The 57671-nt window shown below is 43.5% G+C and carries 50 protein-coding genes; 23 read left to right on the forward strand and 27 right to left on the reverse strand.

Annotated features, from left to right (window positions below):
* Positions 1–410: 410 nt before the first annotated feature.
* The gene (locus JMX75_RS00005) at positions 411–881 is read left to right on the forward strand and encodes a c-type cytochrome (RefSeq protein WP_011512614.1); all 471 of its coding nucleotides are present in this window, start codon (positions 411–413) and stop codon (positions 879–881) included.
* An 80-nt stretch (positions 882–961) separates the two neighbouring features.
* On the opposite strand, the gene gloA is transcribed toward JMX75_RS00005, so the two are convergent.
* Positions 962–1528 carry a lactoylglutathione lyase gene (gene gloA / locus JMX75_RS00010; protein WP_201530482.1) on the reverse strand — a complete coding sequence of 189 codons (567 nt, stop codon included), beginning with the start codon at positions 1526–1528 and terminating at the stop codon, positions 962–964.
* Positions 1529–1624: 96 nt separating this feature from the next.
* Positions 1625–2263 carry a carbonic anhydrase gene (locus tag JMX75_RS00015; protein ID WP_149408929.1) on the reverse strand — a complete coding sequence of 213 codons (639 nt, stop codon included), beginning with the start codon at positions 2261–2263 and terminating at the stop codon, positions 1625–1627.
* Positions 2264–2713: 450 nt separating this feature from the next.
* Between JMX75_RS00015 and potA the strand changes: the two genes are divergently transcribed.
* From potA to JMX75_RS00035, 4 genes are all read left to right on the forward strand, one after another.
* Positions 2714–3922, forward strand: a complete 1209-nt coding sequence (potA, locus tag JMX75_RS00020; RefSeq protein ID WP_201530483.1) for a spermidine/putrescine ABC transporter ATP-binding protein PotA — start codon at positions 2714–2716, stop codon at positions 3920–3922.
* Positions 3922–4800, forward strand: a complete 879-nt coding sequence (gene potB, locus JMX75_RS00025) for a spermidine/putrescine ABC transporter permease PotB (protein WP_201530484.1) — start codon at positions 3922–3924, stop codon at positions 4798–4800. Before potA ends, potB begins: the two co-directional genes overlap by 1 nt.
* Positions 4800–5630: a spermidine/putrescine ABC transporter permease PotC gene (gene potC / locus JMX75_RS00030; protein ID WP_201530485.1), complete on the forward strand. Its 831-nt coding sequence runs from the start codon at positions 4800–4802 to the stop codon at positions 5628–5630. The genes potB and potC overlap by 1 nt, the downstream gene beginning before the upstream one ends.
* 102 nt (positions 5631–5732) lie before the next feature.
* Positions 5733–6623, forward strand: coding sequence for a LysR family transcriptional regulator (locus tag JMX75_RS00035; protein WP_201530486.1), 891 nt, complete (start codon positions 5733–5735; stop codon positions 6621–6623).
* Between the two features lie 73 nt (positions 6624–6696).
* On the opposite strand, the gene JMX75_RS00040 is transcribed toward JMX75_RS00035, so the two are convergent.
* The 4 genes from JMX75_RS00040 to JMX75_RS00055 all read right to left on the reverse strand — a co-directional run bounded on the left by JMX75_RS00040 (position 6697) and on the right by JMX75_RS00055 (position 9252).
* Positions 6697–7068 (reverse strand): CrcB family protein, encoded by a 372-nt coding sequence (locus JMX75_RS00040; RefSeq protein WP_201530487.1) that lies wholly within the window; start codon positions 7066–7068, stop codon positions 6697–6699.
* Between the two features lie 60 nt (positions 7069–7128).
* Positions 7129–8187 (reverse strand): tRNA (adenosine(37)-N6)-threonylcarbamoyltransferase complex transferase subunit TsaD, encoded by a 1059-nt coding sequence (gene tsaD, locus JMX75_RS00045; RefSeq protein WP_201530488.1) that lies wholly within the window; start codon positions 8185–8187, stop codon positions 7129–7131.
* 96 nt (positions 8188–8283) lie between these two features.
* Entirely contained in the window at positions 8284–8799 is a 516-nt protein-coding gene (locus tag JMX75_RS00050) for a c-type cytochrome (protein WP_201530489.1), read from the reverse strand.
* 66 nt (positions 8800–8865) lie between these two features.
* The gene (locus JMX75_RS00055) at positions 8866–9252 is read right to left on the reverse strand and encodes a hypothetical protein (RefSeq protein ID WP_020442592.1); all 387 of its coding nucleotides are present in this window, start codon (positions 9250–9252) and stop codon (positions 8866–8868) included.
* Positions 9253–9644: 392 nt separating this feature from the next.
* Here JMX75_RS00055 and rpsU point away from each other — a divergent pair, with 392 nt between their 5' ends.
* Both rpsU and JMX75_RS00065 read left to right on the forward strand, forming a co-directional pair.
* The gene (gene rpsU / locus JMX75_RS00060) at positions 9645–9860 is read left to right on the forward strand and encodes a 30S ribosomal protein S21 (protein WP_010195908.1); all 216 of its coding nucleotides are present in this window, start codon (positions 9645–9647) and stop codon (positions 9858–9860) included.
* A 191-nt stretch (positions 9861–10051) separates the two neighbouring features.
* A complete protein-coding gene (locus JMX75_RS00065) occupies positions 10052–10501 on the forward strand; it encodes a GatB/YqeY domain-containing protein (protein WP_011512603.1) in 450 nt (149 codons plus the stop codon).
* A 74-nt stretch (positions 10502–10575) separates the two neighbouring features.
* Here the strand turns inward: JMX75_RS00065 and JMX75_RS00070 are convergent, their stop codons facing one another.
* Complete coding sequence (locus tag JMX75_RS00070) at positions 10576–12237, reverse strand: M48 family metalloprotease (RefSeq protein ID WP_201530490.1); 1662 nt, start codon at positions 12235–12237, stop codon at positions 10576–10578.
* Positions 12238–12646: 409 nt separating this feature from the next.
* Between JMX75_RS00070 and JMX75_RS00075 the strand changes: the two genes are divergently transcribed.
* The 4 genes from JMX75_RS00075 (at position 12647) to thiS (ending at position 14965) form a co-directional block, all read left to right on the forward strand.
* A complete protein-coding gene (locus JMX75_RS00075) occupies positions 12647–13114 on the forward strand; it encodes a sulfurtransferase TusA family protein (protein WP_201530491.1) in 468 nt (155 codons plus the stop codon).
* Between the two features lie 241 nt (positions 13115–13355).
* Complete coding sequence (gene rpoH, locus JMX75_RS00080) at positions 13356–14219, forward strand: RNA polymerase sigma factor RpoH (RefSeq protein ID WP_011512600.1); 864 nt, start codon at positions 13356–13358, stop codon at positions 14217–14219.
* A 65-nt stretch (positions 14220–14284) separates the two neighbouring features.
* Positions 14285–14653 carry a DUF423 domain-containing protein gene (locus JMX75_RS00085; protein ID WP_201530492.1) on the forward strand — a complete coding sequence of 123 codons (369 nt, stop codon included), beginning with the start codon at positions 14285–14287 and terminating at the stop codon, positions 14651–14653.
* Positions 14654–14764: 111 nt separating this feature from the next.
* Positions 14765–14965, forward strand: a complete 201-nt coding sequence (gene thiS / locus JMX75_RS00090) for a sulfur carrier protein ThiS (RefSeq protein WP_011512598.1) — start codon at positions 14765–14767, stop codon at positions 14963–14965.
* Between the two features lie 298 nt (positions 14966–15263).
* Here thiS and hpf read toward each other — a convergent pair whose 3' ends face one another.
* A complete protein-coding gene (hpf, locus tag JMX75_RS00095; RefSeq protein WP_201530493.1) occupies positions 15264–15632 on the reverse strand; it encodes a ribosome hibernation-promoting factor, HPF/YfiA family in 369 nt (122 codons plus the stop codon).
* A 402-nt stretch (positions 15633–16034) separates the two neighbouring features.
* Positions 16035–17747 (reverse strand): RNA polymerase factor sigma-54, encoded by a 1713-nt coding sequence (gene rpoN, locus JMX75_RS00100; protein WP_201530494.1) that lies wholly within the window; start codon positions 17745–17747, stop codon positions 16035–16037.
* A 323-nt stretch (positions 17748–18070) separates the two neighbouring features.
* Here rpoN and JMX75_RS00105 point away from each other — a divergent pair, with 323 nt between their 5' ends.
* On the forward strand, positions 18071–18967 hold the full coding sequence (locus JMX75_RS00105) for a carbon-nitrogen hydrolase family protein (protein ID WP_201530495.1): 897 nt from the start codon (positions 18071–18073) through the stop codon (positions 18965–18967).
* Between the two features lie 75 nt (positions 18968–19042).
* Here JMX75_RS00105 and JMX75_RS00110 read toward each other — a convergent pair whose 3' ends face one another.
* The 4 genes from JMX75_RS00110 to lptM form a co-directional block, all read right to left on the reverse strand.
* Entirely contained in the window at positions 19043–20092 is a 1050-nt protein-coding gene (locus JMX75_RS00110; RefSeq protein ID WP_201530496.1) for a tyrosine recombinase XerC, read from the reverse strand.
* A 57-nt stretch (positions 20093–20149) separates the two neighbouring features.
* Positions 20150–21037, reverse strand: coding sequence for a diaminopimelate epimerase (gene dapF / locus JMX75_RS00115; protein ID WP_020442583.1), 888 nt, complete (start codon positions 21035–21037; stop codon positions 20150–20152).
* A gap of 200 nt (positions 21038–21237) precedes the next feature.
* Positions 21238–22569, reverse strand: a complete 1332-nt coding sequence (gene lysA / locus JMX75_RS00120) for a diaminopimelate decarboxylase (protein WP_263240946.1) — start codon at positions 22567–22569, stop codon at positions 21238–21240.
* A 116-nt stretch (positions 22570–22685) separates the two neighbouring features.
* The gene (gene lptM / locus JMX75_RS00125) at positions 22686–23012 is read right to left on the reverse strand and encodes an LPS translocon maturation chaperone LptM (RefSeq protein ID WP_201530497.1); all 327 of its coding nucleotides are present in this window, start codon (positions 23010–23012) and stop codon (positions 22686–22688) included.
* A 708-nt stretch (positions 23013–23720) separates the two neighbouring features.
* On the opposite strand from lptM, the gene JMX75_RS00130 reads away from it, so the two are divergent.
* From JMX75_RS00130 to JMX75_RS00160, 7 genes are all read left to right on the forward strand, one after another.
* Positions 23721–24953 carry an acetate/propionate family kinase gene (locus JMX75_RS00130; protein WP_201530498.1) on the forward strand — a complete coding sequence of 411 codons (1233 nt, stop codon included), beginning with the start codon at positions 23721–23723 and terminating at the stop codon, positions 24951–24953.
* Positions 24954–25063: 110 nt separating this feature from the next.
* Positions 25064–27220 carry a phosphate acetyltransferase gene (gene pta, locus JMX75_RS00135; RefSeq protein WP_201530499.1) on the forward strand — a complete coding sequence of 719 codons (2157 nt, stop codon included), beginning with the start codon at positions 25064–25066 and terminating at the stop codon, positions 27218–27220.
* A 196-nt stretch (positions 27221–27416) separates the two neighbouring features.
* Positions 27417–28313: a nicotinate-nicotinamide nucleotide adenylyltransferase gene (locus JMX75_RS00140; protein ID WP_201530500.1), complete on the forward strand. Its 897-nt coding sequence runs from the start codon at positions 27417–27419 to the stop codon at positions 28311–28313.
* Between the two features lie 139 nt (positions 28314–28452).
* The gene (rsfS, locus tag JMX75_RS00145; protein WP_011512587.1) at positions 28453–28866 is read left to right on the forward strand and encodes a ribosome silencing factor; all 414 of its coding nucleotides are present in this window, start codon (positions 28453–28455) and stop codon (positions 28864–28866) included.
* Between the two features lie 221 nt (positions 28867–29087).
* Complete coding sequence (locus JMX75_RS00150; RefSeq protein ID WP_227673122.1) at positions 29088–29888, forward strand: MOSC domain-containing protein; 801 nt, start codon at positions 29088–29090, stop codon at positions 29886–29888.
* 6 nt (positions 29889–29894) lie between these two features.
* On the forward strand, positions 29895–30779 hold the full coding sequence (locus JMX75_RS00155; RefSeq protein WP_201530501.1) for an N-acetylmuramoyl-L-alanine amidase: 885 nt from the start codon (positions 29895–29897) through the stop codon (positions 30777–30779).
* A 28-nt stretch (positions 30780–30807) separates the two neighbouring features.
* On the forward strand, positions 30808–31005 hold the full coding sequence (locus tag JMX75_RS00160; protein WP_201530502.1) for a hypothetical protein: 198 nt from the start codon (positions 30808–30810) through the stop codon (positions 31003–31005).
* Between the two features lie 48 nt (positions 31006–31053).
* Here the strand turns inward: JMX75_RS00160 and JMX75_RS00165 are convergent, their stop codons facing one another.
* Both JMX75_RS00165 and purL read right to left on the reverse strand, forming a co-directional pair.
* A complete protein-coding gene (locus JMX75_RS00165) occupies positions 31054–32994 on the reverse strand; it encodes a DUF262 domain-containing protein (RefSeq protein ID WP_201530503.1) in 1941 nt (646 codons plus the stop codon).
* A 190-nt stretch (positions 32995–33184) separates the two neighbouring features.
* The gene (purL, locus tag JMX75_RS00170; RefSeq protein WP_201530504.1) at positions 33185–37183 is read right to left on the reverse strand and encodes a phosphoribosylformylglycinamidine synthase; all 3999 of its coding nucleotides are present in this window, start codon (positions 37181–37183) and stop codon (positions 33185–33187) included.
* A gap of 436 nt (positions 37184–37619) precedes the next feature.
* On the opposite strand from purL, the gene JMX75_RS00175 reads away from it, so the two are divergent.
* Positions 37620–38114, forward strand: coding sequence for a pyridoxamine 5'-phosphate oxidase family protein (locus tag JMX75_RS00175; RefSeq protein ID WP_201530505.1), 495 nt, complete (start codon positions 37620–37622; stop codon positions 38112–38114).
* A gap of 146 nt (positions 38115–38260) precedes the next feature.
* Here JMX75_RS00175 and pgsA read toward each other — a convergent pair whose 3' ends face one another.
* From pgsA to JMX75_RS00200, 5 genes are all read right to left on the reverse strand, one after another.
* Complete coding sequence (gene pgsA, locus JMX75_RS00180) at positions 38261–38941, reverse strand: CDP-diacylglycerol--glycerol-3-phosphate 3-phosphatidyltransferase (RefSeq protein ID WP_011512579.1); 681 nt, start codon at positions 38939–38941, stop codon at positions 38261–38263.
* A 595-nt stretch (positions 38942–39536) separates the two neighbouring features.
* On the reverse strand, positions 39537–39968 hold the full coding sequence (locus JMX75_RS00185) for an MgtC/SapB family protein (RefSeq protein ID WP_011512578.1): 432 nt from the start codon (positions 39966–39968) through the stop codon (positions 39537–39539).
* A gap of 108 nt (positions 39969–40076) precedes the next feature.
* Complete coding sequence (locus JMX75_RS00190; protein WP_201530506.1) at positions 40077–41237, reverse strand: NAD(P)/FAD-dependent oxidoreductase; 1161 nt, start codon at positions 41235–41237, stop codon at positions 40077–40079.
* A gap of 356 nt (positions 41238–41593) precedes the next feature.
* Entirely contained in the window at positions 41594–43561 is a 1968-nt protein-coding gene (gene acs / locus JMX75_RS00195; protein WP_201530507.1) for an acetate--CoA ligase, read from the reverse strand.
* 15 nt (positions 43562–43576) lie between these two features.
* A complete protein-coding gene (locus tag JMX75_RS00200; RefSeq protein ID WP_201530508.1) occupies positions 43577–43726 on the reverse strand; it encodes a hypothetical protein in 150 nt (49 codons plus the stop codon).
* A 222-nt stretch (positions 43727–43948) separates the two neighbouring features.
* On the opposite strand from JMX75_RS00200, the gene JMX75_RS00205 reads away from it, so the two are divergent.
* Positions 43949–45250 carry an NAD(P)/FAD-dependent oxidoreductase gene (locus tag JMX75_RS00205; protein ID WP_201530509.1) on the forward strand — a complete coding sequence of 434 codons (1302 nt, stop codon included), beginning with the start codon at positions 43949–43951 and terminating at the stop codon, positions 45248–45250.
* 74 nt (positions 45251–45324) lie between these two features.
* Here JMX75_RS00205 and JMX75_RS00210 read toward each other — a convergent pair whose 3' ends face one another.
* From JMX75_RS00210 to trpB, 3 genes are all read right to left on the reverse strand, one after another.
* The gene (locus JMX75_RS00210; protein ID WP_020442567.1) at positions 45325–46428 is read right to left on the reverse strand and encodes an alkene reductase; all 1104 of its coding nucleotides are present in this window, start codon (positions 46426–46428) and stop codon (positions 45325–45327) included.
* Positions 46429–46998: 570 nt separating this feature from the next.
* Positions 46999–47895, reverse strand: coding sequence for a DMT family transporter (locus JMX75_RS00215; protein ID WP_201530510.1), 897 nt, complete (start codon positions 47893–47895; stop codon positions 46999–47001).
* Between the two features lie 97 nt (positions 47896–47992).
* Positions 47993–49219 (reverse strand): tryptophan synthase subunit beta, encoded by a 1227-nt coding sequence (gene trpB / locus JMX75_RS00220; RefSeq protein WP_201530511.1) that lies wholly within the window; start codon positions 49217–49219, stop codon positions 47993–47995.
* A 285-nt stretch (positions 49220–49504) separates the two neighbouring features.
* Here trpB and JMX75_RS00225 point away from each other — a divergent pair, with 285 nt between their 5' ends.
* On the forward strand, positions 49505–50509 hold the full coding sequence (locus JMX75_RS00225; protein WP_201530512.1) for a lipoate--protein ligase: 1005 nt from the start codon (positions 49505–49507) through the stop codon (positions 50507–50509).
* A gap of 129 nt (positions 50510–50638) precedes the next feature.
* Here the strand turns inward: JMX75_RS00225 and JMX75_RS00230 are convergent, their stop codons facing one another.
* Positions 50639–52774 carry an NADPH-dependent 2,4-dienoyl-CoA reductase gene (locus tag JMX75_RS00230; RefSeq protein WP_201530513.1) on the reverse strand — a complete coding sequence of 712 codons (2136 nt, stop codon included), beginning with the start codon at positions 52772–52774 and terminating at the stop codon, positions 50639–50641.
* 362 nt (positions 52775–53136) lie between these two features.
* Between JMX75_RS00230 and JMX75_RS00235 the strand changes: the two genes are divergently transcribed.
* Positions 53137–54801 carry an AMP-binding protein gene (locus JMX75_RS00235; RefSeq protein WP_201530514.1) on the forward strand — a complete coding sequence of 555 codons (1665 nt, stop codon included), beginning with the start codon at positions 53137–53139 and terminating at the stop codon, positions 54799–54801.
* A gap of 127 nt (positions 54802–54928) precedes the next feature.
* On the opposite strand, the gene JMX75_RS00240 is transcribed toward JMX75_RS00235, so the two are convergent.
* The 3 genes from JMX75_RS00240 to JMX75_RS00250 all read right to left on the reverse strand — a co-directional run bounded on the left by JMX75_RS00240 (position 54929) and on the right by JMX75_RS00250 (position 57275).
* Complete coding sequence (locus JMX75_RS00240; RefSeq protein WP_201530515.1) at positions 54929–55363, reverse strand: DUF6691 family protein; 435 nt, start codon at positions 55361–55363, stop codon at positions 54929–54931.
* 72 nt (positions 55364–55435) lie between these two features.
* Positions 55436–55873 (reverse strand): YeeE/YedE family protein, encoded by a 438-nt coding sequence (locus JMX75_RS00245; RefSeq protein WP_011512564.1) that lies wholly within the window; start codon positions 55871–55873, stop codon positions 55436–55438.
* Positions 55874–56138: 265 nt separating this feature from the next.
* Positions 56139–57275: an aminotransferase class V-fold PLP-dependent enzyme gene (locus JMX75_RS00250; RefSeq protein WP_201530516.1), complete on the reverse strand. Its 1137-nt coding sequence runs from the start codon at positions 57273–57275 to the stop codon at positions 56139–56141.
* Positions 57276–57671 lie beyond the last annotated feature (396 nt).

Below are 57671 nucleotides of genomic sequence, written 5' to 3' on the forward strand. Positions count from 1 at the left end.
CTGATCTAAATCCTATCGAAAAGAAATGGGCGCAAGCAAAGTTTCTACGCCAAGGTTGGATGGAGAATAATCTACCTAAACTATTTTATGATATGGGTTGTTCCAGTTTTATTGTGGATTGACTATACTAAGCTTAGCGAAAGCGATTATTTAAAACCAATTTATGAGAATATTTAATCTATTTTACAAAAACTCACGGTTTCGCCCTATGCTACTTAAGCCGCTTGCTGTTTAATATAGGATAGTACGTAATTTAAGCATCATGAAAAACAGTATTTTCGAATGTTGATAAAGAAAATATATTAAAAATATCGGATAAAATTTATTTTAATAGTAGCCATTTAATCAGGTGACGAGCATGCGTATGCTACGCCACCTTTTTATTAGCAACGTAAAAAGGAGCACGAATCATGACTCAGGTATCGAATCAAAAATCATTAAAATCTATCTTTGCTATTACTTTGATGGCAGCCACTTTAGGACTGACGGCTTGTAGTACACCAGTAGACCCTGATGTCAAAGCTCGTCAGGACATCATGAAGAACTTCGGTGATGCAATGAAGGTTATGGGTGGCATGGCAAAAGAGCCGGATACTTTTGATGCTGACGTTTTCAAAGAGCAGGCGGCATTTTTAGCAGAAGAGTCTAAAAATCCTTGGAGCCATTTTAATAATAAAGACGCCGCTGGCAATGCCAAAGCAGAGGTTTGGTCAAATGTTGATGGCTTTAAAGCTGAAGCAGAGAATTTCCAAAAGGTCACTGCTGAGCTAAGCGCTGCTGCACAGACAGCAACTAGCATTGACGATGTGATGCCAGCTTTTAAACCTGTTGGCGACAGCTGTAAATCTTGCCATACGGATTTCCAAGTCGAAAAAGACTAAATAAGAATCCTTTAGCAATATAAAAAGCCACCCTATCAAACAATAAGGTGGCTTTTTTATTCGCTTAACTTATGAATCAATTAAGCCATCAAGTCTGCTTGTACGATTTCAATCCAATAACCATCAACATCTTTAATAAAGACAATATTTTTCATGCTGCCTTCATCTGGACGTTTTTTGAATTCGACATTGTTTTCATCAAACCAAGCTACCGCTGCATTGAGATCAGGTACATTAAAACAAATATGACCAAACCCTTGTGGTTCTTGATTGCCATCATGATAGCTAAAGTCCGCTTTTGTCTCGGTACCATAGTTATGAGTCAATTCCAAAATGCCACGCTGACGGAAGGCAAAAATCTCTAAATCATTACCTGACGGCAAGTTTTCACGTTCACTCTCAGTCAGCTTGGCTAAAAAGTACAAATCAAAACCCATGGCTGGGAATTTTTTGACTGCCAGTAACGTCATACCTAAGACACCAGTATAAAACGCTAAAGACTTCACAGGATCTTTAACACGCAGCATCGTATGGTTAAAGGTATAACCTGTCGTCTGCGCTGAGATAGGCTGTACGCCATTAGCCTTTACGCTGCTTTCAGGTTGCTCTTGTATTGAATGGTCGTTGTTAAAAGTATCATTACTCATGATTATTCCTATATGTAAATATTTTTAATCACTAATAGATTAAATGATCATACCTATAACACTTAGTCTTTCTAGCATAGCCTTTATAGAACACTATTAAGCATCTAAAAACCGCACTTTACCTGTTTCTAAGTCGTACTCGGCACCAACGATCAATAGCTGACCACTACTGGTTAAATCCTCTAACGCACGCGAGCCATGCTTTAATTGACTGACCGACATACGCACATTTGCACGTATAGAGCGATCAACCAGCTCGTCTGCATCCACATCTTGCCCATTAGCGGTCGCAAGTTCATGCAGATTATAGACACTTGGACGGATACGGTCGACGATAGATTGTAGGTTTGGTGAGTAGTTTTGCTCAGGATTGATTAATGTTTCAACACAGGCGGTGACAGCGCCGCAATGCGAATGTCCAAGCACTACGACCAGTTTAGTATTGAATTTTTCAGCAGCAAATTCGATCGAACCAATTTGTGAAGGAGCTACCACGTTACCTGCAACGCGTATGACAAATAAATCGCCTAAACCTTGATCAAAAACGATCTCAACCGGTACCCGTGCGTCCGAGCAACCCAAAATAATCGCTAAAGGGTCTTGATCTTTGATTAATTCTGGACGCCTTTGCATACAGGGATCGGTATTGGTCAAGCTGTCTACATAGCGTATATTACCTTGCTTAAGCAGCTCCAGTGCTTCCTGACCTGTTTTAGGGCGTGTATTGTTAGGCATAAGAAATCCTTGATAATTTAACGGGTTAACATAGTAAATTGCTCTATAACTATCCTGTCATAGAGTCTAAGTCTTCGATATCGTTTGGCGCTTTAAGCAAACCTCACTTAAGTTCTTACTTTTATAAGTCACTCTATATTTATCATACGCAAACCAATTGTATAGGAATAAATTCAAAAAAATGGTAAAAATTATTTAATTTAAGGGTGGTTACTTAGTCTATTTAACAAAGTGTAGACTCATCTTTAATTGCTATTCCAAGATCACTATAGGGCTCAACCAACCTGTAAAGAACTTGCGCTGACTTGTAGCGAAGGTTTGTTATAATAGCCTGCGACCAATCACCGTTAAACTCATCGCTTTAACATACTAAATCATCGTATCTAACGTATACAGCGTTCAGACTGCCACTGATACTTTAGTATGTATGTCGGAAATCTAGGAATCATTATGACCGAATCACTTTTAACGCCGCCGACTACTCCTGCATCAGAAAACGCTGATAAGGTATTGCTACAACTGACCGGTCTAAAGAAAACCTATGATAATACTGAGGTCTTAAAAGACATCAATCTTGACATCAAGCATGGTGAGTTTATTACCTTACTCGGTCCTTCAGGGTGTGGTAAAACCACTCTACTACGACTGATTGCAGGATTTGAGCAGCCAAACGCAGGGGCGATTTATTTGGATGGCGTACAGATGGCAGGCTTGCCCGCTGATAAACGTCCGGTCAATACCGTGTTTCAGCAATATGCGCTATTTCCGCATATGACTGTCGCGCAAAATGTGGCGTATGGTCTAAAGCTAAAAAAAATCCCTAAAGATGAGATTCAAACGCGGGTAAGTGAGATGCTAGCGATGGTGCAGCTAGAGCATTTAGCCAATCGTCGCCCGCAGGATTTATCTGGTGGTCAGCAGCAGCGCGTAGCGATTGCACGCGCGGTGATTAATCGTCCTAAACTGCTATTGCTCGATGAACCCTTATCGGCGCTCGACCATAAGCTGCGTTTGCAAATGCAATCTGAGCTTAAACGTCTGCAACGTGAGCTTGGCATTACCTTTGTCTTTGTCACCCATGATCAAGAAGAAGCGCTGTCGATGTCAGACCGCATTGCGGTAATGAAAGACGGCAGATTTCAGCAAATTGGTACGCCAATTGAAATTTATGAAACCCCTGCCAATTTATTTACTGCCAAATTTATCGGTGAGACCAACTTATTTAAAGCGGAAGTCAAAGGCGTTTATCCTGAGCAGCCCGATCGTGATGGGCGCGTGACCAATGGGCGGATTGAAGTCGAGGTCTGCGAAGCCCAAGCGCAAGAGGGTCCGACGACCTTACGTAATCTGCGTCGACCCGATTTTGCCAACGATGTCCAAGTCGGTGATATCGTCAATTTATTGCTACGTCCGGAAGATTTGCGGATTTATGATCCGACTGACAACACCCATGGTGGTTTATTAGGGCGCGTTATCGAAAGCAATTATAAAGGCAGTACTTTAGACTCTATTATTGAGCTGGCTAATGGTCATGTGATTAAAGCATCGGAATTTTTTGATGAGGATGACCCAAGTTTTGACTATAAGCTTAATGAGGGCGTAAAAGTATCGTGGGTCGATGGTTGGGAATGGGTATTGCCAGAAGAGGATATCCACTAATGGCACATACTGGCATCAGCAATAAAAGCCCTTTTCGTACGGCAACGCTATGGCTGATTTGGGGTTGGCTTCTTATCTTTGCGCTATTACCCAATATATTGGTCATTGCAGTCAGTTTTCTGACCCGTGATAGCACGGCTTTTATCAGCTTACCTATCAGTATCGACAGCTACGTGCGTATGATTGATCCGCTGTACTTTGATGTCTTCGTGCACTCATTATGGATGGCAGGCATTACTACGATAATCTGCTTACTACTCGGCTATCCTTTTGCTTGGTTTGTCTCACGCTTCAGCAAACGTTGGCAGCCTTTGTTAATGCTCATGCTGATATTGCCATTTTGGACCAACTCTTTAGTACGGACGTATGCGCTTAAATTATTATTTGCCAATAACGGGTTAATTAATAAATCCTTATTAGCCATAGGCGTTATTGATGCGCCGATTGATATTTTGTATACCCAAGGCGCTGTGATTGCTGGTTTAACCTATTTATTGTTTCCATTTATGGTGCTGCCGCTATATGCCGTCTTTAGCGATTTGCGCAATGATATGCTGCTTGCCTCGCAGGATTTGGGCGCATCGAAACCGCAAACCTTTTGGCATGTGGTACTACCATTAACGACACCTGGTATTATCTCAGGGGTGCTGTTGGTACTATTACCAGCAATGGGTATGTTTTATGTTGCCGATATTTTGGGCGGTTCACGCAACTTACTCGTTGGAAATATTATCAAGAATCAGTTTTTAGATGCCCGTGATTGGCCATTTGGCGCGGCCGCCAGTGTGCTATTGACGCTTGCTATGGCGATATTATTGCTTGCCTATCGCGCCAGTAGCCGCCGTATTGGCAAGACTGACTTTAGTGAGGTGGCCTAATGTCTGATAGTTCACTAAATAGCTCAACAAATAATAAATCGCCGAAAAACAAAAATCCCATAAGGTTTGGCAATATCGTCGCCAAAGGCTACCTTGGTCTGATTTATACCTTGCTATATCTACCTATCATCGTCTTGGTAGTGATGTCATTTAATAAGTCAAAAATTGGCTATAATTGGGGCGGCTTTAGTTTAAAGTGGTACGAGTCGCTCTTTAATAATCAGGCAATGTTAGATGCTTTTTGGCATTCGATTTTATTAGGTTTGGTTGCCGCTACAGTCTCAACCATCATCGGTACACTGACCGCACTGGCGTTACATCGCTATGACTTTCGTGGTAAAGGGCTGCTAAATGGCTTGTTATTTGTGCTAATGATGTCGCCTGAGATTGTCTTAGCAATATCGCTACTGGCACTGTTTTTATTAATTGGGCTACAACTGGGTTTTGTCTCTCTATTATTGGCGCACATTACGTTTTGTTTGCCGTTTGTCGTTATAACCGTCTTTGCGCGCTTAAGTAGTTTGGATGAGCGTTTGATGGAAGCGGCGCGAGATTTGGGTGCTAGCGAGTCTATGATGGTGCGTACGGTCTTGATTCCAGTGATTTTCCCGGCAGTGATGGCTGGTTGGCTACTTGCTTTTACCTTATCGCTCGATGATGTGGTGGTATCGACCTTTGTCACTGGTCCTAGCTATGAGATATTGCCGCTACGTATTTATTCTATGGTACGTGTGGGTCTTAAACCCGAGGTCAATGCCATTGGTACGATATTGCTGGTTGCTTCCTTAATTCTGGTTGTGATTTCACAGTTATTGCTACGTCGACGTTGATATTAATATTGCTCTAATCAGTTTCGCCTATCGGTATAACAGGTGTAATGCTTCTATCTGCTATACCTTATTTCTTTTTCACTTCAGTGGTTAGGTCATTTTATGCTAGAGCTTCGTCATCTTAATACGCTAACTGCGCTACGAGCACATGGCTCATTGGCTGCTGCCGCCGATGAGCTGCATGTCACCGCCTCTGCGGTCTCCCATCAGTTAAAAGAGCTAGAGAATTATTACGATATCAGTTTAGTCAATCGCCGGACGCGTCCGTTGACCTTTACGCCAGCTGGCAAGACGGTATTGGCACTCGCTGACAGCATTTTACCTCAGGTCACGCGCACCAAGTCAAACTTAAAACGCTTAGCCCATGGTCAAGCAGGCAGATTGCGCTTGGCGTCTGAATGTCATAGCTGCTTTGATTGGCTGATGCCGATTCTCAATCATTATCGCCGTGAGTGGTCAGATGTGGAGCTAGATTTTGCTACTGGTTTTGAGCCCGAGCCGCATCATTTATTGATGGAAGGTGATATTGACCTGCTCATTACCACTAGCAATTTGCCGATAGAAGGTATCAGTTATCAGCCCTTATTTGAATATGAAAGTCGTCTAGTACTTTCACCTACTCACGATTTGGCGGAGCAGCGCTTTGTGTGCCCCGAGGATTTGGTTGAGGAAACCTTGATTGCTTATCCAGTAGAGGCCAAGCGCCTTGATATTATTGCCAATTTTATGACGCCAGCACAAGTCAGCTTTAAAAGTATGCGTACCACCGAGCTAACCGCTATGTTGATTCAGTTGGTTGCTAGTGAACGCGGCGTAGCAGCACTCCCCGACTGGGTTGTCGCTGAATATGAGAGAAAAGGTTGGGTAGTTTCGCGCCCATTAGGTAGCGGCGTCTACTGTCAGCTCTATGCGGCAACGCGCACCTCGAGCCAAGAGACTGCCTATATGCAAGGGTTTGCCAGTTTATTAGAAGGTATCGTAAAACCTGTCTAGAAGTAATTATCACTAAAAAAAGAGCCGTATTAAAAAATTAATATGGCTCTTTTTTATTGCTGCATTTTTATTATTATAAAATCAACTTAAAGAAATAAAAGCCAATTGCGGTTGCTAATAACGTCAGCCCCACATGTAGCCCAATCAGCCCTAAGCCCGCAAGCAGTTTGCCATTATGGATAAAAGTAAATACCTCAACGCTAAAGGTACTAAAAGTCGTCAAACCACCCAAAAAGCCAGTAATTACAAACAGTCTAATATTGGGAGACAAACCGCTGCCCACACGTTCGAACCACACCAAGGCCAGCCCTATCAATAGCCCACCTAAAACATTGGCGCCAAGCGTCCCAAGTGGTATCCAGTGATGCAGCGGATTAAAACGTGCCAACCACCCTCGCAGGCAAGCGCCAATGGCAGCACCTAATCCAATCGCAAGCCACTGCATAAATCATCCTTATCAGGTGAAAGTTACTATAATACATATTCGCTTATTAGTGACGATAATTTAAACCGCTGGCAGCTCAGTCATTGGCCAACGTGGCACGCAGCTGACAGCCAAATCATCTGCTTGACCCGCTTGCAAACGCTCGTAGCCCGCATACGCAATCATCGCACCATTATCGGTACATAAAGCAGGAGGTGCATAATGTACGGTCGCATTTATCTTAGCAAGCTCTCGCTCGAGAGTTTCACGCAAATGAATATTGGCACTGACACCGCCTGCAATAACCAATCGGCTCATCTCGACCTGTTTAAGCGCTTTGACGCATTTTTTCACCAAGGTATCAACGACGGCATGCTGAAAACTGGCGGCAATATCGGCGCGAACTTTCGGGTCGCTATCAGAGCCATTTCCTGAGCCCCCTGAACCATCGGTATCTTTAATCAGATTATGCACTGCCGTTTTCATACCGCTAAAAGAGAAATCCAAACCACGATGTAACATTGGTCTTGGTAAACTATAGGCATCCGAATTGCCACTTTCCGCTAATTTAGCGATATTAGGACCACCCGGATATGGCAAACCCAACATCTTCGCCGCTTTATCAAAACACTCACCTGCCGCATCATCAATGGATTCGCCAAGGATTTCATATTGACCAATACCATGCGCAGCAATGAGTAGCGTATGCCCACCAGAAACCAGTAGCGAGACAAACGGAAACGCTGGTGGATTCGCACCCATCAGCGGTGCCAATAGATGCCCTTCCATATGATGAACACCAATCGCTGGAATATCTAACCCATAAGCCAAGCTACGACCAAACAATGCACCCGTCATCAAGGCGCCGATAAGCCCCGGACCCTTGGTATAAGCGACGGCATCAATCTCATCTTTAGTGATATTGCATTGCTGCAAAAGCTCATTAAATAAAGGCACTAACTTACGGATATGATCGCGACTAGCAAGCTCAGGCACCACGCCGCCATAAAGGGCGTGCAGCTCTATTTGTGAATACAGTACCTGCCCTAGCAGACCTTTATTATCGCTCGTTATCTGCTCGCTATCAAAAATCGCTAGACCCGTCTCATCGCAAGAGGTCTCTAAACCCAATACTTTCATCTATGTGCCTTTATATTTTGCCTTGTAGCGTGAATAAAAAACCGCCACTGTAAGCTTACAATGGCGGTCAGTTTAGCAAATTTCAATCAATAATATTTAGCTAGCTGCAGCAACCATATAATCAACAGCCGCATGAACTTGCGCCTCACTGACTTCAGCGCTTGCCTGCGCAGGCATTTTGTTAAAGCCCTTGGCAGAGTGCATATGTAGTGTATCGATACCTTTTGCGATTCGTGGTGCCCACGCTTCTTTACTACCGAATACTGGCGCGGCTAATAAACCTTTTTCATGACAGACTTTACATTGTTTTTCATACAATGCAGCACCTGCATCAGCAGCCAACACTTCAGGCTCAGCAGCGGCAGCACTTACTTCTTCCGCTTTTACTTCTGACGCCTCAACTGTTTCTACTTCAACGACAGGCTCAGCTTCAGCAGGCGCTGCTGGCTCCACAACCACAGCTTCGGTTTCATTAACCACCGCAGGCTCATCAGTGGGAGTGTTGTCACCACCGCTACAGGCGCTAAGTGTCAATAACACACTAAGACTTAGACCAGACAGCGCTAACTTAACAACTGATTTTTTCTTTATTACAGCTTGTTTAACAGTCATGGTTGTTTCCTCATCTATAGATGGTTAGTGACACCGCTCATTATTGAATACTGCCTTCAAGCAGGATTAATTGGTTGCAGGTTCAGCTGAATCCGTCGCCGGCACTTCAGTACTATTGGCAGTATCGGCAGTCGCCACAGCGGTATCAGAACTATCGGCGCTTACCGTTGCATCAGCTGCTGTTCCCTCTACTGCGACAGCCCCTTCTTCAGTACTCATCGTCGCATCTGTTGTCGCATCAGCTGCTGGCATTGGCGCTGTTGCTGGGAAATCCATCTTTTCTGCTGCAGGTGCATTCGCGCGAGCAATCTCTGCTGCCTCATCAACACGATCGACGGCTAAAATGTGATCTGACTCTTCACCTTCTTTCTCACTACTACAAGCACTGACACCAAAACCAAGAGCGACAATAAATGCTGTACTTAGCGCCGTATTGAGTACTGATTTTTTCATTCCAACATCCTTAATAAAGTGCACATAAAACGATTGATATTATGCAAATTATCATAGCATAAACTTGGCCTAAACCGTTATAGACAGTAGGGTTTTTATTTATACTGATACTATTTAGTAAATAACCCGTTTATCCTTCCTAAAGAACGTTTAGCTATAAATGACTTACGACCCTTATTGCTGGCAGCAGTTTGCAACTTAATGATAGTTATAGATTAATAAGTAAAAGCCTTTGACTTTATTGCGATTTTTTATTAAAATAGGCGCCCTTGTGCTATTGCGCAAGATTGTCCTAGTTTGAGCTGATGCCAGTAATCTTGAGATATTACGGCTAAATACTAATACACAGCCAAACTAATGCCCTTATATCTCATCCTAATCGAGGAGTCTTCATGCCTGCAGTTAAGGTTAAAGAAAACGAACCAGTTGATATCGCTATCCGTCGTTTTAAACGTGCTTGTGAAAAAGCTGGCGTATTGTCAGATGTACGTAAGCGTGAATTTTATGAAAAACCAACGCAAGTACGCAAGCGCAAAAAAGCTGCTGCAGTAAAGCGTTATAAAAAGAAATTACAACGCGAAACTATTCGTACCACTCGTATGTACTAATCGATAATTCGATTAGCTAAGTACCAGCGCTACACTAACGCCACTGTTATCCGATGATATCAGTGGCGTTTTTTATGCTACAATTTTTGTTATTACTATCATTGGTTCTAACACTTTCTATTATAAAGCTTGTTCTGATTAGTAGACTTTTTATACAAACTTTTTACCTATAATCATAAGGAATAACAACAATGAGCCAAATTAAACAGACGCTAACTGACACCATCAAAGTCTCTATGAAAGCACGTGAGATTGAACGGGTCAAAGTACTGCGTAACGTACAAGCGGTTATCAAACAAATTGAGATTGACCGTCGAATAGAGCTTGATGATGCCGAAGTTTTGGAAATATTACAAAAACAGCTCAAACAGCGTCATGAGTCATTGACTATTTTTACCGAAAACGGTCGTGATGATTTGGCGACCAAAGAGCAGTTTGAGATTGATATTATCAATGAATATATGCCAAAACAGATGGATGATGCGGAAATTACTGCCTTGGTAAACGCAGAAATCGCTGAGCAAGGCGCAACGTCAATGCGTGATATGGGTAGCGTGATGGGTATATTAAAAACGAAAACCGCGGGTCGTGCTGACCCTGCCTTAATCTCAAAGCTGGTCAAAGACGCGCTACAAGGTTAATCGCTACAGTATATTGATAAAATCAACGCTTTTTCTATATAGCGCTTTATAGCATTTAGTTATCAGAGAACCGCCTAAGGCTTAAAATCTTTGGCGGTTTTTACGGCTTTGATTTCGGCATTGATATTGGCAAGTAGTGGACGAGCGCTATTGGCTTGAGCCGTATTTTGCAAATTTTCTGTCAATTTTTTGGCTTGCGTTAAAGAAGTCAGCGCGCGCTCGTAGCTTCCACTCCATAGTTGGTCATGACTGCGGTAGCGTAGTGCATTAATAGTAGCAATACTTTTTAGCGGTGCAGAATTGGTGGTCTTTGCCAATTTTTCATTGGCCAATTGCAAACTTTGCCACGCATAGCGATCACTTGGTTGCTGCTCGGTTAACGGCTTGAGCAAGGCTTGGGCTTTGGTTGGCTGATTACTATTGGTCAAGGCTTCTGCCAGATAAAGTCGTAAGTCACGGCGCTCAGGATAGAGCCGCTGCTGGCTCTCTAATATTTCAGCAGCTTGTTGCCATTTATTTTGTTCCGTCAAAATCTGGCTTTGGGTAATGGACAATAATGGCTCGAGTACTTGGCGCTTTGCGACCGGCAATGCAGACAGCTCGGCAAATAAATCATTTGCCTCTTTAAAGCGCTGCTGCTCGCCATACCAATGCATCAGTGCAAGCTTTGCCCCGACGCTGTTTTTTGCCGCAGTCATCAAGGCGGTCTCTGAAGCATGCTTGCCGGTACTTTGTACGCGCCAATACAGCAGATCAAACAAAGCTTGATGGCGCTGCTGCTGATTTAACGGCAGCGTATTATAACGCTGCGCACGGCTTTGAGATTCGCTCAAGCGCTCATTGCTCAGTGGATGAGAGCGGATAAAGCTTGGCAAAAACTGATTGGCGATTTGATTCATCTGACTTTTTTGATTCATGGTCGCAAAGAAGCGCGGCATCGCCCGTGGGTCATAGCCAGCTTGGTTCATGATTTGCATACCGACCCGATCAGCATCACGTTCATTATTACGACTAAACGCCATACTACTATTCATAGTGGCGGTTTGGCTACCCATCATGACTGCTGCTGCCGCATCACCATCGACGGTCGATGCAGCAATCGCGGCGAGCATGCCACCTATTTGCATCAGCAAGGCTTTTTTACGCTCATCAGCGCCGCTTTCATAATGGCGCTGACTGATGTGCGCGACCTCATGAGCCACAACGCTTGCCAGCTCATCCATGCTGTTTGCAGCCAATATAGTGCCGGTATTAAGACCAATAACGCCGCCTGGTGCCGCAAATGCATTAATACTTGGATTGTCGATAATGACCAAACCAAGCGGTGCTTGCTGGCGCGCTTGGGCATTGAGCCGCCATGTTAGTTCTTTGACCGTTTCTTGAATCCAAGGGTCATGCTCCATTTTTACACGACCATTGATGTTTCTTAATGACCATTCACCAAGCAATTTATTTTGATATTGCTCATCAAAGCTCAGCCCTTGCCCGCGTAAACTGGGCAAACTTAGCTCTTCTGTGTTAGTGGTTTGCCATGAATCATAGCTCAATGGCACGGCTTGGCTTTTGCTATAGGCGGCGCTTGTACAGGCCAATAGTATCGTTGACAGTGCTAATTTTATCGCAAGTGATCGCGACAGATGATGGTTTACCTGCTTAGAGAATAACCCTGTCTGTATGCTTGCATAGTGAGTTATAGCACGTTTATTCCGTGCATTTATTAGCGGCTTATCAAGCATTGATTGTCTTTTAGAATAATCCAAGTGCGTACCCTATATGCATAATCATAACGTGCTTTGACTATACGAGCTTGTCTATTGAAGGTCAATTGCCGTCTGCCTATCGCTACTAATAACTCCGCAGAGCGTCACTATTGCGCAACATGGTTATGTGAACCTATTAGATAAGTCTAATATAAAAATATGAAGATCAATACTACTCAGTTGTTCTGATTGATCAAACGCGATGATGACTATATTCAACTGCAATTGAATACACGCAATTTGCTATAATGGTTGCTTATAAAACCGTCGGCGTCGCAGCACAATCGCCATATTGTATTAAAATAATATTATCCATAAGTATTGCAATGCTAAGCATTAGACTGAAACACAAGGTTTAATATTAGCCACGTTAAAGGTTTATTTTATGTCTGCTGATAGTCCATCCATCATGGTACGAGCCTCTTATCCAATATGTCTGGGAGAGACTGTGTCTAAGAGCGAGCAGCAGTCAATCAGGCAGCTCCTAGACTTATTACCAACAGATGACATCAACTTAAATGATAAAACAGATGTGAGTAAACCAGTACTTGTTATCAAAGATATGGTCGATGGTCGCGGACTTGCCTGCCCGATGCCACTGTTAAAAACTAAGGTCGCTTTACGCAGTGTCGTCTCTGGGGAGTCATTGTACGTTGTGGCAACTGACCCAAATTCTCAAGCTGACATTATGGCTTTTTGTCAGCAAAGCTTACAAACAAAAGCCATGAACTCGCTATTGCTTAGTATTAATCAAGCCACCGTATCAGACAGTGGAGAACTGAGCGCTAGCCAATCTAAATATTCTGTTGATACAATATATCACTTTATCATTACCAAAACTGATAGCAACTAAGCGTCGCTATCCTTTACAATTACAACTATAAAGATTTTTATCTGACTGTTTGCTTATCTATTTAACCAAGGTCAAGAATATGGCTAATACCACTACTAACGCTGCAAATAACCGTAAAAAAGACAGCGCTGTTCCTGAAATAAACGAAGCGCGCGATGCAGCACTGAAAGCGGCAGCTGAGCGTCCGCCTTATGATGCCAGCGCGCTTGGCGATACCAGTACCCGTGATTTGGTACCTGCCATGCCGACGCATTTGTCCGCACCTGGGGTGAATTTGGGTGCTTATATTAATACCGTGCACCAAATCCCTATCTTGACTCCGACGCAAGAGCAAGAGCTTGCCCATCGCTATTATGATGAAGGCGATGTGGAAGCGGCGCGTTTACTGGTCATGTCGCATTTGCGTTTTGTCATTCATATTGCCCGCAGCTATTCAGGCTATGGATTACCGCAAGCAGATTTGATCCAAGAAGGTAATTTGGGACTTATGAAGGCGGTAAAGCGTTTTGATCCTAACAAAGGCGTACGTCTAGTATCATTTGCAGTGCATTGGATTAAAGCAGAGATTCATGAATTTGTCATCCGTAACTGGCGTATTGTAAAAGTTGCCACAACCAAGGCGCATCGTAAGCTGTTCTTTAACTTACGTAGTTTAAAAAAGACCAACAATCAGTTGACCCTCGAAGAAGCCGATGCGATTGCCAATGACTTAAACGTTACTCGTAAGCAAGTGCTTGAGATGGAGTCGCGCCTGACCTCTTATGATGCGTCATTTGAGGCGCAATCAAGTGACGATGACGATGGACGTTATGCGCCGCAGTTATTTTTGGAAGATGGCATTGACCCTGCCGAAATCGTCGAAGAATCTGACTGGGAAGAGAATAATTCATCAGCCTTGATTGCTGCAATGGAAACCTTGGATGATCGCTCACGTGATATTGTCGAGCAGCGCTGGTTATCTGAGCAAAAATCAACGCTGCATGAGTTGGCAGCGGTCTACTCTATCTCTGCTGAGCGCGTACGCCAAATTGAGAAAAACGCCATGGATAAAATCCGTGAAGCGATGACCATCGACAGTGTGATTTTGCCTGATGATATTCAATAATTTACCTATCAGTAAGACAAATGTCTTTGCCTAGTAAGCATTTATTCAACAATACGAGTACAACCATGTTCAATTGGATAAGTATCGCGGCGATCAATATGGCTATCGCCGTTGCTTTAGGCGCGTTTGGCGCGCATGGTCTCAAAGCTATGGTCAACACTCAACAGCTAGGATGGTGGCAGACGGCAACCTTGTATTGGTTTGTCCATTCGCTTGGATTATTACTTGTTGGTATCCTTATTCGCTTAAACTATGCAACCCAAACCGCCGCATGGTTATTACAAATTGGTGTCATTATTTTTGCGGGTAGTTTATACGCCATGACACTTGGCGCGCCACGTTGGTTCGGTGCCATTACGCCTATTGGCGGTGTGCTGATGATTGCAGGTTGGTTATGGCTTGCGCTATCTTCAGCACGCTTAACAAATAGCTGATTGATTGATTTTAGTAAGAAATAATCTTATTTTATTCAGCTACGTTAGTGTTGGTAGTAGTGAAAATAGTAAGGCTAAATAGGAATTTTGGATTATTAGGGAGTACGATTTATGAGCAATATTAGTGTCAATGGTAAGAAGTTACAGACGACTCATCAAACGGTACAATTGGTTGTCAATGAGCTTGGGCTTAGTAACGGTCGTTATGCGGTAGAAGTCGATGGTGAACTGATTCCTAAAAGTGAGCTTGATAAGCTACATATTGTTGAAGGCATGACTATTGAAGTAGTACAGGCTGTAGGCGGTGGCTAAGGTTTCTAACCATTGAAATAGATAGTCGTTTTTGATACATAGAATTTTAGAAAATCACACTGTAAAACCTAACGTTTACAACCCTTTCCTTTTAAAATTTATTATAAAAAAGACCTCAACGATTATGCGTTTGAGGTCTTTTTTTTACTTAGCGTCTTAGGCTTGCTAAATTGCTCATTTTTGAGCATGTCACGTATTCAAATTACTCAGGAATACTGTTCAATTTAATAACCTTGCTATTTACGCATTTATTTATTGGCTAATAATGATTAAAGTTTTATGACACAGCAAGCTATCACTAAACTGCAGGCTCAGCTTCAGCCGTCATCAAATCTTCATAGCGAGCATCACGCCCTACACCCTGTGTTTTTTTGCTCTCCATTTTTGTTTTATACTTGCGTACTTGTCTATCAAGTTTGTCTGCCATCTCATTTATGGCTTTATACATATCATCATCAAGAGCTTGGACAAACATCTCTTTACCCGAGACTCGCATGATAGCTTCAGCCTTATGGCTCTTTTTAGCACCGCTGTTATCTAGCGATAGAATCACTTGAATACTTTGAATCTGATCAAAGTGACGCTCGACTTTTTCAAGTTTTTCGCGAACTGCGGTGTCCATGGCATCGGTAATACTGATATGGTGACCACTGATAGAAACATTCATATTATTGTCCTCTTATTAGTACTTACAATCAACAGATGAGGTCGCATCGCTGCTCTTATCATCCTGCCTTACCACAAAATAATCTTGTATCTTTATCCTCAACGCCTTTAATAGCAGTGCTTTTAATAAAATATCGACGTATCCTTTTATCGTCTTTTTTATCTCATCCCTAATGACTGACTACATAAATTTGCTAAATCGACACTTTGATTTTGTTGTTGGTATGACTCTAATTTGTCATGAAAACCTGCTAGTAGCAAGGCTTTATATTGTAAGTAAATGTAATAAAATCGGTTGTTTCTTTAATGTTTCTATATAATCAAAAAATTTTATTTTTTATATTATCTACAAAATATTTTGATTATTGATCGACTCTTTAGATAAGTTATTGAATTCAGACCATTAATATTTTTGTTTGCGCTGTGTAGATGAGCCAATATTCATTGCTTCACGATATTTGGCGACTGTTCTTCTGGCAATATCGATACCTTCTGCCAACAAATAATCTTTTATCTTACTATCAGACAATGGCTTTTTGGGCTCTTCATCAGCGATAAGCTGCTTAATCATCGCGCTGATAGCAGTTGATGAGATATCGCCATCGCTGCTGCTAACATGTGATGAAAAGAAATGCTTGAGCGAAAACAGTCCTTGCGGTGTCAAAATGGTCTTGCTAGTGGTCAGGCGCGAGACCGTTGATTCATGTAAATCGACTTCGTCTGCAATCACCTTTAAAATAAGCGGTTGCATAGCAGTGGCGCCATACTGCAAAAAAGATTGCTGGTAGCGCACGATGCTAGTGGCGACCTTTAAAAGGTTCTGATTACGCTCTTCGATACTGCGAATAAACAAGCGCGCATCGGTGAGATTTTCACGCAGATATTGATTATCAGGGCTATTATCGCCGCGCTTAACAAGATTGGCATATTCTTGGTTGACTCGCAGTTTTGGCAAGGTTTCAGGGTTTAGACGTACCTGCCAGCCATCTTCTTGAGTAGATGTGGTGGTGTTTTGATGAGCATCATGGCGACGGATAGGCGTCACCAATACATCAGGGATATCATAGCTGTCGGGCGACTGAGTATAATCCGGTTGGCGGCTTTGAAATAGCAATCCTGGTGAAGGATTTAAAGTACGCAACAGCGTAAGCGCAGGGGTAATCTCCTGTGCCGCAAGTCCTGTGCGCTCAGTTAAGGCTTTAATATTATTACTGACCAGATGCTCACTGGCAGATAAGAGCGCTTGGGCTTGTTTTAGATAAGGCGTGTCAGTATCGAGCTTAGATAGCTGAATCGCTAAGCATTCACTTAGATTTCGTGCGCCGACCCCCAGTGGATCACAGGATTGAATCATGCGCAGTACTGCCATTACTTCATCCTGCTCAACGTGCTCATTCCACTGATAAAAGCTTGCAATAGTATCAAAGCTCTGTAGCAACTCTTCTATATCGAGCCGTACAAAACCCATGTCATCCATAGAATCCATCAAATACTCAGCGATAAGAGTATCTGTCTCTGAGAGACGTTTAAAATTCAGCTGCCAACGCACATGGTCTTGAATCGTCGCATTGGTACTGCCCTCATAGCGATCAAAGTCCTCAGAATCTGGACGCGCTGATATGCTGCCTGAACCAGTACTGGCGGTGTTAAAACCGTCATAATCTGCATTAGGGCTATCATAGTTTGAGCTTTCATAGTTTGAGCCTTCAAAGTCTTCAAGCGTATGACTGTCAATGGCATCCGTATCAAAGCCGTCTTGCTGCAATTTATCTAGACTATCATTAGTAAAGCTATCGCTAGTACTGTCATCATAGTCAAATCCATCTTCATTATTTGATGAAGGAGATATAGAAAACGTATCAGAAGCAGTACTCTGATTCCAACTGTCTAACGTTAGTGGCTCGCCAAACTCATCTAATACGTCTTTATCCATACTTTCGTACTCATCTTCATCGTTTTCGATGCGTTCTAGTAATGGATTACTGTCCAGCTTCGCTTGAACCTCCTGCGCAAGCTCAAGACTAGAGAGCTGCAGCAATTTAATAGCTTGCTGCATTTGCGGGGTCAGTTTTTGTGAGGTGCTTAGCGTGGTCGCCAATCCGAACGACATACTCATGGGCAGTTTATTACACTCCAGTCTTGGTAATATTGTCTTTGTAATGCTGATTAGTGAGCGGTTTACCCTCAACAGGACATGACGATAGCATTTTTTGCGACAATTTTGCTATGATAATTTATGCCCTTGCCAGATAAGTGAATGACAAACCTCTGTCCGTAGCTTTCTGGTAGCTTCTAAAGAATACTTTAATAAAAATTTATACCTGTGCATAGTTGCATAGAATGATTTGCGGAGTAAGGTTCAAATAAACCATTAATAATGACAAACCTGAAAACGTTTTATAAGAGATATATAACATTAACAATATTGAGAAGCCTGCTATGAATGAACATATAAATAACATACAGCTGACCGTTGCTGCTATCCAAATGAATAGCCAGCAAAGCATTGAAGACAATCTGTCGGATATAAAATCCGCTATTATGGATGCTCGTGCACAAGGCGCGCAGCTTGTCGTACTACCAGAAAACTGCTGTAGCATGGGTAGACAGTTTGCGACAGCAGAGCAGTTCGATGCGCTGTCAGCGACGATAGCAGAGTATGCACGTACATATGGTATATACGTACTAGCGGGCTCTCTGCCCTGCCCATATCGCCCTGACGGCATGATTGTGCCTGATGGTAGATTGCGCCAAGTAAGCCTATTGTTTGCGCCGGATGGTACACAAGTGGCGCGCTATGACAAGATTCACTTATTCACCGCGACCGTCGCCGATAAGCAAGGCAGTTATAACGAAGCGGCGACGTTTGAGCCAGGTACGCAGACGGTCGTGGCAGCGCTCGAAGTAAATGATGATGTTTATCAGCTCGGTATGATGGTTTGCTTTGATCTACGCTTTCCTGCATTGGCGCAGCGTCTGCGGCAAGCAGGCGCAGAACTATTAAGTGCGCCCTCTGCTTTTACGTATCTAACAGGACAAGCCCATTGGTCGCTCTTACTGCAAGCACGAGCTTTAGACAGTCAATGTATGGTAATTGGAGCAGCACAAGGCGGTGAGCATGCGTACAGAGACGGTCATACACGTCAGACGTGGGGACATACGACGATTAGCGCTTATGATGGAACTGTAATGAGCAGCTACAATGATAGCGAATTGACCCCATCTTTGAATAAAGACCATAAAAATTATGCTTTGGTCTTAGCGACGTTAGATAGACAAGCGCAAAATCAGGGACGACAAAAGATGCCTATCTTTGATTGTCATCGTTTGGCATAAAATAATTTTTATAAAAGCGTCTTGATAAAAGGTTTTTTCAATCAAAGCAATTTGCGATGAAAGACACTTTTAAAATTAAAGGGTTGAATCGCTGTCTTTGGATGCGTGAGTGGCTCGGGGATGGGCGCGGTCATAGACTTGGGTCAATTTAGCAAAATCGACATGGGTATAAATTTGCGTGGTACTGATATCGCTATGCCCAAGCATCTCTTGGACAGCGCGCAAGTCGCCACTCCCTGATAACATATGTGATGCAAAGCAATGGCGCAATAGATGCGGATACATGTTTTGAGCAATACCAGCACGAGTAGCAGCAACTTTGAGACGCTGCTGCACAGCCCTTGTGGATAAACGCGTACCCAATTTTTCACTAATAAATAATGCACTGTCCATCTGCTCTACCCACAGATTGCGGTGCGGTAAATAACGACGAATGGCGTCAGCCGCTTTTATTCCTAAAGGTACTAGGCGTGTCTTATTACCTTTGCCGATCACGCGTACCCGCAAATCAGCCAAGTCCACATCTGCTATATTTAACGCGACGAGCTCACCGACACGTAAACCACTGCTATAAAGCAATTCAAACATCGCCTTATCACGTAGCCACAAGCGTGCTTGTTCAGGTGTATCAGGGATTTCTTGGTCGAGCAATTGCGTCAATAAATCCACATCAGCGATAGAGGGTAATGGTCTAGGGCTGCGCTTGAGCTGATAGCCTGTAGTTGGATTGATACGTGCCAAATCCTCTTCTATCAGCCAGCCATAAAAATGACGAATAGCTGATAACTCTTGCTGAACGCTGGCAAGGGATAGCTTGTCTTCATCAAGGCGTTGGCTGATATGCTGGGCTAATTGGCGCTTATCACAACGTGTCCATGTCAGGCGTTTACCTCGCAGGAATAACGCCAGTTGATTCAAGCCTGCAAAATAGGCCGTCAATGTATGCGGCGAGTGATTGCGCACAGATAAGACATTTAGCCAACGATGCACAGGGTCTAATAATTCACTTAACGCAGCATCCGCTTCTATGGTGATTGCCAATTCTGCTGATAGCCATGACGGTGAAACGGATTGTTTATCAGATCGTGCGTCTGTCACTTGAGATTTTTTATAAGACATCACCATATTGAAAACAACCCCATTACTTATCCAGTAAAAATAACTGTCACTTATGTTTTACTATTAACTTTCTGGATTGGGCTTGATACCGGCTTGTGCCATCAAGCCATCTGGACTAAAGACACCTTCATACACAAATGCGGTTGGTCCGGTCATCATAACCGAATAGCCCGGCTGCCATTTAATTACCATGCTGCCGCCATAGAGCTGAGCACGCACATCTTCGCCTTCGTCAAGCCAGCCTTCGCGTATACCAATGGCAACGGCTGCACAAGCGCCCGTACCACAGGCTTGCGTCTCACCGACACCGCGCTCGTACACTCGCAGACGAATATGACGCTGATTCATTATTTGCATAAAACCGACATTGACACGTTCTGGAAATGCTGGATGCGATTCGATGGCTTTACCCAAGGTTTCAACGTCAGCATCAAGCACATCGTCAACTTTTATCACCGCATGCGGATTGCCCATATTGGCAACATAAAGCTGCACCGGCGTACCATTCACGTCCAGATGATAAGCATTTTGGATTTTGGTGATGGCTCTTGGGGTAAATGGAATCTCACTTGGCTCAAACTTGGGCTTGCCCATATCAACCTCTACCCAGCCATAACGATCGGTCGTCAGCGAAATAATGCCGCTTGCCGTCTCAACACGGAGACGCTGTTTAAAGGATAACTTGCGCGCTTGCACAAAACGGGCAAAACAGCGGGCGCCATTACCGCATTGCTCAACCTCTGACCCATCAGTATTAAAAATACGGTAACTAAAATCGACGTCGGGGCGCATTGGCGGCTCAACGACGAGCAACTGATCAAAACCAATACCTAAATGACGATCACCCAGTAACTGCACCAAATCCTTGGTCAAGTCCAAACGCTGAGTCACCAAATCGATGACCATAAAGTCATTGCCCAACCCATGCATCTTAGTAAATTCTATTAGCATATCCCTGATATCCTATCCTATTTTTATGTATGTCTTATATTAGCACGCTGTCAGTTACAATCATAACTATCACCGTTATCAAATGCCAAGTTATATTCCACACTTATTATTCAGGTGTTTGATCAAAATTTGCCATAAAAAAACCCACTAGCATTATGATAATGGGTTAGATTTTTGAGATACTTTATGCTGCTTAGCCGTTAACCTTGCCACAATACTTCGTCTGCATATAGCGCTTCAACGGTTTCGCGTTTGCGAATCAGCTGGTGGCGATCATCAGCTACCATGACTTCACTGGCTCGCGGGCGTGAATTATAGTTGCTACTCATAGTAAAGCCATAAGCACCAGCACCCGTGATTGCGAGAATATCGCCTGTCGAAAGCGACAACAAACGATCTTTTGCTAAGAAATCACCCGTTTCACAGATAGCACCAACGATATCCCATGGCTCAGTACTTTCTGTATTAATACCATTACTAGGTAAAACGTTTGGGATTACTGCCATTTCTGCTTGATATAAAGCAGGGCGAATTAAGTCGTTCATTGCCGCGTCAACAATGGCAAAATTCTTATGCTCAGTTGGTTTGAGCACGTCAACCTTGGTCAATAACACCCCAGCATTTGCCACGATACTACGACCCGGCTCAAAGAATACGGTCAAGCCAAGCTCACTAAGTTTTGGTAATAACGCATTGGCAAATTCATCAATAGAAACAGGCGTCTCATCAATATAACGCACACCCAGACCACCACCCAAATCGATATGACGCAGCTCAATACCTGCTTTACGTAAGCTATGTACTAGCTCAATCACTTTGTCCAATGCCGCAACGAATGGCGCAACTTCAGTCAACTGCGAGCCGATATGACAGTCAATACCGACGATATCGATATGCGATAATTGCGCCGCTTGCTCATAGACAGCGACGGCATTTTCATGACTGATACCAAACTTATTGTCTTTTAGACCTGTTGAAATATACGGATGGGTCTTGGCGTCGACATTAGGATTAACCCGTAGTGAAATTGGCGCAGGTTTATCCAATTTCTGTGCCACATCATTAATCAAAGTCAGCTCGCTGATTGACTCAACGTTAAAGCAGCCAATACCTTGCGTCAGGGCATATTCGATATCACTATAAGTCTTACCAACGCCTGAGAATACCACGCGCGCAGCCTCGCCGCCTGCCGCCAATACGCGCATGAGCTCACCACGTGAGACGATATCAAACCCTGCCCCTGCTTGCGCCAAGATACCAAGTACCGCCAAATTAGAGTTTGCCTTTACCGCATAACAAATCTGATGCGGTAGACTGGCAAAGCTGGTCGTATAAGCTTGATAGACATCTAAAATGGCTTGCTTTGAGTACACATAACACGGCGTACCGTAGTTTTTAACTACTTCAGCAATACTGACCTGCTCCATATACAAGGCACCGCCTCGATAATCGAGCGCGGGCAAATGGGCGGTTAAGGCTTCAGGATGCACATACAATCCCTGCTCAGTTTGGGTAGTGACTGACTGACTCATATAAATATCTCTAATATAATCAATGTATTAAATTTTTAAGGCATTAAGGTGAATAGCTTGTCGGATACGCTAAAAATCGTTTGAGCGTTTGTCTTTTAATAAACAATAATCAACGATTAATAATCGTTGGGATCGGTGCTCGGTTTAGGCAGCTGAAAATTATCTGCGTTTTGCTCGCTATTTTGATTGTCGTCAATTTTAGCAAAGGCGGCATCTTGCGGATGACTGCTGCTATCAAGCACCGGATTATTAGTCTCAACTGTTTGGGTGCTAGATTCTACTAGATACAAATCGCCTTTTTGCCCGCAGCCTGTCAATACTGTAGAACCTATCACCAGAGTAGCTGCGATAAGCTTATAAAAAGCAGGGCGACTGGCGCTTACACTTGAAGCAGTGCTTAAGTCAGCGCTTTTAATCTTAGGAGTGCGGCGTATAGTAAACATAGAATGGCTAACCTGTAATCTTGCAAAATTTTGGCTTGCAACGGTTTAGATAGAATATGAATAAAATAACTATCCATAAAAAACAACCAAGGCTGCAATAGGGAAATAGGACAATTTTTTAATCATAGCATTATTCGTTAAAGCTGTGCGCCTACCACTTCTGTTTGAGCCATAAATTTATGCAAATAAATGACTGAACGTATGAATATATGGCGTTTATAGATAGGGGATACAGCATGGATGAAGCTGCAGCTTATTAACCCAGAAAAATTTACTTACAATTTTTATAGAGTGTATTTTTGTCTCATTATAGCTGATAAACACTCGCGGCCTTCGGTGTACACTTGCATTAAGCATTTATAAGATTGCTGATTAAAGCCTTATAGTTATCGTGGTATACGCGCAAAAATATGGTACATTATACTTAACCCTTGTGGCTGTGACGAGGCGCTAGCATGCGTCCTATTAACCTTTAAAAGTACGAAAACCTAAGTTTTGTAAGACCAGATTTCTAAAAACAGACAGATGCAAACCTTTAACGTCCTTTAAAGCAGTCCCAGCCCAAGAACAATAAAAATCAGCGATGTCATTGTTTACGTATGTCAGCTGTTCGGCGTACGCCAGCACCAATATCGCTGGTTTTCGTTTATTCAACAGGTGATCGTCAAGATGCGGCACCTTTTATAAAAGACAATCTAAGGATAGAGTATGAGCGCTGGCGTAAGCACCACTTTTGATGACAAACATTCTGAAGCATCGACCCTGACCAATCCTACTTTAGTATTGAACTGCGGCTCCTCTTCAATCAAATACGCCTTAATTAGTGAGGATGAAGGCACTCGTATCACAGGTCTTGCCGAAAACTTAGGTCTCGATACTGCCCGTATTAAACACACCACATTAAATGGTGAAAAGTTAGAAATTGCAATCGCTGGTGGTCGTCATGAACTTGCCTTACAGAAAATCCTTGAGCTACTTGAGCAGTATCACTTTATTGCTGTTGGGCATCGAGTGGTACATGGCGGTCGTGAGTACTCAGAAGCGGTGCGTGTCGATGCGCATGTGTTAGCAGAAGTCAAACGTCTAAAAGTCCTCGCCCCATTACACAATCCGGCAAACGCACTGGGTATCGAAGCTGTACAAGCAATCTATCCTGATATTCCGCAAGTGGTGGTATTTGATACTGCCTTCCACCAGACCATGCCACCCGTTGCTTTCCGCTATCCGCTACCAAAGGCACTCTACTCAGAACACAAAATTCGTCGTTATGGCTTCCATGGTACCTCGCATGCTTATGTATCAGAACGCGCCAGCCACATTACCAGCGCAACAGGACCACATGGTTGGTTAACTGCGCATTTGGGCAATGGCTGTTCAGCAACGGCTGTCTACGACGGCAAAAGCCTTGATACCAGTATGGGTCTAACCCCGCTTGAAGGTCTTATGATGGGTACGCGTAGTGGTGATGTTGACCCAAGCTTACATATTCATCTCAAGCGCCAACTTGGTATGAGCTTAGAAGAAATCGATAAAATGCTCAATAGCGAAAGTGGTTTACTTGGTATTTCAGGCTTATCGAATGACTTGCGTACCATTGAGCAAGCGGCTAATGAAGGTCATGAAGACGCGAAGCTGGCTATCGAGATGTTCTGCTATCGTGTTGGTAAATACCTTGCCAGCTTAAGCTGCGCGCTCCCTGACTTTACCGGTATTGTCTTCACAGGTGGTATCGGCGAAAACTCTGTGACCACGCGGACGCGTATTTTGGAAGTCATGCGTCATTTTGGCATCAAAATAGATGCCGATAAGAACGCTGGCTTGGTCGGTGGCAATGAAGGCAGTTTCCATGCTGACGATAGCATTATTGAGCTGTGGGTTGTCCCAACTGATGAAGAATGCCGTATCGCTCAAGAGACTCGTGCAGCCTTGGGTCTAAAATAAAACTAGGTCTACAATAAGACTCATATGCCTGCGATAAGAATCACAAGTTGATTCTTATACGCTCAAGGATGACAATCTCTCTAAAAATATAATAAACAGTAGGATACATTATGCAAACTATTTTACTTGTACCCATTAGCCGCGGTATCGGTGTGACGTCAGCGGCGTTAGGCTTGATTCGTGCTTTTGATTATAACGGTATCAAAGCGGGTTTTATGAAGCCGTTTTTACAAGACGATACGCTGGATAAGCAAAACAGTTTAGACAGCTCAAGCGCATTAGCCATGCATGCCTTTGGTCTAAAGCCACCTAAATCGATCAGCCGTCAACATGTTGAGCGTATGATTGGTGATGACAATCTTGATGATTTGATGGAAGAAGTGGTTGTTAACTACCATACTCTTGGTGATGATTACGATGTGGTGATTTGCGAAGGCTTAGTACCGACGACTGAAACTTCTTATGCCTCACAGATCAACCGTGCGATTGCTCATGCACTCGATGCCCGAATCATCTTTGTTAGCACCGCCGATACCAGTAAACCTGCCTATTTGGCCGATAAGCTTGATGTCCATGCGCGTGAATTTGGTGGTATGGCAAGTGATCGTACGCTTGGCTGTATCTTGATGCGTATGCATGACTTGCCGAATACGCAAAGCACCTTAGAAAATCAAATCGTTGCCCCTGGTGAAGCGATTGTGAGCTTGGATAGCGGCTTTATACAAGAAGTACAACGCTTATCGCCGCACTTTAATACCGAACAATTCCGCTTAATTGGTGTCGTACCATTTAGTGACTCATTATCCGTGCCGCGTACGTGGGATATCGCTGCTGAACTTGATGGTACTTGGCTCAACGTTGGTGAGGCAAAATCGCGCCGTATCAATCGCATCAGCTTGACCGCACGCTCAATTGCACGTGTCGATGAAGTGTTCAAACGTGGTACGCTTATCGTGGTGCCGGGCGACCGTGACGATTTATTATTGGCGGCGGGTCTTGCCTGTATCAATGGTATTCCGCTAGCAGGATTGGTATTGACTGGCGGCGTTGTCCCTAGTCCAACCGTCGCTGAGCTTTGGCAATCTGCACTCAAAACTGGTATTCCTGTGATGAGTGTCGAAGATGACAGCTTTGAGACGGTACAGAGTCTATTACACATGAGTGCTGAGATTCCAAGTGATGATACTGAACGCGCTGAAGAAGTGGCGCGCTATGTCGCGGCGCATCTAGATCTTAGCTGGATTAAAGCGTATTTTAGCCAAAATCATGAGCCACGCTTGTCACCTTCTGCTTTCCGTCATCAAGTGGTCAAAAAAGCGCAAATCGCCAAAAAACGTATCGTGCTGCCAGAAGGCTCTGAGCCGCGTACGGTCGAAGCCGCCTGTATCTGTCAAAGCCGCGGTATTGCCAACTGTGTGCTACTCGCTAAGCGTGCTGATGTTGAACAAGTCGCCAAAAACCGCGATTTGGTATTACCTGAAGGGCTTGAAATCATCGACCCTGACAGCTTAGATATGAGCAAGTATATCGCCGCTGTAGTCGAGCGTCGCAAAGGTAAAACCAGCGCAGAAGTGGCTGCTGAATATCTGCAAGATACCGTTTATTTAGGTACGACCATGCTACAGATGGACGAAGTTGATGGTCTGGTCTCTGGGGCGATTCATACCACGGCGAATACTGTCCGCCCAGCGTTTCAGTTGATTAAAACGGCACCGGAGTATTCACTTGTATCGTCAGTCTTCTTTATGCTGTTGCCTGAGCAAGTGGTTGTCTACGGTGACTGCGCCATTAATCCTGATCCAAATGCAGAAGAATTGGCTGAGATTGCCATTCAGTCTGCGCAGTCTGCTGCTGCCTTTGGCATCGATCCAAAAGTGGCAATGATTAGCTACTCTACGGGCTCGTCAGGCACTGGCGCTGATGTCGAAAAAGTCGCCCGTGCGACCCAAATCGTCCGTGAACGTGCGCCGAATCTAAAAGTCGACGGACCGCTACAATATGACGCGGCTTCTGTTATGAGCGTCGGCAAGCAAAAAGCGCCGGATTCGCCTGTTGCTGGACAAGCAAACGTCTTTATTTTCCCAGACCTCAATACGGGAAACACCACTTATAAAGCAGTACAACGTAGCGCCAATGTGGTCAGTGTTGGACCGATGTTGCAAGGCTTAAATAAACCAGTCAATGACTTGTCACGTGGTGCCTTGGTCGATGATATTATCTATACCATCGCCCTCACTGCCATTCAAGCACATAGCGACGTTATTTAAGCATTTAAAGCTTCATTCAAAACACGTATTATTGAGCCGATTATCATAATGATGGTCGGCTTTTCTATGGCTTTTAAACAGTATAATTAAATATAATAAAATCGATAATCGGGATAAGTAAATAATCACATGCTATAGTCGATTTAAAATAAATCAACTACAACGCCCATCTGCATTAGTTTTTACTCACTCATTTATGTCAAATACTTCTAACAGTTATCAAAGCCAAAATACTAAGTCTGCCATCCGTGCTTATTTGGGTGGCTCATTTGATCCTGTACATAATGGTCATTTGCAAATGGCGATGACCGTTTATCAGTGTTTATTACCAATAGCTGAGCAGCAACAGCGCGAACTGTATGTATCGTTGCTGCCCAATACGCGCTCGCCTTTTAAAGAAGATAGCACCGATCCTAAGCATCGTCTGGCGATGCTAAAGCTGGCAACGCAAGAGTCGCCCTTATACATTAACGAGCTTGAGCTGTGGCAAGCGCCGCCCGTTTATACCATTGATAGCGTACAGACATTACGCGCCCGCTATCCAAATGACAGTTTGATATTTATCATGGGGATGGACAGCGCGCGCAGTTTGGATAAATGGAAAGACGGTTTAGCACTGACTGATTATGTCAATCTATGGGTGTTTAATCGTGAGGAAAACCCTGAGTTGAATAAAAAACTCCTTAAAACTGATTGGCAAACTCCCTTAAAGTCGCAACTTCCTATGCCACTGCAACTTTTAACCGTCGATTCAATCACTGAGTTATTAATACATAATATTCAACCTTTAACGGGTAGCAGTGTGTTGAAAAATACTTACCAAGGTCGCATTTATATAGACCCGCGCCCTGTGGCAGCGATATCGAGCACGCAAGTAAGGCGGCAATTGCAGCAACAACTTTACCAACCACTGCCGCAAGCATCTCAATCGCTAAATATAAAACACGCTGCCGAAACGCAAATCGCATCTTTACAGCCAATAAATGCTATCATTAGCGATACTGCACCCAATTCATTCGCTAAATGGCTAAATCCTGCTGTTTATCAATATATTATCGCCCATCAGCTATATTCTGCTGCTCAATTCCGTTAAAATCGCCTTATACTTTTAATTTTGCCCACTTTGATCATTTTTCTCAAAAAACGTCTGCCCCTATCTGGCTCGTTAGAGAATGCATTGTGACGATTTACCATTTTATTTTTAATATTTACGATTCAAGAGATTAAAATTTATGACCAACACCATGACTGACGAACGTTTACAAGAATGTTTGACCCTTGTTCAAACCGCGCTAGACGATATGAAAGCTAAGAACATCACCGTAATGGATGTAGCAGCATTGACAGACGTAATGGAGCGTATCATCATCGCTGACGGTACCTCAAAGCGCCATGTACGTGCAATGGCTGACAGTGTCGGCGCTGAAGCCAAACTGGGTGGCTTTATGCCACTAGGTCGTGAAGGCGGTATCGATTCTGACTGGACATTGATTGATTTGGGCGCTGTTGTCGTGCATATGATGACGCCACAAGCCCGTGAGTTCTATGACCTAGAAGGTCTATGGTCATCGCCTGAACAATTGGCTGAGCTGGTTGCTGTGCCGCGTGAGAAGAAAACAGCCGGTCGTCGCAATAAAAATAAATAATCTTATTTATTGCCAAAGCTGCTTAAGAAAAAGACCAGATATCTATTCTGGTCTTTTTTTGTCTAAAATTTACTGTGCTAATAAAATTCAAAATACGGTTAAATTTTAAACGGCTGAATTCTTACCATTAGAGGAATGATTAAGCTAAGATAATACGCATTATTAATACCAATATCGATATAACCTCTCCCCTAATAAATCCCTATAGATTAGGAAACCCTATGAGCTTAGAACCTATGAACATACAACCTATAAACTCAAAAACGATAGCATCTTCTACCCAAAAAAATACTGCTGACTTTAACCAAACCTTGCCGCTCCATATCGCTACCCTCACCTGCGTTCGCGCTGGCAAAGCCATGCCATTTACCCGTGAAGAAATGAGCGCCATCGATAAAGCACCAATCAAAGCGCCCGTCGCTGTCAACTTTATGGGTCTCACAACTGATGAGCAAGCCGATAGACGTCATCATGGTGGCCCACTAAAAGCGGTACATCAACTAGCGACGGCGACTTATGACAAGATTAATGCAGAGTTTAGCTTGAAGGTGCGTGTTGGCACATTGGGTGAAAACCTCACTACAGAAGCAGTGAATGGTTTGCCAGAAATGACGGAAACCACGGTTTGTATTGGTGACGTTTTTCAGTATGGTCAAGATGAAATCATTGATGGGGATAGGGGCGACAGCGTGCAATTACGCATTGTCCAACCGCGCCGCCCCTGCTACAAAATCAACGACCAAATCGGACAATTTACTAAAGTGCCAAATATCGCGTCTTGGGTCAGCAAACAAGGCATCGCTGGTTGGTATTTTCAAGTCGTTCGCGATGGCATGATCAGCGCTGATTTACCGGTATATTTAATCGAACGCCCCTATTCTTTTGCGACAATTGAGAAACTGTGGCAATTATCAAACTCAAAAGAGACATTTGCCGCAGAAGTTATTGAACCTTGGCTTGCGATTGAGTGTTTGGAAGAGAGCTGGAAGAAGGTTTTGGCTAAGAAGATTAAAAAGGATTAGCATTTCATGGCAAAAAATATCTTTTTAGCATTAGCATGTGCCTTAACGCTGCCTTTGATTGGCTGCGTGACCACTAATAACACCCAAATAGCGAATACTGAACCCTTCGTTATTGATAGCGAAACCTATCAAGCCACTGGCAAAAGCGAGCGGATTAAATCCATCGTCCTGCACTATACCGTCTCAGATAATGCCAGATCTATAAAAACATTGACCACTGGAAATGTGAGCGCCCACTATCTGATCTTGGATAATAACGACAATAAGATTTATAACCTAGTACCCGAAAGTGAGCGTGCTTGGCATGCTGGCGCGGGCGGCTTTGCCGGTAGAACGATACTCAACGATACCTCTATCGGCATCGAGATTGTCAATAGCGGCATTAAGCCTGAATATCGAGATGCCTTAAAAAACGGCGCGCTCGACTATCATCCTTATGAGCACTATGTAGAATTTGATGAGTTACAGATTAAGAAAGTGGCGCAGCTGGTGCAAGACTTGGCAAAAAGATATAACATCTCAGCAAAGAATATCATCGGTCATGCCGATATGGCACCCTCGCGTAAGATTGACCCCGGAGCGAAATTTCCTTGGCAGCGACTTTATAAAGAGTACGGCATTGGCGCTTGGTATGATGAATTTGATAAGCAATTCTTTATGAATCAAGACGCGTTTGCAGCGGCAACGATACCCGAGATTAAGCAAGCGTTTCGCGATTACGGTTATCAAATCAATGACACAGACGCGTGGGATAAAGCCAGTCGTGATGTCGTGTATGCCTTTCAATTGCATTTCAGACCGCAGCAGCCAACGGGTGAGCTGGATTTAGAAACTTATGCTATTTTAAAGGCGCTCAATAAGAAGTATGCTGATCGTGATGACTTTTATTAAGAGATAAAAATATTAGGAGACCTAAGCCATGAGTAACTCACAATACAATGAGCAAGATGAACAAGACGAGCTGCAGAAATATCTAGAAGAAAAAGCCAAACAGGAGCAAGAAAAAGAGCAGGAACCTGAGCCGCTCTCTGCGTATGAAGCTTGTGTACTAAAAGAAAGCGCGAAGATTCATGAGTTGATTACTGAGGCTCAGGAGCAGTCAAGGAAAGATGGTTAGCATATTTACTAACCATCCTTTATAAATAAGGTTCAAATGCATCGGAATTTAAAACAATAAATCGTCGACTGGCTCAGATTCTAAGAAGTTTGGAATTTTACAAGTAGTTGTTAGCTCAAACTGTACACTCTTCTTTCTTTCATCAATGAAACCAAAATAATCATCATTCATTAATTTATCGAAAGCTGAGTCATTTATGCAGTGCTGTTTAAATAAGTCTCGAACTTTTTGTTCAGCATTTCTACTCCCACCATTCTTTTGAATCAGCTCGCGTATATAATCAGAAGGCATTCTATCACTAATTATATCTCTATTAGTTGAAGATAATAACCATGTCTGATTTAACACTGAGTCAATATTATGCTGTGTTTTCAAAAACTTATCAGCCATTGATTTATCTCTAATCCCATTTTCTTCCATAACTTTTTTACGCATGGCTGCTTTAGGAAAAATATGATGTAAATCACATCCATTGACTTCTGCACAAACTTCTAAATTATCTATATATATATCTTTAGCTCGTTTCAAATTATACAGTGAAACGATTGTTTTACCTACTGCCCCACTTTTAGAAGTATTAATTTCGCCATAAATATTGTTTAACCATGTCGGCATTTCTTCTTTAAATGAAGGGCTAGAAAACCATCTTTTCATTTCAGCCAAATCCTTCACTTGCTTATTATCTGATCCTTCACCATAACGAGAAGATATACCCGCACCAAAATACCAAGCTCTTAACTTATCTAATCTCATTAGTCTTAAATTATGGTCTTTTACATCTAAAGGATGCTCATTTATAACATTTGCGATAATCGGCAAAAGTGGTGAATATGCTAAATATTTCTCGCTACCTGTTATTAAAGCGCTTCCACAATTTCTGTCTAATTGCTCACATGCCTCATTCAAGTTCTTAACGCAAATATTCCAACCTTCGTCAAACATTTCAGCTTTCAAGCTTTCTGGTAGGTGGGAAGTTTTAGGAGAAACTTTATTATAAAGAGCTAAAGTTTGTAACAAGTATCTTTTAGGCTTACCGTCTAAACTATCAACTAAAGGATAATTTGATATAACTTCATCGAACATTTGTTTGAGTGATATTCTTTTAGGATATAGCACTGCAACTAATAAGTCGAAAGCACCCAGCTGAATTCCAGTAGTATTTATCTTTGTAAATACTTTACAAACCCCACTTATACCCATCTTTTTAGACACTACGACTGTTGGAAGCTTGAAATCAAAATAGTTATCAAGAATAAAAGGTAATAATTCTGCTAAGAAGGTTTTCCACTTCCCTTCTTCTTTTATAATTTCCTCTAGCTCTTCCTTACTTTCTTTGACAGTTAATTTTTCATAATTTTTTAACTCATAATTTTTCTCATGAATTTTTTCACTAATAGCATCCCTTACATCTGTAATAGCTTTTGTTAGAGTATTTCTATCTTTTAGAAGTGTTAAAGGAAGAAGCTTAGCTTTACTTCTAAAGTCCTTTAAGGGATCATCAGTTCTTTTCTTCTTCTTTATAAAAGCGAATACATCTAACTCTTGTTCAATAAAGTTTTTAATCTCTTCCTTATTGGACGGTGCTTCAACTTCTTCCCATCTCTGCTTTACACCATTTAGGTCTAGATACCATATATGATTATTTGTACCTCTTGTTAAATGACTTAAGGAAGTCAATCTTTGCTGCCCATCAAGTACCAGATATTGGGGTGGATTCTTATCCCCACCTTCATAATCAAGAGTTCTGTTGTCAGTAGGGATAATTTCAGAAAAACTAGTCCATGCCATTAAAGGGTTTTCTTTTTCAATTTCTAACAGTAAAACTGTACCTATCGGATGGGAAGAAAGCACTGACTCAAATAAACTTTTAATATTGGAATCTTTCCAAACATAGTCTCTTTGAAATTCTGGCAGTTGATAATCACCATCGAAAATACCATCGATAACATCTGAAAGGTTTAAATCTTTAGACTCTGTAGTTAATGCCATACTAATTTCCTTAAATTATAAATAACTTAATCATTTATCTAGTGATTAATGGCTTGAATTGCCTAGATTAACAGATAACATTAGTACATTAGGTCAAATTTTTCATCTTTAAAAATATACCAAACTCCAAACGCAAAAAAGGTGAGCATCACGCCCACCTTTTTTATTATCTACAGTAATTCAAACTATCCTAACGCAACCAAGCTCGGGCGTTACGGAACATACGCATCCACGCGCCGTCCTCGTCCCACGCTTCTGGCTTCCAGCTATGATTGTAGGCACGTAGCGTACGCTCAGGGTGCGGCATCATGATGGTGACGCGACCGTCAGTGCTACACAGACCTGTGACACCGCCGAGCGAACCGTTTGGATTAAGCGGATAAGTCTCGGTTGGATGACCTTGGCTATCGACAAAGCGCATGGCGAGCTGACCGTGTTTTGCCATACCGTCGATCTCGGTGTTGTCCAGCGTTGCATAGCCTTCACCGTGCGCGACAGCGATTGGTAAGATACTGTCTTGCATACCTTTAAACAGGATAGACTTGGTGCGCTCGACTTTTACGTTGACCGTACGCGCTTCAAAGCGAGCTGATTTATTGGCGATAAAGCGTGGGAAGTTTTCCGCGCCTGGGATGAGGTCTTTTAACTGCGCCATCATCTGACAACCGTTACAGACACCGAGTGAGAAGGTATCAGGACGGGCAAAGAAGCGTACGAACTGCATGCGCAATTCGTCATGGAACAAGATAGAGTTTGCCCAGCCAGAGCCTGCGCCCAGTACGTCACCGTAACTAAAGCCACCACAAGCGACCAGACCATCGAAGTCACGTAGATTGATACGACCGCTGAGTAAATCACTCATGTGGACGTCGACCGCTTCAAAGCCAGCTTGGGTAAAGCCTGCTGCCATTTCCGTCTGACCGTTGACGCCTTGCTCGCGGAGGATTGCGACTTTTGGTTTAGTGTCACGGCTGTTTAAGTATGGCTCTTCAACTTTTTGATTGAGATCAAAGTTTGGTGCAGCGATTAGACCTTGATGGCTAGCATCGCTAATCAAGTCATACTCTTGCTGTACGCAAGCTGGATTGTCACGGCGACGGGCGATTTGATAGCTGACCTGACTCCATTCTTGCTGTAGCTCAGAACGCTTAAAGCGTAGAGTGTCATCACCCATGAGTGTTGGCGTTTGAATGATTAAGCTGTCTTCTTCTGAGCTTTGACCGACTAGGCTCAGCATATCGCTGACGTTAAATTCTTCTGCCATTTGCATTAACGCAGCGACATTTTCTGGTAATACTTGAATGACTGCGCCCAACTCTTCACTGAACAATTGACCGAGTAAATTATCATCGGTCAATGACAGCTTGATACCTTGACGGCTGGTGAATTGCATTTCAGCGATAGTTGCTAGCAGACCGCCATCACCGATATCGTGATAAGCACTGATGACGCCTTGCGCGTTGCCTGCTTGGATAAAGTTAAAGAAGTCGACCAAGTCACTTGGTTGCCCTAAATCCGGGCAGTCATTACCTAATTGGCTAAGCGTTTGCGCAAGGATTGAACCGCCGAGACGCAATTGTCCTTTAGACAAATCAATACGATAAAACGCGCTATCACCATTAATAAGCTCAGGCGTTAAAGTTTTTGCAACATCAACAACAGGAGCAAAAGCAGTAATGACCAAGCTCATTGGCGAAACGACTGATTTGTCTGTGCTGCCGTTCTCGTCTTCGTCCGTCCAATTAGCACGCATCGATAGCGAGTCTTTACCGACTGGAATGGCGATACCCAATGCAGGACACAGTTCTTCACCAACGGTATAGACCGCATCAAATAATGCGGCGTCTTCTGCATCATCACCGCACGCTGCCATCCAGTTTGCCGACATCGTGATATCAGATAACTGAGTAATACGTGCGCCAGCAATGTTAGTAATCGCTTCACCAACCGCCAAACGAGCAGAAGCTTTTGGACTGATAAGCGCAACAGGCGTACGTTCGCCAACGCTCATCGCTTCACCGCTCATGGGCTGACCATCTAACGCAATCAGGCCTGAAGCAGTAACGGCGCAATCTGAGATGGGCACTTGGTAGCGACCTACATACTGATCACGCACAACCATACCCGTGATAGAGCGGTCACCAATGCTAATAAGGAATGATTTACTAGCGACAGTTGGATGACGTAGCACGTCTTTGATTGATTCGGCCAGATTGACTTCGCCTAACTCTAAAGCTGGCAAGGTAATTTCTTGACGCTCAAAACTACGCTTCATCTGTGGTGTACCACCAAGCAATACTTGCATCGGCATATCGACTGGTTGCTCAGGCAGTAATTCGTCATTCACGACGAGCTGACGTACTTCAGTGGCTTCACCTAAGATGGCATACGGGCAGCGCTCACGCGCACAGATCGCATCGAACTGCGCTTTGCTCTCAGGGCGAATCGCTAGCACATAACGCTCTTGCGCTTCATTTGACCAGATTGCCATTGGCGACATGCCCGCTTCTAGCGACGGAATTTTACGTAGATTTAATACCGCGCCCATCTCATGGTCATTGACCAATTCTGGCATCGCATTAGACAGACCGCCAGCACCCACGTCATGCAATGAGACGATTGGGTTGCCATCTTTACCATTATTACTTGCATCAACGTCATTACCCGCAAGCGCCCAGCAGCGATCCATCACTTCTTGACAGCGACGCTCCATCTCAGCGTTATCACGCTGTACAGAAGCAAAGTCCAAGCCTTCATCAAGTGAGCCACTATCGACCGAAGATGCTGCGCCGCCGCCTAAACCAATTTGCATCGCAGGACCACCAAGGACAATCAGTAAATCGCCTTGCTGAATGGCATTTTTTTCAATGAGGTTGCGTTTGATATTGCCGTAACCACCTGCCAGCATGATGGGCTTATGATAGCCGCGCATTTGGCTGCCGTCTTTTGCCGCTGAAGTATCCAATTGGAAACTACGGAAATAACCGCAAAGATTCGGGCGACCAAATTCGTTAGAGAAGTTGGCACTGCCTAATGGTGCTTCCGTCATAATTTCAAGACTAGTTGCCATACGATCCGGCGTACCATAATCCTGCGTACTTAATTGACCTGACTGCTCCCATTTTTCAACCATTTCTGGGATATGTAAATGTGACACATGGAAACCTGTTAAACCTGCTTTTGGTTTACCGCCACGTCCGGTTGCGCCTTCGTCACGAATCTCACCGCCTGCACCCGTTGCTGCACCCGCATAAGGGGCAATAGCGGTTGGATGGTTATGCGTTTCGACTTTCATTAAGATGTCGATTTCTTCTTGATGGAAATCATAAGGATGCGCAGAATTTACGTCCATAGCATTGGTAGGAATCGGGTAAAAACGCATCCCTTTAGAGCCTGCCATCACTGCGGCGTTGTCTTTATAAGCAGACAAGATGCCTTGCGGATTGGCTTTATAAGTATTCTTAATCATTTGGAACAGTGACTTTGGCTGTACTGCGCCGTCAACCGTCCATTCAGCATTAAAGATTTTATGACGGCAATGCTCTGAGTTGGCCTGTGCAAACATCATCAGCTCAACGTCCGTTGGATTACGCTTGAGTTCATTGACGTAAGCATTCATCAGATAGTCGATATCTTCGCTCGATAACGCAAAACCAAATTCTTCATTTGCCGACTCAAGCGCCGATTGACCTTGTCCAATCACATCAATATGATTGAGTGATGCTGGTTGTCCATCGTCAAACAGATGACTGACCTTATCTAAATCATAGACTAAGCTTTGCGTCATTTTGTCGAACAATAATTGCTCAGCGTCTACTGGCAGTTTTTCGCCTGCTTCGCCATCAACGGTTAGCGTATAAACGATGACGCGCTCAACACGATTAATGGCAATTTCACAGTTATTAAAGATATCGGTCGCTTTACTTGCCCATGGCGATATGGTGCCAAAACGTGGACCAACGATAACTTGTAGTTGATTGTCTTGCGGGGCTTCAAGGACAGTGCCACTGTCGACAGCAAGTAAGTCTAGCGCTTTTTTATGCTCATCACCTTTGAGTTCTCGTGATAACACATACACTTGCTGAGTATGAATTTGGCTGACATTTAGCTCGGTTTTTTGCTGAAACTGACTGATGAGTTGCTGCGTCTGAAAATCGGTAAGAAACGGTTGTCCGGCGATGGTCATCATAAAGGCATATTCCATAGGATATAGGCAATAACAGGCATCTCTGCCATGCTAAGTAAATGGTTCGCGTATTATAACAAGAAGCCCTGTAATAAGCAGGACAAAACCAAGATAAATTGCCAATTGCTTCGGTAATATTATGCTAAAAGATTGAGCAAATACTGACGATTTGCTATCAAAACAGCAAGGCTGACGGCACAGCGTCACAATTTTTACCTAAAGCTTATAATCCTTACAAACCCTCACATCGCCTTACGGGCAACCTATATAAATAGCCCAGCAGAAATCGCTATTCTAGATAGCAGTTCTTGACCAGCTAGTTTTTATAAAGCCAGTTTTTATGAAATAAACGGTTTGTATACATTAACCTCTTAATAATTATTTCTTTAACAACTATAAATTCAAAATTTATTTACAATAATGAAAAAGGATATCCACCATGAGTAACCAAGAGCATCTCGATAAAATCCAAGCCGTCATCAAAGACGTGAAATTTGCCATGATGAGTACCAGCAATAAAAAAGGCGATATTCATGCGTGGCCAATGACCACAAGTGAGGTCAACCTTGATAATAAAGAGATCTGGTTTATCGGCGATAAAAAATCAGATGTCGTCAAAGATATTCAGGATGATGCAAGAATCGGGCTGACTTATGCCACTCAAGATGAAAAGAACTTTGTTTCTATCAGTGCTAACGCTGAATTACCGACAGACAAAGCCAAATTGGATGAGCTTTGGTCGCCAGTTTACAATGCCTTTTTTGAGCATGGTAAGGAAGATGAAAACGTACAATTGATTAAAGTAGTTCCTCATGGTGCCGAATGCTGGCTTAGCGGTAGTACAGTGGTGAATATGTTTAAGATGGCAGCGGCAGCCGTACAAGAAGGCAAAACTGCTGAAGATATGGGCGAGACCTTTTCCGTTTCTTTATAATTTATCATTAAACTAATAAATAGATAAAAACAAAATTTTTATCATAAAAAACGCCAGTGGCTGATGCGACTGGCGTTTTTTATTGACTGGGCTTTATAGTTTTAGATAAAAGTATAAGATTTAACCGCTATCTATTTAACTACCTTTTACCCACTTTGCTTTAAATACGGCCACGCAGCTTTAAGATAAATCATCATTGACCATAACGTTAGAATCACTGCCGCTACCATCAACACATAGCCGATGGTTTCAAGCGATTCCCAATTTAACAAAAGCACCGTAATCGCTATCATCTGAAAGGTGGTTTTGAGCTTACCTACATAAGACACCGCCACACTGGTACTTTTACCCAGTTCTGCCATCCATTCACGCAATGCCGATACGGCGATTTCACGCGAGATAATCACAATTGCTGCTATCGCCATGATGATATTGGGATGCCATTGCACTAAGATAATGAGCGCGGCTGCTACCATCAGCTTATCAGCGACTGGGTCTAAAAATCGACCAAAGGCTGATACCACATTGAGCTTACGGGCAAAATAGCCATCGAGCCAATCGGTAATGGCTGCTAGTATAAAAACGCCTGTTAATAACAAGTGACGCAATAGACTGTCGCTAAAGTCACTCATACCAACCTTTGCAATCACGTTATCAGAGATTGCGGGCATGCCGATCCCCATGGCAGGTGGCCAATAGGCAATCGCAACAAATAGCGGAATCATCAAGATACGCGCAATCGTCAGGTTATTGGGCAAATTAAAAATACTTTTGTTATTCTGCGTACTTGACGGCTCCTGCGGATGCAAATGCGTGCTCTCAGTCATGGCAAACCCAGTTTAATATTGACCTAATAATGACGGATAGCTTAGCATTTTTCAGCCAAGTCGTCATGCCCTCTATGTAGGTATCGTTGATGCCAAGCGTATATTTTTCTAATCGAGCAATTTTTATCCTAGATGTGGCGTATTTAGCCATTTTAATGAGTGATAGCTGATTTTTATCACTGTTTTTTATCGCTAGTTCCAGGCAAAAATATCGCTATTCTATTGTATGCTTAGATACATCCATACATATACCGTCTAAAACGTAATAACATGTAAGCAAGCTTAGGAAAATAGCTGAATGTCGGTTATTATGAGCCGATGATATCGATACACTTGTACACTAAAAATTGTAAGCAGATGTAAGAGTTTCTTGAACTGTCTCTTTTCAACCAAATATAAATAATAAGAACAACACCTAGTAATAATAATAAATTTGTATCAATTTATTTGTGGCTCATGATTTTTCATTTGATCGCATGATAAGTTTTCCTCAGTCCACGGTATCTCCTCCGTGGGCTCTTTTTTTGTCCGCTATTTAGTCGTTTTATTCGCTGGATGTCCTTTATACATTGCCTCGCAGTATTTTTATTGGTTTCTACAGCTTTTCTTTTGACTTAAACGGCTCAGAGAATTGCAAGATCAAAAAACCAACCACAGACAAGATAATCGCAATTTCATAACGCCCATAAGCAACTGAAATACCAATAGCACCGGTATTCCAAAGGCTGGCTGCCGTTGCTGTGCCTTTTGAGCCTTGTTCGTTCTTAAATATCGCGCCGCCACCGATAAAACCCATGCCAGTGATAATCGCATACATGATTCTCGCCTCACCAGTCGCATCATAAATATCCATACCAACGAGCATAAAAGCACAGGAAGCAATGGTCACTAAAGGAAAGGTCCTAAGCCCTGCGCCGTTGTCTTTCATCTCGCGGTTGAGTGCAATCGGTAAGGAAAGAATAAAGGCAATTCCTAATTGAAAAAAATGAAATTGCATTAGCTCCATATCGATATCAAATCCAGACATAGCGTTCTTACCTCCTCTTATAGCGATAAACGTTTTAATTTTTAGTGTTGGTTATGAGCTTGTTTACCGTTTTAAAAAATACACTTTCAGTCATCGTTTTTAACTGATTTAGTCAGCGCAGATTTTTGCTACGGTTTGTTTTGCCATCTGATAGCAGCTTTCGATGTTACCTTGTCCACACCAGTCGCCACTGACAATCCATTGACGCGGCTCATCAACTAAAATACCAAACTCTGTATTATCAAGCGGTTTAAGAGTTGCAGCATAACGCCAGCGATGACAATCGATTTGGCTTGGCGTACTATCTTCATCCCAACTCAACGCTTGCTTTGCTGCTTGTAGCAAGATTGCTTTTACAGCTTCTATATCGTCATCGACATGCTGCTCCGACCAATCGTTGCGAGCGTGAATAGTGATACTGGGTAATAGAATGCCATGGTCAGGTTTTTGATGTTCAATAAAGATACGATCGAGCACCGAATCCTGCACATAAGCCACATCCCATAAAGGGGGTGACGTGTTTAATGCAGCAGGTAAAGGCTGCTCTTTATCCCACCCAAGCATCAAGGTATAACAGGCCTGCATCTGTGCTTCGCTAATTTTTGCAAGCTCTTTAAAATTGCTATCCGCCATCAGCTCTACAGCTTGACCATTGGGGGCTGTACAAATTACCCAATCATAGCTGTCAAGGCTGTTGCCATTCTCATCATATAGCTCAGTTTTGTTATTAGCCTCATTTTGTTCTACAAAATCTTCTTTGCGTAATGGCGCTACACGAGTTTTAAAGTTTATAGTTGTATGCTTTAGTTCATCAGCCAAGGCACGACCCCAACTGGTCATTTTGGGCGTGCTGATATAACGCGCTTGGGTACTGCTCCATTGCTCCTTGGCTTGTATGTCAGCATTCTGAGCGGCATCGTCAGAAGGTATTAAGTCCACCACATTGGCATACCATGGCTGCAATAAATCACTTTGTAGCCATGGTTTGATAAACTGCTGAAAGTCAGCACTTTTGGCAGTAAAAAACTGCGCCCCAAATGCCCATTGCCAGTTTTTATGCGTTGCGCTGTCCGTGCGATAGCGTGTTGCTAAACGACCAACGCTACGAGACTTCTCAAAAATATTAATTTTAGGTGATACTGATTCACCGTTTGCTTCAATAAAAATGCGCTCCAATAACGTAGCCGTAAATAAGCCAGTCAAACCCCCGCCAATAATCGCAATTTTTGGTATGGATTGTTCAGTCGTATGCAAAGTAGAATTAGTCATAATGACAATAAACCTTATAAAATATTTAGCAAAATAGTAAGTAGTCAGATGAAAGTAAGGGGGTTATTCTAAAAAATATTGAACCTCTAAAGCCTACTAATATAGTTAATCCATTTTTAAAAGGGTACAGAACTACTAGGGTTAATTATTTGCAGCCTCTGTCTGCGCAGACACAGCAAGCAAGAAAAATTAACCCCAGTAGTACTTTATAATGCTTGTATTTCTTTTATTTAGGACCGACTATATCCATGATATCTCGGTAAAAAGCCATGCTACTTTTATAGCATGGCTTTTTACCTCAGCTTCCAATCATTTTTAAGCATTGACCCTATTCAAATTTTATTGATATTGAACAATCAATGTGATTTTGCCCGTTCGGTTTTAACCACTTCGACCAGCTCGTTAATAACTGAGCTGTCAGCTAGGGTAGATAAATCACCCAATCCAACATACTGTCCTGCCGCTAGACTACGCAAAATACGGCGCATGATTTTACCAGAGCGGGTTTTAGGTAAAACATTGACCATATAGATGGCATCTAAATTGGCAATCGGACCAATCTCAGAGCGTACATGGCGGTTTAACTCCGATTTTAGTGCTTCAGTGGCCGTCTCACTCGACTTTAAGATAACAAAGGCGCAAATACCCATACCACGTATATCGTGTGGCATTCCTACAACAGCCGCCTCTGCCGTCGCTGGATGTGCAACGATCGAGCTTTCAATTTCTGCTGTGCCCAGTCTATGTCCTGACACATTGAGCACATCGTCGACACGTCCAGTAATCCAATAGTGACCATCTTCATCACGCTGTACCCCATCACCGGTAAAATAATAGCCGGGATATTCGGTAAAATAAGTCGCTAAAAAGCGTGCGTGGTCTTGATAAATAGTACGCATCTGACCGGGCCAACTACTATTAATCACCAAATTACCCTCAGCTGCACCTTCAAGCGCGACGCCATCGGTATCAATGACTTCAGGGACGATACCATATAGAGGATTCATCGCCGCGCCCGGCTTCATTGCGACCGTCCCCGGTATCGGCGCGAGCATGATACCGCCCGTTTCTGTCTGCCACCAAGTATCGACGACCGGACACTTGCTGCCGCCGACAACATGATAGTACCAATCCCACGCTTCAGGATTAATTGGTTCACCAACTGTGCCAAGTAAACGCAGACTTGAGCGATCCGACTCACGTACAAAGGTATCGCCCTCTTTCATCATAGCTCTGATAGCGGTCGGTGCAGTATACAAGACAGTGATTTGATGCTTATCGATAATATGCCCAATGCGCGCCCATGTCGGATACTCTGGCACGCCCTCAAACATAACGGTCGTGGTGCCATTAGCAAGCGGTGCATAAGTGGCGTAGGTATGACCCGTCACCCAACCAACGTCTGCGGTACACCAGAACACGTCATCATCTTTGATATCAAAAACATCACGAAAAGTAGACAGCGCATAAGTGATATAGCCACCTGTGGTGTGCAACACGCCTTTAGGCTTGCCTGTTGAACCAGAAGTATATAATAAAAACAGCGGGTCTTCTGCATTCATCACTTCAGGTTCGCAGTGCTGCGACTCACCATCGACCAAGCTGTGATACCAGATATCACGGCGACCACTCATCGGTACTGAATTGCCTGTACGATGGACGACGATGACATTACTGACACTGTCAGTGCCATCCATATCTAGCGCGCGATCGACATTAGCCTTGAGTGGCGTACGCTTGTTACCACGAATACCTTCATCAGCGGTAATGACCAGCTTAGACTGACTATCAATGATACGATTACCCAAGCTCTCAGCGGAAAAACCGCCAAATACCACTGAATGTACCGCACCAATACGCGTACACGCCAGCATGGCAACCACCGCTTCTGGTATCATCGGCATATATAAGGTAACGCGGTCGCCCTTTTTGACCCCAAGCTTGCGCATGGCATTACCTAAGCGACAAACGGCTTCATGCAGCTCTTTAAATGATATGATTTTGTGCAGGGAAGGATGATCCCCTTCCCAAATGATGGCAGGCTTATAGGGATTATTTTTGACGTGGCGATCCAGACAGTTGACTGAAATATTCAGCTCGCCATCCTCAAACCATTTAATGCGAAAGTCTTCTAAGTCGTAGCTGACGTCGCTGATTTTGGTGGGCTTTTTTATCCAATCAATCAGCTCAGCACGCTCCGCCCAAAAGGCATCTGTCGCTTCAGCTGATGCAATCGATTGCTTATATTGTTCAGCATACTGCTCGGCGGTGATATTGGCTGCGGCGAGGAATTCAGGCGCAATGGGAAATGATTTTTGAGTCATGAGCTTCATCCTTTTTTAATTATTATGACCTGTAGCAAACATCGCTGATAGCGAAGATTGGCATAGGCAATAAGGGTCATCTTCCATAATGGTGACACTCAAAGACAGTTTGACAAATATGCCGAATGGTTGCAAGGCATCAACCACTAATCGCAACAATTGCATAGCACATCAGTATGTTTAACAGTGCAGATTCTATGGCAGATATTTTTTACCGCTCTTTTTTGAAAATGCAGTTGCGACAATGCTATTTAATCCTTGTAACCTGTTATAAAACATGGACAATAGCAACCTGATATCAAGCGCTATAATTGATATCGCCATTCTTTATATGACAATAGGCTCTATAAGACTTATTTGCACTTTTAAAATCAGGAACTACCGACCATGGACAAGCACCGTACTGCCTCACAATACTCGCATTATGATGTCATCATCATTGGTGCTGGTGCGTCAGGGTTATATTGCGCATTAACCGCCGGTCGCCGTGGTCGCCGTGTATTGGTACTAGACCACGCCAATAAAGCCGGCAAAAAAATCCTTATGTCTGGTGGCGGGCGCTGTAACTTTACCAATTACTTTGTGGAGCCTGAGCATTTTATCGGTAGTAACCCGCATTTTTGTAAATCAGCGCTCAGTCGATATCCGAGTTGGGAGTTTATCGGTATGGTTGAGCAGCATAAAATACCCTACCATGAGCGCGAGCATGGTCAGCTATTCTGCGATGATTCGGCGCAAGACATCTTGACGATGCTGCTCGATGAATGTGCCGCTGTCGGTGTACAAGTCAGGCTCAACACTCAAGTCGACAGCGTGCAAGCGCTCGAAAACGATCAAAAGTCGCACTTTCAATTACTAACCAGTAAAGCGCTGAGCAAAAAAGAAAAGCAAGAGAAAAAAGAGGCTCTAGAGAACGCTAAGCCTATGCAAACACGCTTTCGCTGTGAGTCACTGGTCGTGGCAACGGGTGGATTGTCCATTCCAACCATGGGGGCGAGCGGTTTAGGCTATGAGTTGGCACAGCAATTTGGTCATAGCCTTATCACGACTGATGCAAGCCTAGTGCCCTTTACGTTTACCGATAAAACTGGCGAGCTAATTCGTACGCTTGCTGGTATTAGTCTCCCTGTGATGGCCAGCAATGATCGCATCTCATTTAAATTGCCACTACTATTTACCCATCGCGGACTCTCTGGTCCTGCCATGTTGCAGCTGTCTAACTACTGGCAGACAGGCGAAACCATCAGTATCAATCTGCTTCCTGATATCGATATGACCGCGCTATTGCTTGCACATAAAAAATCACACCCAAGACAGCTTATCCGTACGGTATTGGCGGATTATACAGACAATGCCTTACCCAAAAAATTGCTTGCGGCTCTACAAACGACTCTGTGGGATGACATTAAAGACAAAGAGCTTGCCAATATTAAAGATGAGCGTTTAATTGAACTTGGTGAAACACTTAATGGTTGGCAGCTAAAACCTTCTGGCACCGAAGGCTATCGTACCGCTGAAGTCACGCGTGGCGGCATCAAGACTGATGAAGTCTCATCAAAGACTATGCAAAGTAATTATCAAGATGGTCTGTATTTTATTGGTGAAGTGCTGGATGTCACAGGCTGGCTCGGTGGTTATAACTTCCAATGGGCGTGGGCAAGTGGTTTTGTCTGCGGTGAGATAGCTTAAATCATATTGACCAAATCATAAAAAGCCACCTTACGAATTATCGCAAGGTGGCTTTTTTATTGACCGTCAAACCATTATGCTTGGTTTAAAAACGGATAATCGGTATAGCCTTCTGTGCCGCCACCATAGAAGCTCTGCGGATGTTGCTCATTTAGCGGCGCGCCTTCACGAATACGCTCAGCCAAATCAGGATTGGCGATGTAATCACGGCCAAACGCCACGGCATCGATGTAGCCTGACTTGATGTTTCTTTCAGCCTTTTCCGCTGTATACCCACCTGCAGCAATGATTGTCTGATCAAAGGCATCGCGAACACGCTGACGGAACGCATCGCTATAAGGCGTTCCACCTGCCCAATCAGGCTCAGATAAATGCAAATACATAATAGCGCGTTGATTGATTTGTTCAATCAGCCAAATGTTTTCATCTTCGTTATATCCAGCTTCCACATTATTAAACGTACCAAGTGGTGAAATACGAATACCGACATGGTCCGCATCCCATGCGTCGACACAAGCATCAATCACAGCCAGCATCAAGCGTGCACGGTTCTCACGGCTACCGCCATATTCATCAGTACGCTGATTGGTATGCTCAGCCCAAAATTGATGTAATAGATAGCCATGTGCACCATGAATTTCCACTCCATCAAAACCCGCCTCTTTAGCGTTTTTGGTCGCAAGACCGAAATCAGCAATAACTTGCTCTATCTCTTCCAGTGTCGCAGGACGCGGTGTGGTCGCTTCAACTCGAATGGCTTGGTTGTTGCTATCGCGCAGTGAAGTACGTACTCCCACATGAACATCGGAGGCAGAGATCGGCGCCTTACCATCAGGCTGAACGCTTTCGTGTGCTACAAGACCAGTGTGCCAGAGCTGTACTACTATCTTGCCGCCTTTTGCATGGACGTTATCGACAATGGTTTTCCACGCTGTCGTCTGATCTTCGGTATGGATACCAGGCGCGCCTGCATAGCCTTTTGCCTGAAAAGAAACCTGTGTCGCTTCAGCAATGACAAGCCCAGCACCGCTACGCTGTGAGTAATACTCGCCAGCAAGCGCTGTAGGGACATCACCGGGCTCGACAGAGCGCAAGCGCGTCAAAGGTGCCATAATGATGCGATTTTTTAGGGTTTGGGTGCCCATTTTGACGGGTTCGAATAAATTATCATGTGCCATAAAAAGCCTTATTTGCTGTTATAAAAATACGGTTATAGAATTTGTTAATGATGAATAATTCACACTTAATATTACGTCCAAAACGCATTAAGCACGCTATTCATAAGCCGTGTTCTTTATAGGGCGTAGATACGGTAATTCCAAGGAAAAATTACAAACAAAAATATCAATATGGCATGATATCGGTATTGATAATACTCATTATTCAAAGCCTCTTACTAGCATATTAAGCGAATGACTTTAATCAGATTGGCTGATTATTTCATTAAGCCTTTATCCAGCGGATGGCAACAGACAATCAAGATATCTTTTGGAGCGCTGCTGCCCATTACCACTACTTTTGAAGAGCTGGTCGAATAGGCGGTATTTTGGGAAAATTATGGGCAACGTTATCCCAATGGCTACGTGGTAAAAGACGCCAAATTTTTATTGGATGTATATCGCAATGCGATTTTCTTCGATTTGGCGTGCCGATGGCGACAATAGAGAGTGCTTAGAAGGGCTATTTTGCCAAAAAAAACCTGATTTTACACAGGTTTTTTTATATGAAATTTAAAAACAGTAAATATTTTATGACTTTAGCATCTTTTTAAAAGACAAATTCAAAGACAAATAAGTACCAAATAATATCACTATAGAGCCGATAATCGCGGGCGTATCTAATGCCTCTCCAAGCAGCAGATAACCTAAAATAATGGCAAAAATCGGAATCACCAAAGTAATACTGGTCGCTCGTACTGGACCGATACTTTTAATCAACTGATTCATAAAAATCAGCGCGATGGCAGTCGAAAATACGCCGATACAAATGACAGAAATCCAAGCGGTGAGACTGATGCTCTTACCATAAGGAAACTCATAAACCGCCACAGGCAACATAATCACACTGGCAATGATAAGCGAGCCTGCGGTAATCGCTACTGGAGAGACATTTTCCAAGTAATTTCGAGTGATGTTTGCCCCAAGCGCGTAGCCAACACAGGCCAGTAATGCGTAGCCCATCGGTAATAAGCCAGAACCTGACCCAGCGCCTTGCCCGCTAAATAAGTTCTCGCTCATTAGAATCATCACGCCGATCACACCGATCACCAAACCGAGAATTTGCTTTTTTGACAGTCTGTCTTTAAAAAATACACTGGCAATAAAGCCGCTTATCATTGGCACAGATGCATTAAGCACTGCCAATACGCCAGCGTTTACCGAGCGCGCTGAAAATGCAAACAGGATAAAGGGCACTGCTGCGGAGAACAGCCCAACCAACGTTAATACTTTCCAATTTTCACGAATGCCTACTCTGTTTTTCTTTTTTAGTATTACAAACACCAACATCGTCAGTCCAGCCAAGACCACACGTAGGCTGGCAAAAGCTAACGAGCCAAACTCAGGCACGCCAATACGATAAAAAATGAAAGACAGCGACCACATAAAGGATAAGGTGATAAAAATAATTAGGTCGCGGTTAGACATGAGATGATCCTATCGAGCATTAGACAGTAAAAAAACCTCGATGATAACTGGTTCAACGCTCAATAAGTATTATTTTTTCTATATTTGTTACCAATTCTTATAATTTTACCTTGTCTAAAATAAAATCGATGTCTTTGTCACCGCGCCCTGACAAATTGACCAAAATCATCTCATCCGCTGACATATCTTTGGCTATTTTCATGGCATAAGCGATGGCATGTGCCGACTCTAAGGCAGGGATAATACCCTCAAGGCGTGATAGCGCCATAAAAGCTTCTAAACACTCTGCATCAGTCGCTGACTCATAGGTCGCGAGCTCTAAATCTCGCAGATGCGAATGCTGTGGTCCAACTCCTGGATAATCAAGACCGGAGGCAATCGAATGTACAGGAGCTGGCTCACCTTTTTCATCGAGCAGCACATAGCATTTAAAACCGTGAATCTCGCCTTTCACGCCCAGTGACATCGTCGCCGCATGGTTAGGGGTATCCAAGCCCTCGCCTGCTGGTTCCACGCCTATTTTTTCTACATCTGCATCATCAAAAAAGCCGCTAAACATACCAATGGCATTGGAGCCGCCGCCAACACAAGCGACCACCTTATTAGGCAGCTTACCCGTCGTCGCTAAGAACTGCGCCCGTGCTTCATGTCCGACCACTGACTGAAAGTAGCTGACCATTTCAGGATAGGGCGCGGGTCCCAATGCCGAGCCAATCGCAAACATACTGCTATCGAGCTCATTAAGATAGGTCTCAAAAGCACTATCGACCGCTTCTTTTAGCGTACCAGCACCGCGCGAGACTGGTACGATATTGGCACCCAAAATCTTCATACGGCTGACGTTTGGATGCTCCTTTTTAATATCGACCACACCCATGTGAATCTCACACTCCATACCCATCAAGGCCGCTGCCGTTGCCAATGCTACGCCATGTTGCCCCGCGCCCGTTTCGGCAATCACTTTGGTTTTGCCTAATTTCTTGGCTAATAATACTTCACCCAAACAGTGATTAATCTTGTGCGCGCCCGTATGGTTTAAGTCTTCACGTTTAAAATAAATCTGCGCGCCGCCGCAATGCTCGGTCAAACGCTGCGCATGATAAATAGGACTTGGACGACCGACATAGGTCTCACGCAAGCGCTTCATCTCAGCGATAAAATCGTCATTTTTAATGATTTCACGAAAGCCTACTTCGATTTCTGCCATGGCTTTGGCCAGCTCGGGATGAGCAATTTTGCCACCGAACTCTCCGTATAAACCATCGTCATTGGGCAAAATTGATTGATGTAAACCGTAGCCAGTGGCGGTATTTTGCGTTGTCATAGTTAAGCCTTATCGTTTTAAATGGAGTATTAATATTGTTGTCTTTGCCGAATTATTTAGCTTTTTTAAGGATAAAAATAATTGAATGTATTTGCGTTCTAGTACATTGAAACAAGATGATAAGCGAAATTATTCAGAAGGTCAAGTCTGTACATTGATAGTTGTCAGCTTCAATCGTCAATCCTCACTACCACACTCCCATTGAATTCCAATCTCGCATCGGCAACAATGACAGTACGGATTTATAAAAGCCAAACTAAAAATCTCTGCCCAAAAGGACAAACAATGAAACTGCGCATTTTAAAGTCTGCTGTGACCAACCCTTGGTTTAACCTCGCGACCGAGGATTGGATATTTAATACGCTCAATCCCGACTCGCACACGCTATTTTTATGGCGCAATAGCGAGACCGTGGTCATTGGGCGCTCACAAAACCCATGGGTAGAATGCAAAATCAATAAGATGGAAGCTGACGATGTGTTTTTGGCACGGCGTCAGAGTGGCGGCGGCGCGGTATTTCATGATCTGGGCAATACTAACTTTACCTTTTTATCGCCCAAAGACGACTACGACCAAGAAGCGAACTTTACTATTATCATCAATGCGCTAAAAAAATTGGGTATAGACGCTGAGTTGTCTGGGCGTAACGACATGCAAGTCGGTGATAAGAAAATATCAGGTAGCGCCTTTAAACACGCGGCTGATCGCAGCTTTCATCATGGCACATTACTAGTCAATGCCAATATGCAAAAGCTGGGCGATTATCTTAATCCGCATCCACTTAAGCTAAAAGCAAAAGGGATTAAATCTGTCCGTGCGCGCGTCGCTAACTTGGTTGAGTTTAATGCAGACATCAATCATGAGACTTTATCCAAGGCGATTATCGAAGCGTTTTGTGAGTATTATGGTGATACTGCGCCAGTAGAAGAATTGGATGAAGCCAGTCTCGCCAAGCAACCTAACCTGAATAAATATTATCAACAAATGGCAGATTGGGATTGGCGCTTTGGCAAAACCCCTGAATTTACCCATCACATTGAGACGCGATTTGATTGGGGCATTATTGATTTGCACCTTGATGTGAAGCAAGCAGTGATACGCGAAGTGGTCATCTTCTCTGACGCGCTAAACGTTGAGTTGATTGATCTTTTAAAAGAATCACTGGCAGATGTTAAGTACGACAAGCATGAGATTAAAGCTAAGTTTGATGAGCTCAGCAGAGCGCATCCTGATTTGGCAACGCAGATTGACGATGTGTCGGATTGGCTAATTGGAGAGATGGAAGGGTAGATTTTCTACAAGACAAATAGTAGGCAATTAATTACATTTTAGTGGTTAATTGCTTGGTTAAGCAGATATAAAAAAACGGTAAGATAATTAATCTCACCGTTTCTATATTTCACCTAAACCATTCAAACCTTAGATCCCCGCCGCAACCTCTGCCCCATCACGAATGGCGCGTTTGGCATCCAATTCAGCAGCAAGTTTTGCACCACCGATAAGATGATACTGTGCATCTGGCGCATCACCAACATTTGGCATCAGCTCAACGACAGACTCTTGACCGGCACAGACGACGACGCTATCGACACGTAGTAACTGGCTTTGACCTTGGTTATTGGTGATCCAAATACCTTCATTGGTGATTTTATCGTACTTCGCACCTGATACTTGGATGACGCCATGCGATTTAACATGAGCACGATGTACCCAGCCAGAGGTTTTATTGAGACCACTACCCAAGCGACCCTTGGTACGCTGCATCAAGTACACTTGGCGGATAGGTTTAATGGCTTCAGGCTTGATTAGTCCGCCCTCGGTTTGATAGTCGGTCGCAGAGGTGACGCCCCATTCTTCACGCCACTCTTCGATAGACTGGGCTTTTGGACGATAGCTTGGGTCTTTGAGCAATTCAGGACCTAGCTCATCAAGCGGCTGACCATGTTTGGCGGTCAGATATTCACTAACGTCAAAACCGATACCACCAGCACCGATGACCGCAACGGTATCACCGACGGATTTCTCGCCAGAGAGTAATTCAGCATAACTCATTACTTGTGGCAAATCCGCGCCTTCCAGCTTACCTGCGAGGCTTCTAGGTACAACACCAGTAGCAACGATGACATGATGGAATTTGGCTTTCTCAAGCATGGCTTTATCAACTTTGGTATTGAGTTTGATCTCAACACCTAAGTGCTCAAGCTCATTGATATAGTAGCGAATGGTCTCAAAGAATTCTTCTTTACCAGGGATGACTTTGGCATAGTTAAACTGTCCGCCCAAGATATCTTTGGCTTCAAATAAGGTGACATCATGACCACGTAGCGCGGCGACGTGAGCGGCTGACATACCAGCGACACCGCCACCGATGACGGCAACTTTTTTCGGTTTTTTGGTTTTCTTATAAACCAATTCAGTCTCGTAACACGCTTGTGGATTGACCAGACAAGTCGAGCGTTTATTTTCAAAGGTATGATCGAGACAAGCTTGGTTACAGGCAATACAGGTATTAATACGATCTGCCTGACCATTTTTGGCTTTATTCACCCAATGGGCATCGGCTAAAAATGGACGCGCCATCTGAATCATATCTGCTTGACCACTGGCGACGATTTCTTCTGCCGTTTCTGGCATATTGATACGGTTGGCTGCCATCATTGGGATGCTGATGTATTTTTTAATTTCAGCAGTGAAATCAACAAAGGCCGCACGCGGTACACTAGTGACAATCGTCGGAACACGCGCTTCATGCCAGCCGATACCAGTATTCATAATAGTAACGCCTGCTTCTTCTAAGGCTTTAGCGACAGTAATGACTTCATCCATGACGTTACCGTCTTTGACCAAATCAATCACTGACAAGCGGAATAGGATAATGAAATCTTCACCCGTCGCTTCACGTACCGCCTTAACGACATCGACCGCAAACTTCATACGATTTTGAATGTCACCGCCGTATTCGTCCGTACGCTTATTCACATGACGGGATAAAAACTGATTCAGCAAATAGCCTTCTGAGCCCATGATCTCCACACCGTCATAACCAGCTTGCTTGGCAATTTTAGCCGAACGGGCATAATCTTTTACTGTTTGTTCGATATTTTTAATACTCATCTTACGCGGTTTAAATGGTGAGATTGGCGATTTAATCGGACTTGATGAGACGGCAAATGGATGATAGCCGTACCGACCACTGTGCAAGATTTGCATGATTATTTTGCTGTCATACTTATGCGCAGCACGGGTCACACGCTGATGATTAATAACGTCAGCACGCGTATTCATGGTGCCACCAGCAGGCAGTAACCACCCTTCACGATTGGGCGAAATACCGCCCGTAATCATCATCGCTACGCCACCTTTGGCACGCTCTGCAAAATACGCCGCTAGTTTGCCGTAATTATAAAAACGGTCTTCAAGCCCAGTATGCATCGAACCCATCACCATGCGGTTTTTAAGCGTGGTAAAGCCCAAATCTAATGGTTCAAATAAATGCGGGTAGTGTGCATTAGTGCTGGTGGTCTCAATAGAATTGGCAGTACGGCTGGCGGACATATCATTTTCCTTATGAATGGTTTATGAGAATATTTTTTAGGAATGCTTTGTAAGAGTGCTTATATTGCTCGTGCTATAGGATTTAGCGTTACGGTATCGTACCACACCGCCATTATCATCAGCTATGCAGACAAGCGACTGATGAGTGAACACTAATTAATAGCGGCGCTGAACGATGCTGTCTGAACGATCCTGTCTAATAGTGAGGTTTTTTGCAGATAGGTAAATAAACTCCACAAAACCTGTCCAAATTTTACCTGCGACTGTCTATAATAATCAGATCCTGATACAGTTGCTTGGCGACAGCAAAGCCCCATTACTGCGTCATCGACTACAAAAACATATGATAAAGGACTATCTGCATGACAGACTTCCATACCGGTCTCGGCAAAAATGCTGCCAACCATCAACCGCTTACTCCTATTGATTTTATCATCCGTAGCGCGCAGGTCTATCCTGACAGAACCGCTATTATCTATGACGACTTAGAACATAATAACCTCACCCAAACGTGGCAACAGACTTATGATCGTTGCAGACAACTGGCGGATGGTCTGCGTAAATTAGGCATTGATAAAAATGACACGGTTGCAGTCATGATGCCAAACACCCCAGCGATGGTCGAATGCGCTTTTAGCGTACCCATGTCAGGCGGTGTACTTTGTACGCTGAACACCCGCCTCGATATAAACGCCCTGACTTTTTGTCTACAGCATTCAGAAGCGAAGGTCTTAATTTTAGACAGCGAGTTTGCTGAACATGCTGAAATGATCGATGAAACCTTTCCAAATCTAATCGTGATTCATGCGACAGATGCGGCGCTCGATATTGAAGGTTTTGGACAAATGAGCTACGAGGCATTAATCGCCAGCTCAGACAGTTTGGATAATTGGGAAAAACCATTAGATGAATGGGATGCTATCGCGCTCAACTATACCTCTGGCACGACGGGTAAGCCCAAAGGCGTGGTCTATCATCATCGCGGTGCAACGCTCAATGCCGTCTCCAACATTTTAGATTGGGATATGCCCAAGCACCCTATGTATCTATGGACGCTGCCATTATTTCACTGTAATGGTTGGTGCTTTCCGTGGACGATTGCCGAACGTGCGGGCGTCAATGTCTGCTTGCGCAAGATTGACGCTGATTTGATTTTGCAGCTGATTGCTAAGCATAAAGTGACTCATTATTGCTCAGCACCCGTGGTGCACAATATGATTGCAGGCGGCAAAGCTGAATATAAAGACGCCATCAATCATGACGTAAAAGGCTGGGTCGCTGGTGCGCCGCCGTCTGAAACCATGCTCGCCGCCATGGAAGCAATGGGCTTTCATATCTCGCATGTTTATGGTCTGACCGAAGTCTATGGACCGGTTACTGTATGCGCTGAGCAGCAAGAATGGGATGAGCTGGATGTCGCTGCTCGTGCGCAAAAGAAGTCGCGTCAGGGCGTGACCTCGCATTTGATGAGTGGCTTTGAGCTGTTTAAACAAGGTACCACTGAACCAGTTGCGGCAGATGGTGAAGAGATGGGTGAACTGGCACTGCGCGGCAATATGGTAATGAAAGGCTACCTAAAGAGCCGTAAAGCCACCGAAGAAGCCTTTACTGATGGCTGGTTCCGCACCGGTGATTTAGGGGTCAAATATCCTGACGGCTATATCAAAATCATGGACAGGCTTAAAGATATTATCATATCAGGCGGTGAAAACATCTCTAGTATCGAAGTCGAGAACGTCCTATATAAAATGCCTGAAATCCAAAGCTGTGCGGTCGTCGCCGCGCCGCATGATAAATGGGGCGAAGTACCTGTCGCCTTTATCGAGATTCATGAAGGCAGCACTTTACAGCGCGATCATGTGATGGAACATTGCAAACAGCACCTTGCTGGTTTTAAAGTACCAAAATATATTGTCTTTGCTGAAATCCCAAAGACAAGCACTGGTAAAGTGCAGAAGTTTGAGCTGCGTCAAGCGGCCAAATCCTTAGCACATGAAACGCCAAAAGTAACGGCTAGTGCTAAGTAAGTGTTTATCATTAAGCCTTAATAATACGGAAGTATCGTTAATATTAATGAATCATCATTGATAAAAAAGGTCAGCCTAATGAATGTAGGCTGACCTTTTTATTATGCTAAAAAAACCAAGCTTATTATTAATCAAAAAACTCATTAAGCCTTGGCTCCAGCCATTGATACACCAGCATCCCAACTATCATCGCTGGGATAAAAACATATGCCTGCCACTGCCCTGTACCGAGCAGCACAATACCCGGTCCTGGGCAAATACCCACCAAGCCCCAGCCGATACCGAATAGCATTGCGCCGATTAACAGTTTTTTAGTGATCACTGTTTTGCTTGGCATATCTATTGAAGTGCCAATCCAGCTGGTCTGTTGACGCTTAGCTAATTGGACACCAACGATGGCAACTATTAAACCGCCACCCATCACCAATGCAAGGGAAATATCCCATGCACCAAAGACGTCCAAAAAACCCTGTACTTTAACAGGATCAGTCATACCTGAGATTAATAACCCAATACCAAATAGCAGACCGGCCAGTAACCCAATTATATTTTTTAGCATCATTATGTCTCGCACTTCATTCGTGGATATAAGCTTTTATGAATCATATTCAGCGTTGTCTTAGCAATGTGTTATTTAAATTAAGCCCAAGAGATGTCGACCAATATAAACCGTCACAATACCAAATAACATAAAGGTCACTGTCGCCGCCATCGACCGTGGCGACAGTCGCGCATTACCACAAATACCATGTCCGCTGGTACAGCCTGAACCTAAACGCGTCCCAAAACCAACCAATAGCCCTGCACCGATTAATAACGGTATCGAGGTACTGATTTCGATATCAGGTAACGGTCTAAATAAACTATATAATAATGGCGAGAGAATCAGACCTGCAATAAATAATACCTGCCACATCTCGACGCGCTTGGGTTTAAGAAGACTTGAGAAAATACCACTAATACCCGCAATACGACCAATGCCCAACAGCAAGATAACCGTTGCAACGCCTAGCATCAGCCCGCCTACCAAGGAAATTGGCGTAAAAGCTTGCCAGTCTATTTGTATACCCATAATGATTACCTAAGCTGATTTTTTATTAAAAATGGTTTTATATCTTCAATTGAGTTTAACAACGATATTGTACTACTGCTATAAACGATTTTTTATTGTTTATATCTTACTACATATTATTTTACATAAATACATTATATTATAAAACATAATGAAAAAGTAAAAAAATACTGAACATTGCGTCACGCATTGCTCAGTATCTCTTCATTTGATGGCTGACTGGCTTAATAAATATAGTCGTTAATAAACGAGTCAGCCTCTCAAATCATTTTGCTAAGACTTCATCAAGCGCTTTTTCAAAACGCTCTACCGCGCCGTCGATATCGGTCAATTTATCCAAACCAAATAGACCTAAACGGAACGTTTTGAAGTTATCAGGCTCACCGACTTTTAACGGTACGCCAGCAGCGATTTGCAATCCAGCTTCAGCAAAAGCACTGCCTTTATGCATGTCGTCACGGTCAGTATAAGATACGACAACACCTGGAGCTTCAAAACCTTTGGCAGCAACGCTTTCAATACCTTTATCTGCCAGTACCTTACGGACGCGGTTGCCAAGCTCCCATTGTGCATCACACAATTTATCAAAGCCAATCTCTTTTGCTTCCAAGATAGTATCGCGGAATTGACGCAAGCTATCGGTTGGCATAGTCGCATGATAAGCGTGACCGCCGTTTTCGTACGCACGCATGATGGTTAACCATTGCTTTAAATCAAGGCTAAAGCAGTTAGACTCCGTGGTTTCTACCTTTTTGATAGCAGCGTCACTGAGCATAACCAGACCTGCACATGGTGTGCTACTCCAGCCTTTTTGCGGCGCACTGATGAGCACATCAATGCCCAATTTTTTCATATCTAACCATACACAACCTGAAGCGATACAGTCAATAACCAATAAACCGCCAACACTATGTACGGCCGCGCTTAATGCTTTGATGTAGTCTTCTGACAAGATAATGCCCGACGACGTTTCAACGTGCGGTGCATAAACGACAGCAGATTTGTCTGCTTTAATTTTGGCAACCGCCGTTTCGATATCCACTGGCGCAAATGGTTTTGGCGCTTCCGTCTCTTCTGTACGCTCAGCCGTTAGTACCGTAGATGATTTGGCAAATTTGCCTTTTTCTAATATTTGCGTCCAGCGATAGCTAAACCAACCGTTACGGATAATGAGACAATCTTCATCAATGGTCAGCTGACGGGCGACTGCTTCCATGCCGTAGGTACCAGAACCTGGAATAATAACCGCGGCTTCAGCGTTATAGACTGTTTTTAGGTTGCTGAGCAAATCATTCATCACCTCTTGGAAGGCTTTTGACATATGATTAAGGGCGCGGTCGGTATAAACCACTGAATATTCTAATAAGCCGTTTGGATCAATATCTTGACGTAATGCAGTCATGTGACGCTCCTGTCTGTTGTAATATTTTTTAAGTATGAGTGATAACAAAATCTAGATACTGTCTTAGCAAATTCAGGTCAGCTATTATTTTAATCAAACATCTTTTGACCAACGTAATATGATAGCCAGATACGTTTATAGATAGCATTCACTAAGTACGAATATCGAGTAATAATTGAGAATATGACGCAGGGTGGACGATGTAGCACTTTATCCTAGCGCTATTGCCGTTGACAGTGGTATCTTTTACGTCGTTGATGTCATCAGATATTGAGTGAAAGCGCATAAGATACGCAAACCATTATCGTTGCTACGCGGTAGTAGACTGATAACAGTAGTGATTGAAAATGATTGATTGGATAGATAAAAGTTAAATAGTATAAAGACGCTAGTGTT

Origin of the sequence: Psychrobacter sp. LFX-11D, assembly GCF_904846475.1 — a bacterium.
In the GTDB taxonomy this organism is placed as follows: Bacteria; Pseudomonadota; Gammaproteobacteria; order Pseudomonadales; family Moraxellaceae; genus Psychrobacter; species Psychrobacter cryohalolentis.

Excerpts from the sequence above, each read along its gene's own strand:
- JMX75_RS00005 (WP_011512614.1), top strand. The coding sequence starts at position 411 with ATGACTCAGGTATCGAATCAAAAATCATTAAAATCTATCTTTGCTATT.
- gloA (WP_201530482.1), bottom strand. The coding sequence starts at position 1,528 with ATGAGTAATGATACTTTTAACAACGACCATTCAATACAAGAGCAACCT.
- JMX75_RS00015 (WP_149408929.1), bottom strand. The coding sequence starts at position 2,263 with ATGCCTAACAATACACGCCCTAAAACAGGTCAGGAAGCACTGGAGCTG.
- potA (WP_201530483.1), top strand. The coding sequence starts at position 2,714 with ATGACCGAATCACTTTTAACGCCGCCGACTACTCCTGCATCAGAAAAC.
- potB (WP_201530484.1), top strand. The coding sequence starts at position 3,922 with ATGGCACATACTGGCATCAGCAATAAAAGCCCTTTTCGTACGGCAACG.
- potC (WP_201530485.1), top strand. The coding sequence starts at position 4,800 with ATGTCTGATAGTTCACTAAATAGCTCAACAAATAATAAATCGCCGAAA.
- JMX75_RS00035 (WP_201530486.1), top strand. The coding sequence starts at position 5,733 with ATGCTAGAGCTTCGTCATCTTAATACGCTAACTGCGCTACGAGCACAT.
- JMX75_RS00040 (WP_201530487.1), bottom strand. The coding sequence starts at position 7,068 with ATGCAGTGGCTTGCGATTGGATTAGGTGCTGCCATTGGCGCTTGCCTG.
- tsaD (WP_201530488.1), bottom strand. The coding sequence starts at position 8,187 with ATGAAAGTATTGGGTTTAGAGACCTCTTGCGATGAGACGGGTCTAGCG.
- JMX75_RS00050 (WP_201530489.1), bottom strand. The coding sequence starts at position 8,799 with ATGACTGTTAAACAAGCTGTAATAAAGAAAAAATCAGTTGTTAAGTTA.
- JMX75_RS00055 (WP_020442592.1), bottom strand. The coding sequence starts at position 9,252 with ATGAAAAAATCAGTACTCAATACGGCGCTAAGTACAGCATTTATTGTC.
- rpsU (WP_010195908.1), top strand. The coding sequence starts at position 9,645 with ATGCCTGCAGTTAAGGTTAAAGAAAACGAACCAGTTGATATCGCTATC.
- JMX75_RS00065 (WP_011512603.1), top strand. The coding sequence starts at position 10,052 with ATGAGCCAAATTAAACAGACGCTAACTGACACCATCAAAGTCTCTATG.
- JMX75_RS00070 (WP_201530490.1), bottom strand. The coding sequence starts at position 12,237 with ATGCTTGATAAGCCGCTAATAAATGCACGGAATAAACGTGCTATAACT.
- JMX75_RS00075 (WP_201530491.1), top strand. The coding sequence starts at position 12,647 with ATGTCTGCTGATAGTCCATCCATCATGGTACGAGCCTCTTATCCAATA.
- rpoH (WP_011512600.1), top strand. The coding sequence starts at position 13,356 with ATGCCGACGCATTTGTCCGCACCTGGGGTGAATTTGGGTGCTTATATT.
- JMX75_RS00085 (WP_201530492.1), top strand. The coding sequence starts at position 14,285 with ATGTTCAATTGGATAAGTATCGCGGCGATCAATATGGCTATCGCCGTT.
- thiS (WP_011512598.1), top strand. The coding sequence starts at position 14,765 with ATGAGCAATATTAGTGTCAATGGTAAGAAGTTACAGACGACTCATCAA.
- hpf (WP_201530493.1), bottom strand. The coding sequence starts at position 15,632 with ATGAATGTTTCTATCAGTGGTCACCATATCAGTATTACCGATGCCATG.
- rpoN (WP_201530494.1), bottom strand. The coding sequence starts at position 17,747 with ATGAGTATGTCGTTCGGATTGGCGACCACGCTAAGCACCTCACAAAAA.
- JMX75_RS00105 (WP_201530495.1), top strand. The coding sequence starts at position 18,071 with ATGAATGAACATATAAATAACATACAGCTGACCGTTGCTGCTATCCAA.
- JMX75_RS00110 (WP_201530496.1), bottom strand. The coding sequence starts at position 20,092 with ATGGTGATGTCTTATAAAAAATCTCAAGTGACAGACGCACGATCTGAT.
- dapF (WP_020442583.1), bottom strand. The coding sequence starts at position 21,037 with ATGCTAATAGAATTTACTAAGATGCATGGGTTGGGCAATGACTTTATG.
- lysA (WP_263240946.1), bottom strand. The coding sequence starts at position 22,569 with ATGAGTCAGTCAGTCACTACCCAAACTGAGCAGGGATTGTATGTGCAT.
- lptM (WP_201530497.1), bottom strand. The coding sequence starts at position 23,012 with ATGTTTACTATACGCCGCACTCCTAAGATTAAAAGCGCTGACTTAAGC.
- JMX75_RS00130 (WP_201530498.1), top strand. The coding sequence starts at position 23,721 with ATGAGCGCTGGCGTAAGCACCACTTTTGATGACAAACATTCTGAAGCA.
- pta (WP_201530499.1), top strand. The coding sequence starts at position 25,064 with ATGCAAACTATTTTACTTGTACCCATTAGCCGCGGTATCGGTGTGACG.
- JMX75_RS00140 (WP_201530500.1), top strand. The coding sequence starts at position 27,417 with ATGTCAAATACTTCTAACAGTTATCAAAGCCAAAATACTAAGTCTGCC.
- rsfS (WP_011512587.1), top strand. The coding sequence starts at position 28,453 with ATGACCAACACCATGACTGACGAACGTTTACAAGAATGTTTGACCCTT.
- JMX75_RS00150 (WP_227673122.1), top strand. The coding sequence starts at position 29,088 with ATGAGCTTAGAACCTATGAACATACAACCTATAAACTCAAAAACGATA.
- JMX75_RS00155 (WP_201530501.1), top strand. The coding sequence starts at position 29,895 with ATGGCAAAAAATATCTTTTTAGCATTAGCATGTGCCTTAACGCTGCCT.
- JMX75_RS00160 (WP_201530502.1), top strand. The coding sequence starts at position 30,808 with ATGAGTAACTCACAATACAATGAGCAAGATGAACAAGACGAGCTGCAG.
- JMX75_RS00165 (WP_201530503.1), bottom strand. The coding sequence starts at position 32,994 with ATGGCATTAACTACAGAGTCTAAAGATTTAAACCTTTCAGATGTTATC.
- purL (WP_201530504.1), bottom strand. The coding sequence starts at position 37,183 with ATGATGACCATCGCCGGACAACCGTTTCTTACCGATTTTCAGACGCAG.
- JMX75_RS00175 (WP_201530505.1), top strand. The coding sequence starts at position 37,620 with ATGAGTAACCAAGAGCATCTCGATAAAATCCAAGCCGTCATCAAAGAC.
- pgsA (WP_011512579.1), bottom strand. The coding sequence starts at position 38,941 with ATGACTGAGAGCACGCATTTGCATCCGCAGGAGCCGTCAAGTACGCAG.
- JMX75_RS00185 (WP_011512578.1), bottom strand. The coding sequence starts at position 39,968 with ATGTCTGGATTTGATATCGATATGGAGCTAATGCAATTTCATTTTTTT.
- JMX75_RS00190 (WP_201530506.1), bottom strand. The coding sequence starts at position 41,237 with ATGACTAATTCTACTTTGCATACGACTGAACAATCCATACCAAAAATT.
- acs (WP_201530507.1), bottom strand. The coding sequence starts at position 43,561 with ATGACTCAAAAATCATTTCCCATTGCGCCTGAATTCCTCGCCGCAGCC.
- JMX75_RS00200 (WP_201530508.1), bottom strand. The coding sequence starts at position 43,726 with ATGCAATTGTTGCGATTAGTGGTTGATGCCTTGCAACCATTCGGCATA.
- JMX75_RS00205 (WP_201530509.1), top strand. The coding sequence starts at position 43,949 with ATGGACAAGCACCGTACTGCCTCACAATACTCGCATTATGATGTCATC.
- JMX75_RS00210 (WP_020442567.1), bottom strand. The coding sequence starts at position 46,428 with ATGGCACATGATAATTTATTCGAACCCGTCAAAATGGGCACCCAAACC.
- JMX75_RS00215 (WP_201530510.1), bottom strand. The coding sequence starts at position 47,895 with ATGTCTAACCGCGACCTAATTATTTTTATCACCTTATCCTTTATGTGG.
- trpB (WP_201530511.1), bottom strand. The coding sequence starts at position 49,219 with ATGACAACGCAAAATACCGCCACTGGCTACGGTTTACATCAATCAATT.
- JMX75_RS00225 (WP_201530512.1), top strand. The coding sequence starts at position 49,505 with ATGAAACTGCGCATTTTAAAGTCTGCTGTGACCAACCCTTGGTTTAAC.
- JMX75_RS00230 (WP_201530513.1), bottom strand. The coding sequence starts at position 52,774 with ATGTCCGCCAGCCGTACTGCCAATTCTATTGAGACCACCAGCACTAAT.
- JMX75_RS00235 (WP_201530514.1), top strand. The coding sequence starts at position 53,137 with ATGACAGACTTCCATACCGGTCTCGGCAAAAATGCTGCCAACCATCAA.
- JMX75_RS00240 (WP_201530515.1), bottom strand. The coding sequence starts at position 55,363 with ATGATGCTAAAAAATATAATTGGGTTACTGGCCGGTCTGCTATTTGGT.
- JMX75_RS00245 (WP_011512564.1), bottom strand. The coding sequence starts at position 55,873 with ATGGGTATACAAATAGACTGGCAAGCTTTTACGCCAATTTCCTTGGTA.
- JMX75_RS00250 (WP_201530516.1), bottom strand. The coding sequence starts at position 57,275 with ATGACTGCATTACGTCAAGATATTGATCCAAACGGCTTATTAGAATAT.